The following is a 46853-nucleotide window of genomic DNA, read 5'->3' as shown; positions in this document are numbered from 1 at the left end:
CAGTATCCCGGAGCGGTCGACGTGTGGCGTCACGCCTGGCCGGAGTTCATTCCGTTCCTCGACTACCCACCCGAGCTCCGGAAGATCGTGTACACGACCAATGCGATCGAGTCGATGAACTTCCAGCTCCGGAAAATCACGAAGAACCGCGGGCATTTTCCCGACCGTGACGCGGCGATGAAGCTACTCTACCTCGGGCTTCGCAACATATCGAGTCAGCGGGGCGGCGAGTCCGGCACCGGAACCCACGGATGGAAAATCGCACTCAACACGCTCTCCAGCCTCTTCCCCGGACGCCTACCTTTCTGATAGTGTGAACGCGNAAGCTAAGCTATTCACCTCTGGCTTACACGGAAATCGTGACAGGCTCTCGGACCGCGCGCGGCGGGCGGCACGCGGGGGTCCTGGGCGGACCCACGACACCGACCACCTGCTCCTGCTCTGCTCCGCCCACCATCACACGATCCACGACGACAACATCGCCCTCACCCGAACCCCCGACGGCACCGCCCACGCCCACACCCCCGACGGCCGCACCCCCACCCCACCCCTCGACCCCGGCCCCCACCCCACCAGCACCCTCGCCGACACCACCCGACACATCCCGACACATCAACCCCACCGCCATCCACACCCCCGACGGCGGCCCACCGAACCTCCACGACTCCATCCACGCCATCCTCCACACCAACCGGCCCAACCCAGGCCCCCAGCACTCGACCTCCGAGACAACGCCTCCACACAGTCAAGCTGCCTAACTAGATCACTTGGTGCGGCCCCGCGGAACCGACTCCCGAGCACTTCCGCACCCAGACCAACCAACACCCCATCGGGCCGGCGAGAAGATCGTTACTGCTTCTTCCCCGACCCGCACCTCACGGTGCCGGGTAGCGGCGGGGGGTGAAGACGAGGTCTCGGCCGGTGCCGCGGCGGACGATCCGCGTCGTCGAGGAGCCGACGAGCAGCAGGCAGCGCATGTCGACCACGCCCGGGTCAAGATCGCCGAGGGTCGTCACGGTGACGGTCTCGGTGGGGCCGCCGACGTCGCGACCGATCACCACCGGGGTGTCCGGCGCGCGGTGCTCCAGCAGCGCCGCGCGGGCCAGTTCGAGCTGCTCGCGGCGTGTCCGCGACGCCGGGTTGTAGATGGCGAGGACGAGGTCGGCCGCCGCGGCGGCGCGCAACCGCCCCTCGATGACCTCCCACGGCTTGAGCCGGTCGGACAGCGACAGCACGCAGAAGTCGTGGCCGAGCGGCGCGCCGACCCGGCTCGCCACCGCCTGGGCGGCGGTCAGCCCGGGCACGACCCGCACGTCGACGTGGGCGAACCGCCGCTGCGCCGCGGCCTCGACGACCGCGGTCGCCATCGCGAAGACGCCGGGGTCACCGGAGGACACCACCGCGACGTTCGCCCCGGCGGCGGCCAGCTCCAGTGCGAGCTCGGCGCGTTCCGCCTCGACCGTGTTGCCCGACGGGTGTCGGCGCTGGCGCGGATCGGCGGGCACCCGGTCGAGGTAGGGGCCGTAGCCGATGAGGTCGTCGGCGGCGGCGAGTGCGGCGGCGGCCTGCGGGGTCAACCAGCCCTGCGCGCCCGGGCCGAGCCCGATCACGACGACCTCACCGACCTCGACGGCGCGGGGCGCATCGGTGGCCTCCCCGACCGCCGGCGTCGGCGCCGGCTGGCTCGCGGCGCCGACGAGCACCCAGTCGGCCTGGCCGGCGCGCAGCGGCGCCGGATCGTCCGGGCCGCGCACCGGGCTCGGCAGCACGGCCAGGGAGAAGTAGGGCACGGTGGCCGGGTCGACCTCGCCGAGCGGGGCGATCCGCTGACCGGCGGTCGTCGCCCGCTCGACGTACCAGGTGTCGGCGAGCCGGCCGGCGTCGGTGAAGGCGTCGCGAACGCCGGGGAAGGTCCGGCCCATCTTGAGCACGACCGCGGTGTCTGTGCCGGCGATGCGCTCGGCGAGGATCTGCGGCGTCAGCGTGCCCGGCAGGACGGTGAGGACCTCGTTGCCCTCGACGAGCGGGCGGCCGAGCACCGCGCAGCCCGCCGACAACGACGTCACCCCGGGCACGACCTCGGTCGGGTAGCGATCGGCGAGACGGCGGTGCAGGTGGATGAACGACCCGTAGAAGAACGGGTCGCCCTCGCTGAGGACGACGACGGTCCGGCCGGCGTCGAGGTGGGCCGCCAGCCGCTTGGCGCAGTCCTCGTAGAACTCGTCGATCGCCCCCCGGTAGCCGCCGGGATGACTGGTCGTCTCCGTGGTGACCGGGTAGACCAACGCCTCCTCGATCTGGTCGCCGCGCAGGTGCGAGGCGGCGATCGACCTGGCGATGCTGCGACCGTGCCGGGCGCTGTGATAGGCGATCACGTCGGCGTCGTGGATGAGCCGCGCCGCCCGCAGCGTCATCAGCTCGGGGTCACCGGGACCGACCCCGACCCCCCACAGCCGGCCCGTCGAGCTGGCCTCCGCCGATTCACGCGGGTCGCTCATTCGTCCTCACTGGCGATCGCGTTGACGGCGGCGACGGCCATCGCGCTGCCACCGCGCCGGCCGTGCACGACGAGGAACTCCAGGCCCGCCGGATCATCGGCGAGCGCCTGCTTCGATTCGGCCGCGCCGATGAAGCCCACCGGGACGCCGAGGACGGCCGCCGGCCGTGGCGCGCCGGCCGCGACGAGTTCCAGCAGCCGGAACAGCGCGGTCGGGGCGTTGCCGATCGCGACGACAGCGCCGGCGAGGCGCTCGCCCCACAGGTCGACCGCCGCGGCGCTGCGGGTCGTGCCCAGCTCTGCGGCGAGGCCCGGCACCCGCGGGTCGCCGAGCAGGCACAGCACGTCGTTGCCGGCGGGCAGCCGGCGGCGGGTCACCCCCGCGGCGACCATCTGGGCGTCGCACAGCACCGGCGCGCCGGCCAGCAGGGCCGCCCGGGCCGCGGCGACCACGCCGGGGCTGAAGGCCACATCGTCGACGAGGTCGACCATGCCGCAGGAATGAATCATGCGGACGGCGACGCGGGCGACGTCGACGGGTAGCCCGTCGAGACGGGCCTCGGCGCGGATCGTCGCGAACGAACGACGGTAGATCTCCGCGCCGTCCCGGACGTAGTCGGGACGCGGCGTTCCGGCCGCCATCGCCACCTCCATCAACGATTCTCCCGTCCATCCCGACGCGGAACGATTCTCCCGTCCATCCCGACGCGGGCGGGCAACCGACCGCTGCGCCGCCACCACGTCGACGAGCGCGTCCCAGTCGACGGCCGACACCTCACCCGGGAGGGCGCCGTCCGACCAGGGCACCAGCGTCCCGCTGCCGGCACAGCGGCGGACCCGGTAGCCGATGGCATCGGCGACGACCTCGACCACCTCGCCGGCCAGCTGGCCGCACCGGCGAGCGCAGCCCGACCAGTGCACGGGCAGCCGATCCCGACGGTGCCGCGGTCCGTCGCCCGGCGAGGGAGGCCGCCCCGGGGCGCTACCTGCCCCCGCCGATCGGCCGGCATCGCGGCGAACGTCGGCGAGCGCCTTGGCGCATCCCGGCCGCCCGGCGCAGCTCGTGACCCCGACCCAGCCCGAGTCCGCGTCGACGACGAGGCCCGTGGCGGCCAGCCGGTCCGATTCCCGCGCCACTGCCGCAGCGTCGAGGTCGCGCAGCACGACCGACCGCCACGGTGTCACCATCACCTGGCCGTCACCGTCAGCCTCGGCGACCGCGGCGAGCAGGTCGAGCTGGTCGGCCCGCAGCCGCCCGAGCGGGACGAGCGCGGTCAACGCCCATCGACCGTCCCGCTGGCGGTGCCGACCCGGCCGGGCGCCCGGCGGTCCACCGCCGACATCAACACCGGCGCCGACATCAACACCGGCGCCGACATCAACACCGGCGGCGACATCGACACCAGCGGCGGCTGCGGCTGCGGCGAGCAGGCGATCCCGCCCGGTGGGCAGCTCGGCGACGCGCCAGGCTGTCGCGGCGGCGCCCCCGGCGGTGCGGACGTCGAGGAAGGCCCGGGCGGCGGCGAGCAGCGCGGGCACGGCGGCGCGGTCCGGCATCCGCAGCGCGGTCGGCCCGCCAGCGACAGTCGGCCCGCCAGCGACGATCAGCATCGTCTCCCCCGCCGGCAGGGCGCGCAGGGCGAGGTCGGCGGGCAGTTCGGCCAGGTCGCCGCTGCCGTCGTCGACGGCGAAGAGCATCCGCCCGGGCAGGGCGGCGAGCTGCGGGTCCGCGCACAGCCCCGCGTCGAGGGCGTCGACGAGCGAGGCGATGTCCCGCACCCCGGCGGCGGCGCGCCCGGACAACGGGGAGCCGACGATGTTGCGGACCCGCTCGTGGGTGGTCGACGGCAACAACCCGACCGCCCCGGCCCGCGCGGCGAGGACCGCGGCGGCGCCGTCGGCGAGGCCGCGAAGCTGCACGTTCCCCCGGGAGGTCAGTTCCAGGAAACCGTCAGCGACATCCCGGGCGCAGGCCGCGAGCGCGCGCGCCGTGCCGCTGTCGAGGGCTCCGCCGGGAATCCGCAGCCGGGCGAGCGCGCCGTCCGCGGCCGGATGCGTCCGCAGCACGCCGGGGCAGGCGTCATGGGCGCGCTCCCGCGGGCTGGTGGGCACCGGCGGAGCATACGTGCCTCGCCCGGCACCTGTCGGTTGATCGTTGTTCGTGGCGGTATCCGCACAGCGCTTGACACACCCAGCGGCCGTTCTGCGATGGTGAGGCGCCCAACCCCGGGAGAGGCAGCACCATGACCCCTGCGCCCAGCACGCCGTCCGAGTTCACCGCCGAAAGCGAGCTCGACGCCGTCGTCCTGCTGCTGTCGACGTCGGACACCGACCTGCTCTCCGCGCGGGCCAGCGGCGCCCGCTACCGGCTCGGCAACCCGGCCCGCCTCGACGTCACCGACGCCAGCGACGCCAGCGACCTCGACGAGCTGACCGACGGCGTGGACGTGATCGTCGTGCGCATCCTCGGCGGACGGCGGATGTGGGAGGAGGGCCTGGCCGCCCTGCTCGCCGGGCCGCGGCCGGTGGTCGTCCTCGGCGGGGAGCGGGCCCCGGACGCGGAGCTCATGGCCATCTCCACGGTGCCGGCGGGCATCTGCGCCGAGGCGCACGCCTACCTCGCCGAGGGCGGGCCGGCCAACCTCGGCGAGCTGCACCGCTTCCTCGCCGACACGCTGCTGCTCACCGGCGGCGGGTTCGCCCCGCCGGTGACGACCCCGGCCTGGGGCGTGCTCGACCGGCCCGCCGCAGCTCAACCGGCACCGACAGCTCAACCGGCACCGACGGCCGCCGACCAGGGCAGCCCGGTGATCGGGGTGTTGTACTACCGAGCGCATCACGTCGCCGGCAACACGGCGTTCGTCGAGGAGCTGTGCGCCGCGGTCGAGCGGGCCGGCGGCGTGCCGCTGCCGGTGTACTGCGCGTCGCTGCGCACCGCCGAGCCGGACCTGCTCGCCACGCTCGGCCGGGCCGACGCCCTCGTCGTCACGGTGCTCGCCGCGGGCGGCAGCCAGCCGGCGCGGGCCGCCGCCGGCGGCGACGACGAGGCGTGGGACGTCGGGGCGCTGGCGGCGCTGGACATCCCGATCCTGCAGGGGTTGTGCCTGACCGGCGGCCGGGCGGCGTGGGCGGACTCCGACGACGGGCTGTCGCCGCTGGACGCCGCCACCCAGGTCGCGATCCCCGAGTTCGACGGCCGTCTGATCACCGTGCCGTTCTCCTTCAAGGAGGTCGACCCCGACGGGCTGACCAGCTACGTCGCCGATCCCGAGCGGGCCGACCGGGTCGCCGGCATCGCGGTCGCGCACGGCCGGCTGCGGCACGTCGCGCCCGCCGGACGGCGGGTCGCGCTGATGCTGTCGGCGTACCCGACGAAGCACTCCCGGATCGGCAACGCCGTGGGCCTCGACACCCCGGCGAGCACCGTGCGGCTGCTGCGCGAGATGCGCGCCGCCGGGTACGACGTCGGTCCCGCCGACGGCCCGGACGCCCTGCCGGGGGTCGCCGCGCAGGACGGCGACGCCCTCATCCACGCGATCATCGCGGCGGGCGGGCAGGACCCGGCGTGGCTGACCGCGGCGCAGCTCGCCGGCAACCCGGTGCGGATCTCCGCGGCCGCCTACCGGGCCTGGTACGCAACGCTGCCCGCCGACCTGCGGGCCAGCGTCGAGCGGCACTGGGGGCCGCCGCCGGGCGAGCTGTACGTCGACCGCACCCGCGACCCGGACGGCGAGATCGTCCTCGCCGCGCTGCGGGCCGGCAACGTCGTGCTGCTGGTCCAGCCGCCGCGCGGCTTCGGGGAGAACCCGGTGGCGATCTACCACGACCCGGACCTGGCTCCCAGCCATCACTACCTGGCCGCCTACCGCTGGCTCGCCGCCCCGGCGGCGGCCGGGGGCTTCGGCGCGCACGCCGTCGTCCATCTCGGCAAGCACGGGACGCTGGAGTGGCTGCCCGGCAAGACGGTGGGGATGAGCGCGTCCTGCCCGACGGACGCGGCCCTCGGCGACCTGCCGCTGATCTACCCGTTCCTCGTCAACGACCCCGGCGAGGGCACGCAGGCCAAGCGGCGGGCGCACGCGACCCTGGTCGACCATCTCGTCCCGCCGATGGCACGGGCGGAGAGCTACGGCGACCTGGCCCGCCTGGAGCAGCTCCTCGACGAGCACGCCTCGATCGCGGCGATGGATCCGGCGAAGCTCCCGGCGATCCGCGCCCAGATCTGGACCCTCATCCAGGCCGCCCGGCTGGACCACGACCTGGGCCTGGCCGACCGGCCGCACGACGCCGAGTTCGACGACTTCCTGCTGCATGTCGACGGCTGGCTGTGCGAGGTCAAGGACGCGCAGATCCGCGACGGCCTGCACGTGCTCGGCGTCGCCCCGGCCGGCGAGGCGCGGATCAACCTCGTCCTCGCGATGCTGCGGGCCCGCCAGATGTGGGGCGGCCAGCGGACGCTGCCGGGGCTGCGCGAGGCCCTCGGCCTGGCCGAGGACGACAGCGCCGCCCGCGCCGACGTCGACGCCACCGAGCGCACCGCGCTCGCGCTGGTCACCGCGATGGAGGACCGCGGCTGGGAGCCCGCCGCCGTCCCCGCCGCCCTCGACGCCGTCCTGCCCGCGGCACCAGCCGGCCCCGAGGAGGAACCGGAACCACCCGCGGATGCGCGGCGAGAGGCGGTCGGGGCGGTGCTGCGTTTCGCCGCCACCGAGATCGTGCCGCGGCTCGCGCGGACGACCGACGAGATCGCGAGCGTCCTGCACGCCCTCGACGGCGGCTACGTCCCGGCCGGCCCCAGCGGCTCCCCGCTGCGTGGCCTGGTCAACGTGCTGCCCACCGGCCGCAACTTCTACTCCGTCGACCCGAAGGCGGTCCCCAGCCGGTTGGCGTGGGAGACCGGCCAGGCGATGGCGACGTCGCTGCTGGACCGTTACCGGGCCGACACCGGCGACTGGCCGCAGTCCGTCGGGCTGTCCGTCTGGGGCACCAGCGCGATGCGCACGTCCGGCGACGACGTCGCCGAGGTGCTCGCCCTGCTCGGCATCCGGCCCGTCTGGGACGACGCGTCGCGCCGGGTCAGCGGGCTGGAACCGATCGGCCTGGCGGAGCTCGCCCGCCCCCGCATCGACGTGACCGTGCGCATCAGCGGCTTCTTCCGCGACGCCTTCCCGCATGTGGTCGCGATGCTCGACGACGCGGTGCGGATGGCCGCCGGTCTCGACGAACCCGACGAGGACAACCACGTCCGCGCCCACGCCCGCGCGGACCTGGCGACCCACGGCGACGAGCGGCGGGCGACGCTGCGCATCTTCGGGTCGAAACCCGGGGCGTACGGCGCCGGGCTGCTGCCACTGATCGACAGCCGCAACTGGCGCGACGACGCCGACCTCGCCGAGGTCTACGCCACCTGGGGCGGCTACGCCTACGGGCGCGGCGTCGACGGCGCCCCCGCCCGTGCCGACATGGAGGCCGCCTACCGGCGCATCGCGGTGGCGGCGAAGAACGTCGACACCCGCGAGCACGACATCGCCGACTCCGACGACTACTTCCAGTACCACGGCGGGATGGTCGCGACGGTGCGGGCCCTGACCGGCCGGGCGCCCGCCGCCTACATCGGCGACAGCACCCGGCCCGAGGCCGTGCGCACCCGGACCCTGACCGAGGAGACCTCCCGGGTCTTCCGCGCCCGGGTGGTGAACCCCCGCTGGCTGGCGGCGATGCGCCGCCACGGCTACAAGGGCGCGTTCGAGATGGCCGCCACCGTCGACTACCTGTTCGGCTACGACGCCACCGCCGGCGTGGTCGCCGACTGGATGTACGAGCGGCTCGCCGCGACCTACGCCCTCGACGCCGACAGCCAGAAGTTCTTCACCGAGTCCAACCCCTGGGCGCTGCACGGCATCACCGAACGGCTGCTGGAGGCCGCCGCCCGGGGTATGTGGCAGCATCCCGAGCCCGCCACCCTCGACGCCCTGCAGGAGCTCTACCTTCGTACCGAAGGCGACCTGGAGGACGGCGCCGCGGGCGCCGGGCCGGCCTGACCCGATCGGGCCGGGCCGGGCTGCCCGCGCCGGGCGGACCAGCGGTACCCCCGTCCGGGGCCGTTCGGCCACCGGTCGGATGTGCCGAATGGCATGTCGGGAGCCGTCGAGGGCCTTGTCAGCCCTGGTTTCCCGGCGCGGACGGGGTCGGTGGGCCCTGGTCCGGACGGGCCTCGGAGGGGACAACCAGGCCGGATCCGGGAAAATAACCAAGGTGCGGACGACACTTCTGCTGGTGGGGGACGAGGCCGCCCTGCGGCGCGACCTGGTGCCCGCCCTGCTCGGCGAGGGCTATGGCGTCGACACGGCCGGGACCGGCGAGCAGGCCCTCGCCCTGCTGGCCGCGCGCGGCGCGCATCTCGTGCTGACCTGCCTGCCGCTGGCCACCGATGTGCTGTGGCTGGACGAGCTGGTGTTCGGGCCGGCCGGCGATGATCGGTCGGCTCCGGACGACCCGGGTCGGGCCGCGCCGATGGACGGGCTGGAGTTCTGTCGCCGGCTGCGCGCCGCCGGCGACGTCCCCCTCGTCGTCGTCGCCGACCGGCTGGACCCGACCGGCGTCGTCGCGGCCCTGGAGGCCGGTGCCGACGACTACGTCACCGCTCCCCCGGTCACCCCGGAGGTGCTGGCGCGGCTGCGGGCCCTGCTGCGCCGCGTCCATCCGGAGCAGGCGACGGCGAGCGCGCTGAGCGTCGGCGACCTGCAGATCCGCCCGGCCGAGGGGACCGTCAGCCGGCGCGGCGAGGACCAGCACCTGACCCGCACCGAGTTCCGGCTGCTGTGCGAACTCGCCGTGGCGGGCGGCCGGGCCGTCACCCGCCAGCAGCTCCTGGAACGGATCTGGGGCTACGACTACTTCGGCGGGGCGCGGATGCTCGACGTCCACGTCCGCCGGCTGCGCCGCAAGGTGGAGGTGGATCCCTCCGCCCCGACCCACATCCTCACCGTGCGCGGCATCGGCTACCGCGTCTGCTCGGCCTCGCCTCCGCCGCTGGCTTCGGCCCCGCCCCCGGCCTCGGCGGCCTCGGTTACCCGTTGACCCCCGACATGTCGGGGTAGCGGGTGCCCGCCACCACGGACCCGGCGGCGCCGAGCCGCTGCGCCTCGGCGGGGGTGAGGGCGATCTCCGCCGCGGCGATGTTGTCCTCCAGGTAGCGGCGCCGCTTCGTGCCGGGGATCGGCACGACGTCGTCACCCTGGTGGTGCACCCAGGCCAGCGCGAGCTGCGCGGGCGTCACGCCCTTCTCGGCGGCGAGCTTGTCGATCTCGGCGACCACGGCGAGGTTCGCCGCCAGGTTCTCGCCGTTCATCCGCGGCATGTTCCGACGGAAGTCGTCGGCGGCGAAGTCCGCCGCCGAGCGGAAGGCGCCGGTGAGGAAGCCCCGTCCCAGCGGGCTGTAGGAGATGAACCCGATCCCGAGCTCGCGCAGGGTCGGCAGGATCTCCGCCTCCGGCTCGCGGGACCAGATCGAGTACTCGGTCTGCAGTGCGGTGATCGGCGTGACGGCGTGGGCTCGGCGGATGGTGGCCGGCGCCGCCTCGGACAGGCCGAGGTAGCGCACCTTCCCGGCGGCGACGAGCTCGGCCATCGCGCCGACGGTCTCCTCGATCGGCACCGTCGGATCGACCCGGTGCTGGTAGTACAGGTCGATGTGGTCGACGCCCAGCCGACGCAGCGACGCGTCGCAGGCCGAGCGGACGTACTCCGGCCGGCCGTCGATCCCCCGGGCGCTGGGGTCGGCCGGGTCGCGGACGATACCGAACTTGGTCGCGAGCACGACCTGGTCGCGGCGGTCGGCGATCGCCCGCCCGACGAGCTCCTCGTTGCGGTGCGGACCGTACATGTCGGCGGTGTCCAGCAGCGTGACGCCGAGGTCGAGCGCGCGGTGGATCGTGGCGACGGACTCGGCGTCGTCCCCGGCGCCGTAGAACTCGGACATGCCCATGCAGCCCAGGCCCTGGACGGAGACCTCCAGTCCCTGGCTGCCCAACGTGACCCTGCGCATCAGCGGTCGATCCTTTCCTGGTAGACAGCGATCTTCTTGTCGATGGCGGCGAGGTTGCGCTGGACCTCGTCGAGGCGCTCCAGCACTCGGCGGCGGTGCTCGGTGAGCAGCGCCAGGCGCTCGGCCTCGTTGCCCTCGCCCGCGCCGGCCAGCCGGGCGTAGCGGGCCATCTCCCGGATCGGCATGCCGGTCGTCCGCAACCGGGTCAGGAACGTGACCCAGCGGATGTCGTCGGCGGAGTAGCGCCGGTGCTGGGAGGTGGCCCGGGCGACCGGGTCCCGCATCAACCCGGCGCGTTCGTAGTAGCGCAGCGTGTGGGTGCTGACGCCGGTGGCCGCGGCGGCCTCGGCGATCGTCAGGGTGCCGGTGCCGCTGTCCCCCGCCAGCGGGTCGAACACCGGCTCCTCGCAGGCTGCGTGGGGCGGATCCCCCGGCTCGACCACGCCCGCCGGTTCGGATCGCGGCGGGACCTGGCGAAGCGGGGCCTGTCGGGACGAGGCCTGGCGCGACGTTGTCTGCCGGGGCGACGTTGTCTGGCGGGGAGGTGCCTGGCGGGGCGGGATGGTCGGGCTGGACGTCGTCGCGGGTGCTTCGAGCGTGGCCATGGGACCACGCTAGGACCTGGAGCGCACTCCAAGTCAAAACTCCCGCGATTCACCGCAGGACGACGCACACGATGCTCACAGGCCGCCAGGGACCGCCCCCACCCGCACTTGACAACCATCCGCGGCACGTGCAAAATTTTTTTTGCAGGTAGGTGGAGGTGATTGTGCGACAGCCTGAAGTCACTGGCGACGAGCTGTGTCGCCTCCTTGCGGTGCTCGCCAACCCCCATCGCCTCCGGACGATCGCGGCGCTGGTCGGTGGACGTGCCTATGTCAGCCAGCTCGCCCGGGACCTGGGGATGAGCCGTCCCCTTCTCCAGGTCCACCTTCGCCGGCTGGAGGCCGCCGGACTCGTCTCGCCGCACATCGAGGTATCCGAAGACGGTAAGGCCATGAAGTTCTACGAGATCGTGCCGTTCGCGCTCACCCTCACACCCGAGATGCTGGCGGCCGCCGCCCTAACCCTGACCATCGATGCGGACGGCGCGGCCGATCGACCCGTCCCCCCGTCGCGCAAGAACGGAGACTGACATGATCCAGAGTCTGGCGGACGCCGCCTCGGACGAGCACTCGTGGTCGATCGACGGAATGGTGTGGACGTTCGGTTCGCTGATCGTCTCCCTGTTGTTCGTGGCCGTCATCGCCTGGTATGCGGTGGCCCGCTCCCGCATGAAGGTCGCTTTGAGCAAGGAATCCAACTACCGCGAACTGGCTGACGGCGCGACCGACGCCCAATACCAGACGTCGGCGAAACTGACGGACATCGGCAAGCAGCTCGCGGAGATGAGCGGCCGCCTGACCAGCCTGGAACGGATTCTTCGCGAGGTCGAATAACGGGACGCCGGCCGAGCCGCCCACGGAGTGTCAGAGCCGCGCGTGGCCGGCGGGGTGGGCAGGTCGGTACCTCGCAGCGGCGCCGCGACGAGGCCGGCGAGGTAGCGGTCGGGTCGGACGAGCGCGATCGGGAGCGGGCGGCGGGTGCGCAGCGCGTGCAGCAGCGTGCCGTCGAGGTCCTCGACCGCCGGGCAGGAGACGTCGCTGACGGCCCGCAGACCGCCGGGGGCGACGACGGTGAGCGCGGTGGCGGCCCGCCGGTCGACCCAGTCCCGCGCGGCGGGGTCCAGGCCGGCGGTCGGGTCGATCCCGTGGCCGATCAGCGTCCAGGCGTCGGTGAGCAGATCGTCGAGGCGGATGACGCGGCCGTCCATGGTGCGCAGCCGCGGGTTCGGCAGGATCCGCCCGGCGGCGGGACGGGTGCCGGCGACACCGCGGGGCAGCCGCGGCCGCGGTCGGGCCGCGCCGCCCCGCAGCGCACGGCGCAGGCCGGGGGCGTGGTCGAGGGTGACCAGCACGGACCGGGTGAGTCGGGACAGCCGCGGGTTCGTCGTCTGCACGACCCGGCCGACCCGCAGCGCCGCGGACGTCATCGCCTCGACGTGCGGGCGGCGTTCGCGTTCGTACTCGTCGAGCAGCTCCTCGCCGGCGAGCCCGCCGATGACCTCGGCGAGCCGCCAGGACAGCGCGGCGGCGTCGCGCAGCCCGGCGCCGAGGCCCTGGCCGGCGAACGGCGGCATGCTGTGCGCCGCGTCCCCGGCGAGCAGGATCCGGCCGACCCGCCAGCGCGCCGCCGTGCGGGCGTGGAACGTGTAGACGGCGGTGCGTACCACCCGCACCGTGTCCGGGTCCACCCAGTCGCTCAGCAGCGCGCGGACGCCGTCGGCCTGCGCCATCCGGGCCGGGTCCTCCCCGGGCAGCAGCATCCACTCCCAGCGGTGGCCGCCGGGCATCGGCATGGTGACCGCCGGGCGCCGCGGGTCGCAGACGAACGAGAAGTACGGCAGGTGTGCCAGCGGCGTCGGCGTCTCGACATCCACGACCAGCCAGGGCTGGGTGAAGGTCGACCCGGCGTAGTCGACGCCGAGCATGCCGCGCACCGGGCTCGAGGCGCCGTCGCAGCCGACCACCCAGCGGGCCCGCAGCCGGCTGCCGTCGTCCAGCTCGGCGGTGACCGTCCCGCCCGGATCACCCGGATCGCCCGGATCACCCGGATCGCCCGCGTCCGCCGGCTCGCCGGCCTGGTGCAGCGCCGTCACCGACCGGCCGAGATGCACGGTGACGCCGGGCAGGGTGGCGATGCCGGCGCGCAGGTCCCGCTCGAACGATGGCTGGTGGAAGAACGCCGCGACCGGGGTACCGAGCTCACTCTCCCCGAGGCCGAGCTCGATGAGCACGCGCCGGTTCGGCCCGAGGATGGCGCTGCGGCCGCTGGCGTGCACCCGGTCGAGGAAGCCGGCCAGGCCAGGCAGCCCGACCAGCAGCCGCAGCGTCTCCTCGTCGAGGCCCACGGCCCGGGGCAGCGGGAAGGGTTCCTTCTGCGGTTCGACGACGCCGACCGACAGGCCGCGCCGGCCGAGCAGCGCCGCCAGCACCGCGCCGACCGGCCCGTAGCCGACCACCAGCACATCCAGCACCGCGCCATCCGTCATCGCGCGCTCCTCCGCCTCGACTTCTACCAACCGTAGAAGATATGAACGCGGAACGCCATAGGCCTGACGCTTTCCGTGACACTCCCGCTCTTACGCGGGAGCGGCACAACCACGGGTCAGCAGGTGGACGCGGCGGGGGTTCGCTGCGCGCGGGTGACCATGCGCCGAACCGGCCGGGTGGGGCCCGTGGGGCGGGCGGCGGCGATCCAGGCGGTGAGGTCGGGCAGGTCGGGGGTGCGACCGGTGGCGGCGCGGATCCGCTCACCGAGCGCCAGCAGCGCTTCGGGATGATCGAGGCAGAGCCGTCGTTCCAGCCCACCGCCGACCCGGGCGGCGTGGATCAGCGCCAGCCCGGCGAAGGACTCCACCCGTCCCGGCCGCTCGCGCAGCTCCCGGCGGAACTCGACCGCCGCGCGGGCGGTGTCACCGGCGACGGCCGCCCGATCCCCGGCCGTGGCCGCGCCGGGCAGGTGCAGGCCGCCGCAGCGGGGCGAGGCGAAGGCGAGGGCGGTGAGCCGCTGGCGGGCGTGGCGGTGCACCGGGTGCGGCGTGGTCCAGGGCTCCACCCGGGAGCGCGGCGGCGCCGGGCGTCCGCAGGGCCGGCCAGCCAGCCAGTCCCACGCCCAACCGGCGATGTGCTCGGCGTCGGGGCGGATGTTGCGCAGCCGCCAGACCACGCCCACGTCGCGCAACACGCGCCGGGCGGCCCGGGTCAGCGCGGCCGGCAGCTCGACGCGGTCCCAGCCGTCACAGTCGGCTTCCATCGCCGCGACCACGTGGTCACCGGCCTCGGTGAGGCCGCCGGCGGCCCGCAGCGCCGGCAGCGCCAGGCGCAGGGCCCCGCGGCACCAGGCGAGCTCGTAGGCCGCCTGCAGATCATCGGCGCCCGGCGGACGCGCCCAGCGGGCCGCCCAGAAGGCGGCCATCCGGGAGTAGGCGAAGGCGCCGTGCAGGACGGCGACCAGCGGACGGGGATCGGGGCGCCAGGGGGCGAAGTGCACCCGAGGGCCCTCGACCGCCCGTACCAGCGGCGTGATGTCGCCCAGCATCTCCAGCCGGCTGTGCGCCGCCTCGTGGACGAGCGCGATGGCAAGCCGCATCGCGTCGAGCGGTGGCGTGATCATGATGGTGCCGAGGGCGTCGGTCACCGTGGCGCTGCTGCTGGGCTGATCCGGCGCGTCGCGCAGCGGCACCAGGGCGCGCAGGGTACCGGCGACCTCGGCCGCCTGGCTGGCATCTGTCGAGGCCAGAATGGCTCCGGCCGCGCCGGTCAGCCGCCGCCAGCGCGCCGCCGTGGCCGGGCCGCCGCGCGCCGCGACGGGCAACGGGAGGGCGTCGCTGCCGCGGAACGGGTCGGTGTCCTCCAGCGACAGCTCGAGGCCGCCGGCAGCGGCAGTGGCAGCGGCAGCGGTCCCGGCGGCGGCCGACGCAGACCGCGCCGGGAGCCAGGCGCCCCCGGTCGGCGGGTGCGGATCATCGGGCCGCACCACGATGCACCGGTCGGGAAGCATCACCCGCAGCGCCGACGGCCGGTCGCCCCCGGCGCCGGCCGGCGTGACGACGGCAAGCGCCCAGCCGCCCGCCGCGCCCACGACGGCGCAGCCGACGGTCGGGACGGCGATCAGCCCGTCGACGATCCGGACCGGCACCCGGCACGGCTGCCGGGCGCGCAGGGCCGCGGCGATCGCGATCCCGCCGAGGTAACCCAGACCGTCGACGTCGGCCGCGCCGACACCGTCAACCCGAGCACCGTCAACCCGAGCACCGTCGACCCGAGCGGCCGCCCGCCAGCACCGGCGCAGGCTGTCCACCAGCCAGATCCCGACCGTCGGGTGCAGCAGCAGGGCGTGCACCTCACCGGGCGCCCGCCGCTGGGCCCGGGCGAGCGCCCGCACCGCCGTGGCCAGGCAGGCTTGCGTCTCGGCATCGACATCGGCGGCGCGCACGCTGCGCAGGACGGCCCAGAGCAGCAGCATCCGCCGGCTGATCTGGGCTCGACGCAGCTCGGTGAGCACGGCGGGGCCGGCCCGCCCGCGTGCCACCGCGTCGACGTCACCGTGAGTGACTCGGTGGCGAGCCGAGGGCGCGGGCGGCCCGGCCCGCGAGCCGGCGAACCCCGCCCACGCCCCGGCGGCGGTCAGCGGGGCAGGGTCGTGGGGAAGGCGGGGGCGCGCGGCCGCCGGGGAGGGGTCGGCCGGGAGCGCGGCCGCTTCGCCGGGACGCGCCAGCTCGGCGACCTCGCGGCCACGCCGGACCTCACCGTCCGACACCTCGCCGTACAGGCGGCTGCGGGGCTGGTATCCGGCGGTGGTGAGCGAACCGCTGAACGCGGCGGCGAGGGCGGGCGGCAGCGGCGCGGCCGGATATCCGATCCAGGCCGCGACCTGGCGCAGCCATTCCCCGGACACCGGGCCGGACAATGCGGCGAGCCGGTCGATGTCGAACCCGCAGAGGTCCACCAGACCGCCGGGCAGGGGGGTCGGATCGTGTGCCATCGGTGGAGCCTCCCACCACGCCGGTGCGCGTCCTGCGGCGCAGGAACCTGCACGACGAAGAATAGCGCGGCGGGATCGGCGGCGATCCCGTCCAACGACGGGTTCCCGTCGGCACCGAGGCCCGCCTATCACTCCCCGCGGGCGGCGGTGAATCGGTGCACGAGCAGTTGGAACCGCCGATCCGCGTCGGCCACCCGCCGCTGGTCGACAGTGACGCCGAGCAGAACCTCGTCCCGGCTGATCCGGTGGAAATACAGCGCGCCCTTCTCCACGTCGAGAACGGTGCGGGTCAGGCGACGGTTGAGCACCGAGCGCAGCAGCCCGTCGAGCAGGTCGCTCAGCACCAGGAACTCGGCGCCGACCCGCTCGAAGGCGTCCCGCCGAGCGGTCCGCCCGGGACCGACGAAGAATTCGTTCAGGTCGCTGTGGTCCAGCACGTCCGCGGCGCTCACCCGACCCTCGCGCACCAGCGCGATGTACTGGAGGTCGGCCGGCTGAAGAATGTTCACCGCCTGCGCCTGGAACAGCTCCTCGCGGCCATCGCGCAGCGGCGACCAGCGCCGGTGGATCAGAGTGGCCCAGGGATTGGCGAACACCGGCACCGAGGGCCGTGGCAGCGAGGCGAAGATGTGGGCCGCTCCCCCGGCCTCGACTTCGCCGGCCTCGACTTCGCCGGCATGGTCTCCCCCGGCATGGTCTTCACCGGCGTCCTCCCTCGGCCGGGCGTCGACCGCTCCGGTTGCCGACGGCGCCCCCGGCGGCTGGTAGTAGCCACCCTGGTGGTACCCGCCATAGTTGGGGTCGGCGAGGCCCCGGGCCGTCCGGATCCGCGCCGCCGCCGCCGACAGCGTCAGGTCGGCGGCGTCCAGGGCGTCCGCGGTGAGGCTCACGCCGACGATGTACTGCCCCTCGTCGATGTCGAAGTACAGCACCGCCCGATCGGGCGCCGCGAAGACCGTCCTGATCAGGCGACCGCCGGCCACACCGAACAGTGCGGCATTCAGTTCGGTCATCCGATGGTTGAGCTGGCGGCCGATCGTCTCGTAGTCCCGGCGGGCCCGCTCAACCGTGCGGGCACCACGGAAGTTCTCGGCCAGAACCGGGTGGGCGAGCAGATCCGCCGCCACCGTCGGCAGTCCGCGATCGTAGTATTCGATGTGCTGCGCCCCAGCAATCGCAACCGCCCGGCGAAATTCCCGCATGATGCCGTTGTATTCGTCGCCGATATGCCGGGCGGTGAAGATGTTGGGTTCAAGGGAGTCATCGGGAACAGTCACCATCAGCTCCTCCTTCTGCCGGGTCCCGACGGGTGGTGGCCGGCGCATGCGTCCGATGCGGAGCGGAGATCGGTTCAGACACTGGAGATGTCGATGTCGATGTCCCGGTGACCGTGCCCGCCATCCGCGTTCCCGGCGGCCAGCACCGCCACGTTATGACGCAGTGTCGCCAGATGGGGATGATGCCGATCCAGGGACATCTCGGCCTCCTGCAGCAGTTCCTCCGCCAGCCGGCGGGCCTCGTCGACGTCGTCCAACGCGACCCGCGCGGCACCGAGGTTCACCCCCGCGGCCAAGGCGAACGGATGGTGCAGATAGAGCTCGTCGGCGAGCGTGAGATATGCCTGCTCGGCGAGTGCGAGCGCCTCGGCCGGCCGCCCGTCGGCGCGCAGATAGATCGACAGATCGGACCGGCAGATGTTCGTGAACGGATGTTCGGGGCCATGCAGCCGCAGGTATTCCCGCAGGCACGACTCGGCCTCGACCGCGGCCCGGTGATGCTCCCCAAGGGCGTGCAGGTGACCCGCGCGGCTGAGTCGGCAGGCGATCGTGCCCAGGTCCGCCTCGCCGTAGATCTCGACGTAGCGTCGCAGCGTCTCCGCCGCCAGGTGATCGGCGGCATCCGCGCTGCCCCGCAGGCGCAGGACGACCGCGAGGTGCTTGTTGCAGCGCAGCGTCAGGTGGGTGGTGCTCCCCTCGATGTCGGCGAGGCTCGTCGCGGCCTGCCGCAGCAGCCCCTCGGCCTGCTCCAGTTCACCGAGCTCGCGATGGCAGATTCCCGCCCGCGCCTGCAACCACCAGAACTGCGAGGTGTTCTCGCCGCCGACCAGCCGCAGCCGCTGCATCGTGTCCAGGCTGAGGTTCAGCGCCTCTCGGGCGCGGCCCGCCAGGAAGGTCGACAACGCAAGGTTGCTCGCGGCCATGAGGGTGTCGAGGTGGTTGTCGCCGAGGGTCTCCCGGAACCCCAGCAGGGTGCTGCTGTCCTCGGCCGCCGCCATCGCGTACCGCCCGAGCTCGCGGCTGTCGATGCCGTAACTCATCGCGGTGATCAGCGTGTGCCGGTGATAGATGCCCAGGTGGTGGCGCTGGCGGGCGAGGGTGTCGGTGTTGAGGTCGTAGGCGGCCTGGAACCGGCCGAGGTCCCGCAGCAGCATCGCCAGGTGGGTGGCCATCCGCAGGGTCAGCGGGTCGTCCGGCCCGAACAGCTCCCGCCAGCGGTCCAGCGTGCGCTCGGCCATGTCCCGGCCGAGTTCCAGCCGGCCCGACCGCCACATCGCGTACACCTGGGACACCAGCCACTGGCGCACGGCGGGCGACGGGCTGTCGATCGCGCCGGAGGGCACGACCTGTTCCTCCAGCATCCGGTAGATCGGCCAGCTTCCCGGGTCGGCGGCCCGTGGGGCGGCCAGCGCGATCTCGGCGAAGACCCCGAGCACCGCCTGGCGCGCCGCCGTCCGCGCGGCCGGGGCCATCCGCTCGACGAGCAGCAGTTGCCAGCGCGCCGCCAGCCGCAACTGCCCCTCCGGCACGGCGTCGACCTCGGCCAGCCGAGGCTTGCGGATCTCCCCCCACAACTCGGGCAGCACGGTCGGGTCGGCGATCGTGTCGTCGCCGACCTCTCCGGCCAGGTAGCGCAGCATCACCGGTGACTCCAGCAGGCCGCGCGGGACGCCCTGCGGGGACAGGAAGGCGCACAGCTCCAACAGGCGGGCCGCCGCCCGTCGGACCGGACTCGCCGCGGACCGCAGCGTCTCGAAGGACACCGTCCAGGTCGTCGTCTCGGCCGTGGCACCGACGGCCTGGGCCAGGTAGGCGTCGACCGCCTGGTCGTCGATCTCCGCGCCGCGCCAGTCCTGGCGCAGCCGACCCACGGCCGTGCGAAGACCGGACGGGCGGTGATCGAGGCGTTTGGCGACCAGTTCCAGCCTCTCCCGGTCGACCGCGGGCAGCCACTGGCGCAGGAACGCCAGGCTCTCCTCGGGCGCGAACGGCTCCACCCACAGGGCGCCGGGCTGGTCCCGCCACCCCGGCTCGGCCGAGGTGATCAGCACGTGCCCGTTGGACGTGGCCGTCGGCACCAGCCCGGCCAGCGACGCCGGGTCCCCCGCGCCGTCGTAGATCAGCAACCAGCGCGACGACGGGTCGCCGCGGCGCAGCGCGTCCAGTGCCACCCGTTCGAGCTGCTCCGACGGGGAACGCTGGGCCTGCGGCACGTCGCTGTCCGGGCGCAGCAGGACGGCGAGGTCGGCCAGGGAGCGCCGCACGGACGTCTCGTCACCGGCCGGGATCCAGTGGACGACGTCGTAGTCCGCCCCGAACCGGAGGGCGAACTGGGCCGCGACCGCGCTCTTGCCGATCCCGTCGCCGCCGACCAGCAGGGCCGGGCCGGTGGCCCGACCGCCGGGCAGCAACCGATCGCGCAGGGTGTCGAGCAGGACGTGACGGCCGATGAACGGCTGGCTGAACATCGTCGGCATCGTCCAGACCCGCGGGCGGCGCGTCGGATAGCGGGCAGTGACCGCGGTGAGGTCGCCGAGACCGATCCCGGGGACGGGCAGGGCCAGGCGTTCGAGGACCTCGACCGCCGCCTCCCGCTCCGCGAGCGTCGTCAGCCCGATCAGCTCGGCGCTGGTGTAGTCGTCGTCCAGCCGCGTCACGCCGACCTGGATGATGCTCGCCGCGGCTCGCGCGACCCCGTCGCGCCCGCGGGCGCGCACCACCGCACGCAGTGCCGCTTCGCCCGGAGTGTCCGGCCCGAGGTTCGGCGAGCCGACGACGATCAGCGCGTCGGCCGCGGGGAAGTCCTCCTGGGTGACGGAGGTCGGGGACACCGGTCGAACCCGCACGCCGGTCGGGGTGAGCACGGAGACCAGCCAGTCGACCCACGGCCGGTCCTCCGGCGCGCCGAAGACCGCCACGGAGCGCGGGGCGGGCGGCCCGTAGTGCTCGAAGGCGCGCAGCACCCGCTCCCGCTCCTCGGCGGGCACCGGCCGGGTGGAAAGCGACTCATCCCCGGTGATCACGCTGGCCAGCACCCGGTAGGCGGCCTGCAGGCCCGACCGGCTCGCGGGGTCCTCGAGGAAGGTCGCGAGCACCTCCTCGTAGGCGTAGGCAGCCTTGTAGGGGACCTCCAGCTCGATCAGGCGCGCCCGCTGCGCCTGGAGATCCGGTCCGCACAGGTCGCTCAGCGCCGGGCGGAACGCGTGGAAGGCCGCACGGCGGCGTAGTTCCTGCTTGCGCTGTTCGGTGTCCTCCACCCGCATCGGGACCGGCAGGATACGGATGGCCCGCTCGCCGCCGCGGATCTGGCGCACCACCGCGGCGCCGCCGTCGATCGACTGGTTGTTCAGCGCGAAGCCGACCACGACGGTGTCCGGTAGCAACTGGGTGCAGATGCCCGCGGCGTCCGAGGTTCCGGTCCGACTGTCGATCAGGACATAGTCGTAGCCGGCGAAGCGCATGCGGTCACGCAGCGCGGCGAAGTAGGCCCGCCCGTCGGTGTCCTCGAAGAACGCCGGCCACGGCAGCGCCACCGCGACGACGGCGTTCTTGGCGGTCTGCCGGCCCGGGCCGAGGAAGTCGATGCGCCCGGCGGCGGGGAAACCCGGCCACTCGATCGTCTCGACGTTGTGCCGGAAGTCGCTGTAATGAGCAGTGATCTCCCGGATGGCGGCCGCGTCCGGCGGGCTCACAACCTGCTCCAGCCCCGGGTGCCCGGCGTTCTGCAGGCGGTCGATCTCCCGGATGAAACCCTCCAGCATCTCCGTGACGCCGTCGCTGCTGTCGAGCTCCTTGTTCTGCAGGAAGGGCCGGAAGTAGCGGTGCAGGCCGGGGGATTCCAGGTCCCAGTCGACGGTGAGCACCCGCTTGCCGGACGCGGCGAGCAGCCAGGCGACGTTCGCCACCGCCATCGTGCGACCGGCGCCGCCCTTGTACGAGTAGAAGGTGACGATGTGCGCCGGGCTCTCGGCGGGGTCCGATCTCCCGTTGGCCTCAGTTCCCCCGGCGGCCTCGATTCTCCCGGCGGCCTCGATTCTCCCGGCGGCCTCGATTCTCCCGGCGGCCTCGGTTCTCCCGGCGGCCTCGGTTCTCCCGGTGACCTCAGTCATCGTCTTCGCCCCTTTCCGCGACGCCGGCTCGACGCAGGATGGGCCGGCGGGTGTGCTCGGGATCGGCCATCCGCCACCGGCGCTCCCCGCCGAGGCGCAACGCCGCGCGTGGTGCGGGCCGCCGCGGATCCTGGGCGGCGGCCCCGCCCGCCCAGGCGGTCCGGCCGGAGAGCCGCACGAGCTCGGCGTCGCGTTCGGACAGCGACGGCGGCCCGTCCACCCGAGCCCGCGCGATCAGCTCGACGACGGCCCCGACCAGGTGCCGGTAGCCGGGCGAGGCGGGGGCGGCACGGATCAGCCGCAGCGCTCCACCCGCGGCGAACTCGGCGCCGAAGTCGTCGTCGATCATGTCCGTCTGCCGGATCGGCACCGGGGGCGCTACCGCCCGGATGGACCAGGGGACGCCGATCAGCGCCGGCGAGCGGCGCCCGGTGAAGTGCTGGTGCCAGCGCAGCCGCTCCCGGAACAGCGACCACTCGACCCGGCACTGCGGGTCGGAGAAGTACGCGTCGGAGTACAGCGCCACCAGCACCGGCGACAACAGCACCTGCGCGTTCGACTGTCCCGGCGAGCCCGGCGCGGACGCCTCCGCCCCGGCAACCCCGCCCGTGAACGCCTCGCGGCGACCGAACCGCTCGTAGACGCCGTCCTGCACGTCGCCGGCGAAGCGTTGCACATAGCTGCCGTCGCCCCCGGCAAGGGCATGATGCACGAGGAAGAAAGGGGTCATCGGCGCCCCTCGGGTCGCATTCCACGACAGCGCGCCCGCCCCACCATCACACCCGTGCCTCTCACGTCCACGGCGACCGGCTCCGGCCAGACCGCATTCTTTCCTCGACGGTCCCCGGATTCCGTTCCCGACCCGCGACGCGCCGACGGTCGGGCAACCGATCCTGTGCGGTACATCACGACTCGGGGTGGAACGGGGAACGCACGAGCTCGGTCGCGTCGGCCGCCAGCGGCGGTAGTTCGTCGCGAGCGACGTCCATGACCCGGTAGGCCAACAGGCTCACATACTCCGCGAACGCTGCGGGGNGTCGCATCAGGTCCAGGACAGGCAGGTTGTCGTATTTCCGACCAAGATCGATCCGCGCGATGTGCAGCTCCCGCGCGGCCTCGGGCACGTCCGCCTCCCGTACCAGCCAGGGCACCGGAATGATGCCCGCCGGAGGTTTCCCCCCCGGCCTGGTCGCCCGGCGAATCCGTTCCTGAAAGACCCCGAACTCCCGGCCGCACCAGTCACTCTCGAAGTAGTCGTCGCACCACAGGGCGACCAGCACCGGCGCGGTCCGCGCGGCGTCGCGCAGCGCGGTGGGCCAGTGTTCCCCGCCGCCCATCCGTTCGGCGTCGAGGAAGCCCGCCGGCTCGACCCGCCGGCGGACCTTGCGCCGCAGTTCCGCCTCGAGTTCCCGGTGGAAGGCGACGACGCGGTCCCGGTCATGACGATGGGCATGGCTGGTGAAGAAGTAGTAGGCGGCCGCGCCGGCCGGCCCGCGGGGCGGCGGCGGCGCGGACGGCGCGACACCGTCGCCCAGCGGCCAGGAGACGAACTGAGGGCCGGCTGCCCGCGCCCCCGGATCGGCGGACGGCTCGGGCCCACCGGCACGCCGAGCGGCCAGCTCGGCGACGAGCCGGCGGACGACGGAGACCGCCCGATCGTCCCGGGGAGCGACCAGTTCCAGCGACTGGACCAGCGCGTCGAGCATCCTGCGACCTGGCTCGCGGACTGCCTCGGTGACCAGGGTGGTCAGCCGGACGGCGAGCCACGGCGAGGTCAGTGCGACGGTGCGACCAAGCAGGCGGGTCAGCTCGTCCAGCCAGTGCTCGAACCCGGCGGGCTCGGCGATGTACTCCACCTCCATCAGCGCCGCCACCAGCGCGTCGACCTCCCGGGCGGCCGCCGCCTGCGCGTGGGCAGCGTCGCCGCCGTGACCAGGACCGCCGCCGTGGGCAGCGTCGCCGCCGTGACCAGGACCGCCGCCGTGGGCTGCCCGGATGCTGCCCGCGGCACCGGAGCCGTGAGCAGCACCGGGGCCGCCCGCGGCACGGCGGCTGTCGGGGGCCCCGCGGGAGCCCGAGACGTCGGGGCCGTCCGGCACGCCGCGACCGCGGCGGGGTTCCGCGGAACCGTTGCCCTCGGAGAGGCGGACAGCGCCGTCAGGGTCCGCCGGCTCTCCCGCGACGGCCGGCTCGGCGCCGCTGGATGTGGGCGACGGCTCGGCGGCGGGCGGGGTCGGCCGGGGCACCGCCATCTCGAGCAGACGCTGGCAGAGCTCCGGGGTCACCGCCGTCTCCCGGATCAGGTAGCCGGCGAGTTCGGCCAGCAGCCCGGGCCGGTGGCCGAGCAGCTCGCCGAGCCGGGCGGCGGTGGCCGGATCGACCATGGGCGCGGCGCTGGTGAGCAGCATGACCGACTCGCGCCGACGCAGCGGCCCGATGGCCACCGTCCGATCCCGCCAGGAGTCCACCGTCCGGTCGGCGACGATGAGGCAGTGCGCGCCGCGGCCGGGCAGGTACGGCTCGGCCTCCTCGGGACTGCCCACCCCCGCGAAGACCAGCAGCCACCCCTCGCCAGGCACCGGCGCGGCATCCGCGGCGCAGTCGGCCAGCCGCGCGCGGGCCTGGTCGGCGAGCTCGTCGAGCTGGGCGGCGATGTCGGCGCCCCGGGTGCAGTCCACCCACCAGGCGACGTCGTAGCGCAGCTTGTAACGGTGCTGGTACTCCCCGGCGAGCTCCGCCCTCCCGATGTCGGACAGGTCCTCCTCGGGGACGAGGACGAGATGGCCGTGCCGNCACAGGCCGTCCCAGACGCGCTCCAGCTCGTCGTCCCGGCCGGCGAACAGCTCGTTCTCCCGGCGGCTGCGCCACACGGGCGGGGACTGCCCGGGCAGGCGGCCCGGGCGGCCGAAGGCGGGCACGGGGCTCACCAGTCGCCCCCGGCCCGCACCTCCATCAGGAGTTCGTTGACCACCGCCGGTTCCAGACCGCTGAGGTCCAGCGTCCGGAGGGTGCGCAGCGGCTCGGGCAACGGCTGGGGGTCGATCGTGACGCGCACGACGCGGCAGGCCAGCGGACCCTCCAGGCCGAGGCGCTCCCAGGCCTCGGTCTCGGTGGTGCCGGGATGCTCGGGCCGAGGCGCACGGTAGTGCCGCGACAACAGCACGACCGTGATCTCCGGATCCCACGAGGCGATGCGGTCCACGGTCTCGGCGAGCCGCTCGCCGCGGTTCTGCGCCCACCGCACCTGCCGGACCTCGTGGCAGCCGCGGCGCAGGAGCTGTTCGAGCCAGTCGGCCCACTGCTGGTCGGCCCCGACATAACTGACGGCGACCCGCCGCGGGGCCGCCGGAGAATCCACCGGCGCCGTCGCGAACGCCCCGGCCCCGCGGCCCCCACGGTCGCCCGCCGGGACCGACCCGGCCCGCGGCCGGACGGCCCCCCCGCCATCGTCCCCACCGCCCCGGCCCCCACCGCGCCGAGCGCCGGCGCCCCGATCCCCGCCACCACGCTCGGCGCCCTCTCCCGCGGCGCCGCCTCGAGCGCCACGGCTGCGATCCGAAGCGAGCGGATCCGAAGCGAGCGGCCCCGAAGCGAGCGGATCCGAAGCGAGCGGATCCGAAGCGGGTGACCCCAGCCCCTGCCGCCGGACCACCCCGCTGGTTGGCGGCCGGCCGTCGAGTTCCGCGGAAGCGCCGATCGGTGCCTGCCCGGTGCCGTCGATGCCGTGGGAGCCGAAGGCGGGGCCGGCGGCGCGGATCGCGAGCTCGGGCAGAGGGTCGAGATCGATCTGCTGGGCGGCGATGACCCGGGCCGCGAACAGCCGGACGAAGGCGTAGTAGCCGCTGGGCCCGCGCCGCATGTTGCGCATGAGCCACAGCAATCCGTGCTGGCCGTAGACCTCGGGCAGCCCGACCCGCGCGTCGGCGAGGGCGGGGCGCGCCGCCGGCGGCACCGGGTCGTGGGTCGGCCGCCACAACACCCGCAGGAAACCATCCTCCAGCCTGGTCGCGCCGGCCTTGCTGAAGTTCTCGACGCGGGCGCCGAAGACCTCCCATTCGCGCCCGCACCAACCGTCCTTGAAAAACGGGTCGGAGCAGAGCGCGACCATCGAGCGGATACGGCCGGCCCCCGCCGCGAGGGCGAGGTCCGCGTCCATGCCGGGCCGCGGCCTGGTATCGAGGATTCCGCCGACCGCGGTCCCGACGAGCAGGCCCAGCTCATACTCCAGATCGGCGTGAAAGCGCTGGACCCAGCGACGGTCCTCTTTGGCGGCATAGGAGACGAAGAAGTAGCTCTTCATCGCGCACACTCGATTACCATCACCGCGCCCCCGGGCTCACCGCCATCCGACGGACGGTGTCGCCAAACGCTATCAGCCGACCGCCCGGATGGCGATGCCCGCGACACGGAAGTATCAATGAAGTCTCAACACGTCATCACCCGGGTGGCGCCACTCCGCGTACCCTCCACCGCCCGAGGGCCGCCATCACGCCTTCTCTGCTCCCCGTCAACCGGCGACGAGGGTTCTTTCCCTCAGTGCACTTCCCAGTGTTCGGGTTCGAGGCGCAGCCATCGGTCGATCTCCTCCCGCCACCAGATCCGAGTACCACCCCAGGTCGCGGTGCGGTTGACGACCGCGGCGGGACTCGGTGCGGCCGGATCGACCCGCAGTCGGTGATCGATGGCCTGACGGGTGAGGCCCAGGGCGCGGGCGATGTCGCCGGAGCCGACGAGCAGTGGTAGGTGATCCACGCCTGCCGACGTTAGCCAATCCGGGCCTCGCCGCGCCCGCGACGCCGGGCCCGCGGGCGCCGGACGGCAGCCGTCCGACGCACAGTGAAACCGGCAGTCGCCGGAGGGTGAGCAACGACGTCCGGAGCGCCGCGCGAGGGTGCCGCCGTCCACCATGCGGTGACCGACCGTCCACGCTGTCGTCGCCCCACCGGCCCGGTCGACCGTGGTCGGCGCGCGGGCACGGGCGGCCGTCCCCCCCGACGACGGCGAAGTCTCGCCGGATGCGCTCCCCGGCGGCGTCCGTCTGTGCTTGGCTGATCACGTGAATCGGGCCGGCCGGCCGGCCGGTCCGGCCGGATCGATCGGCGAAAGCCGCGGAAACGGAGAACAGTGGGCATTGATCTCGCCAAGGGCGGCAGCGTCGCTCTTACCGAAGCCACCGAAACCCTCACGCACATCACCGTCGGCCTCGGCTGGGATCCCAACCGTCCAGGAGCGGAGGAGTTCGACCTCGACGCGAGTGCGATCGCCCTGCAGGAGAACGACCGGGCGCCCAGCCTGAGCTATTTCGTCTACTACAACAATCTGAGCAGCCCGCGCGGGGAGATCGTGCACCGCGGGGACAACCTCACCGGCGAGGGTGCGGGCGACGACGAGCAGATCGACGTGCGCCTCGACCTGTTGTCCAGCGCGATCACCCGCATCGTGTTCCCGGTGAGCATCCACAACGCCGACTACCGGCATCAGAGTTTCGGTGACGTGCACGGCGCGTACATCCGGGTCGTCAGCACCGACACCGGCGACGAGCTGGTGCGCTACGACCTGTCGAGCACCGCCGCGCGGGACACCTCGATGCTGTTCGGTGAACTGCACCGCGACGGCGGCGGCTGGCATTTTCGCGCGCTCGGTGAGGGTGGCGTCGCCGGCCTGGCGGAGATCGCCCGCGGGTACGGTCTCGACGTCTGAACCCGTGGCCGGCCGGCCGAGACGCCCCGTGGGCGACCCGACCGTCCCGGCCGGCACCGGCTCGGAGATGGGCTCAACCCGGGGATGCGCTCAGCCCGGGGATGCGCTCAACTCGGGGATGCGCTCAACTCGGGGATGCGCTCAACGGGGGATGGAGGTGTGCTTGAACTCGTTGAGCTCCGGCCAGCCGGTGAGCTGGTCGACGACGCGCTCCACCGCCCGGATGGACGGCGCCGCCTCGGCACCGAGCGGAGCCCGGTTCATCAACCGCACGAAGACCGCCTGGTCGTCGGCGATGAAGGTGGGCACGCCCCAGACGGAGTGGGAGGCGACGTAGCGCTCGTGCTCGGTCTGGACCCGAGCCAGCCCGCCGTCGTCGACCCGGGCGAGCACCTCGTCCGCGGGCAGCCCGACCGCGGTGAGCGTCTCCCGGATGACCACGCGGTCCTCGAGATGACGACCCTCGTCGTGGCGCGCCGCGAACAACGCGCGATGAGCCGCCGGGAACAGGTCGGGGTATTCATCCCGGATCACGACACCGGCCTGCAGGGCGAGAATGCCGGAATCCTGCTCGGGCTTCTCCCAGACGCTGGGCTGGCCCTCCTCGACATGCGCCTGCCCCAGCGAGAAGGGGATGAAGCTGACATTCCAGTCGGCACCGGCCGCAAGACCGGTGAGCACGTGTTCGTGCGCGTTGCGCGCGAACGGGCAGCGGTAATCCCAGGTGATCGCGAACGTGGCGGAGGTCATAACCCGGGGAACAGCGACGCGCCCCACGATGTTCCGCGCCGACCCGGCCGGCCGACGGCAAGTGCCACAACGCCGGTGCGCTCTCCGGGGGGGGCGACCGGCCGGCGAGCACACATCCAGGTCTCATCATCGATCTCCGGCGCCGTACGGGACGAATCAGTTACGTTTCGCTCATGCCAGGGGTCGAAGTGGCACTGTGGGGGCTGTTCGGCGGCTTCGCGGTCGAGGGTCTCGATCTTTACACCGCGGTCCGCCGATCGGGCCGCTGGCCGTGGCGGACGGGCCGGCCCCGGGAGGTCGGGGCCTGGGCCTACCTGGTGGCCGAGGTCGTCCGGCTCGCGATCGGCGCGGGGCTCGCCGCTGCGGCGGCCGCATCGGGACAGGTGACGACGGCGTTCGCCGCGGTGTCGGTGGGAATCGCCGCACCGCTGGTCGTCGAACGCCTCGCCCGGGCGATCCCGCTCGACCCTCCGCCCGCCGCTGCGCCGGCGGATCCATCCACCCCCGGACCCAGGGGCGCGGGGGTGCGTACACCGGCCGGGCCGGTGGCGCCGGCCGGGGCGGCCCCGTCGGATGCCCCGGCCGGGGAGTGACCATGCGAGCGGACTCCTTCGCCGGCCAGGTCATCGCCGTCCTGTCGCGGCGGACGCCGCAGTTCTCGGCGCCGCCCGGCGAGCCGCAGACCTTCCCGGGGCGCGTCCACGCCCTGCTCATCCAGGCAAGGGCCGGCACGGGAGCCGAGCCCGACCGGACGGCGACGCCCCCACCTGCCGACCGCGGCGCCCGGCCGGAGCCGGCAGCGCCGACCCCGCCCACGCGCCCGGCGACCCTCGTGCTCGGCGGTGAACGGCGGCGGCCGGGACGACCCGCAGGTCCCGCCGCAAGGGGGCGCGGGCGCGTGATCGTCACCGTCGCGGCTGTGCTCGCAGTCTGCGCCGCCATCGTGCTGTCCTCCGTGCAGTGGCGTCACGGCAGCGATGGCGGGGGCGGGGGCGGAGCGGCCGCCACGCCCCCCCACGAGATCGGCCTGGAACTGACGGCCGCCGGATCGGTGACCTCGGTCGACTTCAGCCCGGACGGGCGCACCCTCGCCACCGCCGCCGTCGACGGCACCGTCCGCCTGTGGAACGTCACCAAGCCGACCGACCCCCGCCCGCTCGGCCAGCCTCTGGCTGGGGGTGTCCAGCCCGTGACGTCCGTGGCGTTCAGTGCGAACGGACACATCCTGGCGTCGGCCGCTACCGACGGCACCGTCCGCCTGTGGAACGTCACCAAGCCGACCGACCCCCGCCCATTCGCCACGATCACCCCGCACGCCGGCGCAGTGAGTTCGGTGGCGTTCAGCCCGGACGGCCGCACCCTCGCCACCACCGGCGCCGACCACGCCACCCGCCTGTGGAATGTCACCGACCCACGGGCTCCCAGGGCGATCGGGGTGCCCCTCACCGAGGTGGCCCCCGTATCGGCGGCGGTCTTCAGCCCGGACGGGCGCGCCCTCGCCACCACCGCCACCGACGGCACGGTGCGGCTGTGGGACGTCACCCACCCGGCCGCTGCGACCCGGCTCGGTCTCCTACCCCCCGCGACCGATCAACCCGGCACCGCCCGCCCGGTGGCGTTCGCTCCTGGCAGCCGGCTCCTCGCCGCCGGGGACGGCCGCAGCGTGCGGCTGTGGGACATCACCGAGCCGGCGCGTCCGCGCCCGCTCGGCCAGCCCCTGACCGAGCACACCGGCGCCGTCACCGCGGTGGCCCTCGCCGGGGACATTCTCGCCGTCGGCGGCGACGACACCATCGCCCTGTGGAAGATCGCCGACCCGGCGGCACCGAGCGAGCTCGGTCGGCCTCTGACGGGCCACACCGGTACCGTCACCACGCTGGCCCTCACCGCAACCATCCTCGCCACCGGCAGCGAGGACCGCACCGTACGGCTGTGGAACGTCGGTTAGCGGCGGTTCGGCCCGGGCGGGCTCGGCGAGACGGGCGCGGGGGCGTCAGCGGCGGTTGCCCTGGCGTCCGCGGGGCAGTCTCGGCGGCGGCTGGCGGGGCAGGTCGCGGGGCGCCCGGCCGGGATGGTCGAGCCCGGCGGGGTCGAGGCCGCGGCGGGCGGCGATCAGGCCGCGGACGTACACGACCGCAGCGATGATCACCATGAGGTCGTCGACCAGCCCGATCGGCCCGAGCGGGATCTCGGGGACGGCATCGACCGGCGAGACGACGTAGGCGAGGCTGGCCAGCGTCGCCACAGTGCCGCGCAGCGGCAGGTCGTATCGGCGGATGACGACGAGGGCGGCCACCGCCAGCGCGAGGCCGAGGGCCACGAGCGCGCCGAGGACGACGAGCAGCGCCGTGCCGAAGCTGTCACCCATCATCCACTCCACTCCAGGTCGGTCCCCGCGGCGACCGGTCGGCGGCCCGGGGGCGATGATCCCTGACGGCATGCCCGATGTCCCGCCGTTACGAACATCCACGCCGCCCGCCGGTGCCGGTCCGGCCCGCCGCACGCCACCGCGGCCGCGACGCCGCCGACACCCCGTCGTCGCGCTGTTGTCCGGTGCGGGCGGCGGGGGAGCCGTGGAATCGACGCCGCGTTGTCGGACGGGTGACGACCCGAGGTTCGACCGTCGGCCGGACACATGCCGGCCTGCGCCGGTAGGCTTTTCGACGTGTCCCCCGTGGATTCACCTGCGCCGCCCGGTCGGCTGATGGCCGTCAGTGATATTCATGTCGGTTATTCGGAGAATCGGCTGATTGTCGAGGGTATCGAGCCCGGTTCGCCGGAGGATTGGCTGATTCTGGCCGGTGACGTGGCCGAGGTCGCCGGCGAGATCGAGGCGGTCTGGCAACTGTTCACCCAGCGTTTCGCCAAAGTGATCTGGGTGCCCGGCAACCATGAGCTGTGGACGCCGAAGCACGATCCGCTCCGGCTGCGCGGCGAGGAGCGGTACCGCCACCTGGTCGAGATCGCCCGCGGCCTCGGCGTGGTCACCCCGGAGGATCCGTTCCCGGTGTGGACGGGCGAGGGTGGCCCGGTGGTCGTCGCGCCCCTGTTCGCCCTGTACGACTACAGCTTCCGCCCGGNGGGCACGGCGACGAAGGAGCAGGCCCTCGCCCTGGCCCGGGAGACCGGGGTGGTGTGCACCGACGAGTGGCTGCTGCACCCCGATCCGCATCCCACCATCGACGCCTGGTCCCGGGCCCGGGTCGCCTACACCACCGAGCGGCTGGCCGCCCTCGATCCGGCCGTGCCGACGGTGCTCGTCAACCACTGGCCGCTCGTCCGGGAACCCACCGACATCCTGCGCTACCCGACGTTCGTGCTGTGGTGCGGGACGACCGCCACCGCCGACTGGCACCGGCGTCACCGCACGGCCGCGGTCGTCTACGGCCACCTGCACATCCCCCGCACGACCTGGTACGACGGCGTCCGCTTCGAGGAGGTCTCGATGGGGTACCCCCGGGAACGCGTCGCATGGGAGGCCTACGGCCGGCCCTTCGCCGGCCCCCGCCAGATCCTGCCCTACCCGTCGGAGCCCGGCGGGGCCCCGGCCGCTGGAGCGCAGGGGCGAGCGGCGTCGCCGAGTCCCACCCGGTCCCCGTCGACGGCGCGGAGCTGACCGCGATGCTGTCCAGCCTGCTGCCGGACGCGGCCGTCGCCGTCGAGGCGTTCGAGGACAACCCGAACGCCGTGCTGTTCCCCGAGGAGGCCGCGCTGCTCGCCCGCGCCGTCGACAAGCGCCGCCGGGAGTTCACCACCGCCCGCATCTGCGCGCACCAGGCGCTGACCGGCCTCGGCCTGCCGCCGGCGCCGATCCTGCCGGGCGATCGTGGCGCCCCCCGCTGGCCGGACGGGGTGGTCGGTAGCATCACCCACTGCGCCGGCTACCGGGCGGCGGCGGTGGCGTTCGCCGGGCGGCTGCGCACGATCGGCATTGACGCCGAACCGAACGAACCCAACCCTCAGGGCGTCACGGCGCAGATCACCGTCCCGGCCGAGGAGGGCTGGCTCGCCACTCTCACCCGGACCCGGCCGACCGTGCACTGGGACCGGCTGCTGTTCAGCGCCAAGGAGTCGGTGTACAAGGCGTGGTTCCCACTGGCCCAGCGCTGGCTCGGCTTCGAGGACGCCGCCCTCACCATCGACCCGGGCACAGCCGTCCCGACAGGCACAGCCGTCCCGACGGGCTCGGCAGCCGACAGCGGCACGGCGCTGTCCAGGCCGGTGACCGTCGCCCCGGCCCGCGGCACGTTCACCGCGAAGCTGCTGGTGACCGGGCCGACGCTCGACGGCGGCGAACTCACCGGCTTCGACGGCCACTGGCTCGTCGACCGCGGCCTGCTGCTCACCGCCATCACCGTCCCACACCTCGACGGCGAACCGGTGCCGCCCGTGCCGGACGCGCGGTGAGGCACCATCGCGGGCGCCGCCCGCTCTCGGCCGGCCGACGACGCCCCGCGGTACGAACCGGCCCCGGCGCCTTCCCCGCCGGCCGGCGGCCGCGCACGAGGGGCGTGCAGGGTCGCAAGCCGCGGTAGGGCGCCCGGCCCCCGTGCCGCCGCCCCGGCTCCGGCCAGGTACGCAAGGGCAGGACCGGTGCGCCGCGCCGGGTGTGGCCGGTCGTGCCGAGGTAGGAAGGGATGTGCCCATCCCTGAAGACCGCGGCGCGACGCCGCACTCCGCCGATCCCGGCCGCTCCCCCGGGCCACCGACCGGCCCCGCCGCCCGGACGGCGGCCGGCGAGTTCGTCCTGACGCTGTCCTGCCCCGACCGGCTCGGGATCGTCGCGGCGGTCTCCGCGTTCCTCGCCGACGCCGGTGGCAACATCGCCGACGCCGCCCAGTTCGGCGACACCGACTCGGGCCGGTTCTTCATGCGGGTGCACGTCGTCGCCGAGGAACCGGGCCTCGCCCTGGACGCGCTGCGGGCCGGCTTCGCCCCCGTGGCCCGCCCGTTCGCGATGGACTGGCGAGTCCATGACCTGGCGGTCCGCCCCCGCGTGCTGATCCTGGTGAGCCGGTTCGGACACTGCCTCAACGATCTGCTCTACCGGCACCGGTCGGGGCTGCTCGACGTCGACATCCCCGCCATCGTGTCGAATCATCCCGACTTCGCCGACCTCGCCGGCTCCTATGCCATCCCGTTCCATCACCTGCCGGTCGACCCGACCACCCGCGACCGGCAGGAACAGGGGATTCTGGAGATCATCGAGCGGGAACGGATCGACCTGGTGGTCCTCGCCCGCTACATGCAGATCCTCTCCCCTGAGCTGTGCGCGCTGCTCGCCGGCCGGGCGATCAACATCCACCACTCGTTCCTGCCGAGCTTCTCCGGCGCCCGGCCCTACCACCAGGCACACGCCCGCGGGGTGAAGCTGATCGGCGCGACCGCGCACTACGTGACCGCCGAGCTCGACGACGGCCCGATCATCGAGCAGGACGTCATCCGGGTCGATCACGCCGACGGTCCCGACCGCCTCGCGGCGCTGGGCCGCGATGTCGAGTGCCGCGCGCTCGCTCGCGCTGTGACCTGGCACGTCGAGCACCGCGTCCTCATCAGCGGCCGCCGCACGGTCGTGTTCTCCTGATCGGTGTGCAGCCAGGGGGCGGTCGGCGGGGTCCGCGGGCGGGGATCAGTGGGCTGGGGTCAGTGGTCGGGGATCAGTGGTCGGCGGGGGCGAGGACGGCCCAGCCGAAGGGTGGTAGGCGGGCGAGGGCCTGCGCCGTGCCGGGCTGGACCAGGTCCGCGTGGCCGGCGACAAGCTGCCCGGCGTCGGGTGCGGGGCAGTCGGCGGGGGCCCCGGCGAGGTTGAGCACGACGAGCAGGCGCTGCCCCTCGGCGCTCGTCTCGTAGACGAGCTGCTCGTTGGTCAGGTGCAGCGGGCGGGTGCGGGCGGTGTGCAGCCAGGGGTGACGCCGCCGCAGACCGATGAGGTCCTGGTGCAGCCGGTAGATCGGCCAGCCGTAGGGGGCGAGCGCGGCCGGGCCGACCGGGAACGCGGGGCGGACGGCGTCGTCGCCACCGACGCGGTCCTCCTTGACGCCGACGAACGCCTGCTCGTCGCCGTAGTAGACGCTNGGGGTGCCGCCGACGGTGCACAACACGACGAGTGCGTGGGCCAGGTGGCGCGGTTCGCGCAGCCGGCTGGCGAGCCGGGTGACGTCGTGGTTGCCGACGAAGGTGAGCGGGACGAAGCTGTCGAGGAAGCCGTCGTGCCGGCCCAGCGCCCAGGCCAGTTCGAACAGGTTGGCGTCGTTCAGCGAGCTCCAGATCGCCTTCCACAGCTCGTACTGGGTGACCGCGTCCAGGCCGGTGCGGCGGACGATGTCCGGGTAGTCGCCGTGGATGACCTCGCCGACCAGGTAGGCGTCCGGGTGGGCACGACGCACCCGCGGCAGCACCTGCGCCCAGAAGTCGGCGGGGACCGCGTAGGCGGCGTCGAGCCGCCAGCCGTCGGCGCCCCGGTCGAGCCAGTGGGTCATGATCTCGGTGACGTGGTCGGCGACGGCCGGGTTCGCGTGCCGCAGCGTGACGAGGCTGCCGTGGCCTTCGAAGGTAGCGTACTCGGGCCGTCCACCCGGCCCGGTCCCGCCCGTGGGGACGAACCAGTCCGGGCGCGGCGGCGCGTCCCCGCCGTCGGGCGATGCGGCGAAGGCGGGATGCTCCCGGCCGACGTGGTTGAACACCCCGTCGAGCAGAATCCGCAGCCCCCGCCGGTGGGCGCGGGCGACGAGATCGTCGAAGTCGGCGTCGTCGCCGAGCCGCGGGTCGATCCGGAAGTGGTCGACCGTGTCGTACCCGTGGGTCGACGATGCGAAGATCGGTCCCAGGGCGAGGCCGGACGCCCCGAGCCGCACCGCGTAGTCGAGCCAGTCGGCAATCCGGGCGAGCCCGCGCGTGGGCCGCCGGTCGGCTCCGGTGGTGTCGGCGCCGGCGAATCCGAGCGGATAGACGTGCCACCAGATCGCGTGGCGCACCCAGTCCGGCTCGCCGGTCGGCGACGCGGACGACGCGGACGACGGTGATGAGGCAGGCGGAGGCGGTGGCCGGTGGGTGGTCACGCCGGCTGCTCCAGGACGGCGCCCAGGTCGGTGCCGCCCGCGAGGCCGCGCAGGCCCACCGGGCGATCCGCCAGCGATTCGAGCAGGCCGGCGGCGATCCGCAGCAGGTCCACCTCGGCCTGCGTGAAGATGTCCAGGGCCTGCGCGAGCCAGGCGTCGCGGTCCGCCATATCGCGGACGAGCGCCTCCCGTCCGGCCGGCGTGATCGTCAACACCGCGGCCCGCCGGTCGCGTTCCCCGGGGCGCCGACTGATCAGCCCGGCGGCCTGCAGCTCGGCGAAGGTGCGCGACAGCGACTGCGGCTGGTGCCGCTCGGCCGCGGCGATCGCACCCGGGGTGCTCGGGCCAAGCCGGTAGAGGTGGCCGAGCACGCTCAGCTTGGTCCCGCTGAGCGCGCCGGCCGGTCGCTCCGCCCGCAGCCGGCGGCCCAGCCGCGTCACCGCCCGCCGGACCGCCGCCGCGCTCTCCGCCTGTCCTGCCGCCTGTCCTGCTCGCACAGTTAGCACGCTATCACTTACTATCAGCCGTCGTGATCAGGCCCGTAGAATGCGGCTACCATGCAACTTGTGCCACCAGGGGGCGGAGATTAGTTCGCTGTGACGACTATCTTCGAACGTGGCCGGGCGGCTCGCGCCCCGGGCTCGCCGTCCGTCGATCGACGCACCGAGCTGCGGGCGGCGGCGGTGACGATGGGCGCCGTGCTGGCCACGTTCGGCACGTCACTGGCGCTGCGTGGCCTGACCGGCGCGTCCGCCGGCATCTCCGTACTCGGCGTGGTCCTCGCGCTGACGCTCAGCCGGGTCGGGCGGGGCGGGCAGGACGGCCCGCGGGCCACGCGGCTGCTGCCGCTGCTCGTGACGCCGTCGGTGGCGCTACTCGCGAGCGAGGTCGCCGACCTCTCCCGACGGCATCGGACCGTGGGCGAGGTCCTGTTCACCGCGGCGGTCAGCGGCGCCGTCTGGGCACGGCGGTTCGGGCCGGTGGGCACCCGGGCCGGCACCCTGGCCACGCTGCCGTTCATCGCGCTGCTCGTCACCCCGGTTCCGCCCGGCGAAGGGCCGACGTCGCGGCTCAACCTCGTCGCGATCGCGCTGATCGCGATCGGTTGGGTGACGATCGCTCGGCACGCCGAGGCTCGGCTGTTCGCACCAGGTCCGCCTCGCCGGCCGGCCCGGCGGGAACAGCCGACAGCAAGGCCGGTCGCGGCCGATCGGACGGCGCCGCCTTCGGCGCCCGGAGTCGCGCCGCCTTCGGCGCCCGGGATCGCACGGCGCAGGCGGCGACTTCCCGCGAGCACCCGGATGGCGGTCCAGCTTGCGGTGGCCCTCGGGGCGGCCTTCGCCGTGGGGCGCCACGTGTTCGGCGAGCACCGGTCCTGGCTCGTTCTCACCGCCTACCTGGTCCACAGCGGCAACCGCGGCCGGGGCGACGTCGCCTACCGCTGCGCGCAGCGGCTGGCCGGCGCGGCGGTGGGGACGGCGGCGGCCACCGTCGTCGCGGGCCGCTTCCCCGCCGGCGACGACGTGTCGATCGTGCTCATCTTCGTCCTGCTCGCGCTCGGGGTGTGGCTGCGGTCGGCGTCCTACGCCTACTGGACGGCGTGCGTCACCGGCGTGCTCGCTCTGCTCTACGGGTACTACGGGCAGACCGGAACGGGGCTGCTGCGGGAAAGGCTGGCCGCGGTGGTGCTGGGCGCGGCGATCGGTCTGGCCGCGGCCTGGTTCGTCCTGCCGGTGCGCACGGGCGACGTCCTGCGCCGACGGATCGCCGACCTCCTTGCCGCCCTGACGGACTACCTGGTCGTCTGCCAGACGGGCCGCGCCCGCATGCCACGCCCGAGCAGGACGACACCCGAGGTCATGCGGGCCGCCCTCGCCGATGCACACGACCGGCTGGAGACCGCCTTCGATCAGCTCGCCCTGGTCGCCCCGCCGCTACGGGCGCACCGGGCGTTGACCCGCCGACCACGCCGACACCGCCGACCCGGCCAGGCCATCCGGCCGCACCGGTACGACGCCGTCGCGGCCCTGCTCGCCTGCCGACCGGCCCTGTGCGCGCTGACCCGTGAACTCGACGCCCGCGGCGCCCCACCTGGCCCCGTCGCGCGCCGCGACATCGCTCGAGCACGCAACATCGTCGTCGAGACCCGTCGCGCCATGGGCCGCGCCGCTGCCGCCGCGGCCCGCCACTGAATCAGGCGCCGGTGGTGTGCCCCGGAACCGCACGAGACCGCCCGGCCTCAGGCCCAGGTCCCAGCGATCGTGCGGTTCCGCGGAACCGCGGAGCCGCGGAGCCGCAGAGCCGCGCCGCGCTGCCCGATCGCAGCCGCCGCGATCAATGCGTCTCTGCTTCCATGCCTCGACGATCCGGATCAGGGAGCACAGCCGAACCTTTCCTGATCGCAACCAGACTCGCGAGCCCAGTCAGGTGCCGGCAGTGAGGTCCACGGCGATCTCGCCGCCGAGGCTGAAGCCGGCGCGCAGCTCCAGCGCGTCCCCGCTCCAGAACCGCCCCGGGTCGTACCAGTTCGGCGCCCGGTTGGGCGGGAGCAGGCCCATCGCCTCGTAGGTGACGGCGACGACTTCGGCGCAGTAGGCGGTCTGCAGCGCCTGCGGGGACACCGCCCGGCGCGGGCGCGGGAACCGTCCGCGTAGCCAGCGCGTCGCGAGCTGGGCGGTGGACGGGAACGGGGTGCCGTCGAGGCGGGCGACCGTGCGCAGCGCGGCGTCCTCCCGTCCGGTGCCGACCGCCGGCGAGAGCTGCCGCAGCCAGGCCCGCTGGCCATAGCGGCGGGCCCAGACCTCCACGGCCGCCCGCAGGTCGTGGAGCTGCACCCCGCGGTGGTGCGTGCCCGCCCAGACGTCGGGAAGCGACTTACCCAGCTCCGCGTGCCACAGCAGCGGGGGGAGATCGTCGAGCACGATCGCCATGCCGACGTGGTTGACCGGACTGTTCGTCGTCGTCTGGATGGCTCGGTCCGCCGCCGTGCGACCGCGGAACAGCCACAGGTCACCGGTGCGGGCCAGCTCCAGGGCGTCGGTCAGGCCGATCCGCGTATCGGGCATGCCGGTAAGGATGCCCCATCCGGGCCGGTACGCCGTAGCCTGACGGAGTGCATCAGCCTGGAGGCACGCGTCAGCCTGGACGAACGCGTCAGCCTGGACGAACGCGTCAGGCCGGCGGGGGGCGTCCGGCCGGCGGGCTGCAGCTCGCCCGGTGGGGGAAGGTGCTCGGCGTCGCCGGGCTGGCGGGGGTGGCCGCGACCGGCGTCCTGGTCGCCCGCGACCAGCGCCAGCGCGGCTCCTACTCCCCCGACGAGATTCGCGCCCGGCTCCAGGCCCGGGCGGCCGCCGACGCGAGCGCGCCACCCCCGACATCCGCCGATCATGAACCGGGCGTCGCCGCCGAGCCGACCGAAACGCGGCGCGGTCGGCTGCTCGGCCGGCTGCCGCGCCGGTTCACCCGACAGCGTCCTGACGCCATCCACTGATCGCCCGGCCGGGCTCGTCCCCGAGCACACCGGGGACGGTGTTGAGCGCGCGGTGCAGGCTGCCGAGCTGCTTGTGATGCTCGTCGAACGGGACGGCGACGGTGTGCACGCCAAACCGGGACAGCACCGGCTCGGTCCACGGCGCGCTGGCCGTCGACACCAGCGCCGCCGGCTCGTCGCCGCCCGCCGTCCAGGCCCCGGGCCGCGGGCCGGGCAGGAAGAACACCCCCGCGGCGAACGCGGCGACCGTCTCCGGAGCCAGCGGGCAGACGGCCAGTTCGATGCTGCGCAGCGCGTCGACGAGGGTCGTCTCCCGGCTGGCCGCGCCGTAACTTTCGACGACGGCGGGCGCGTGCAGCCGGTCCGCGGCAACCAGCGCGATGCCGGGGCCGAGCCCCAGCCAGTGGTCCAGGTGTGGCTCACCCGGGCGGAGCAGCTCGTCGCGAACCCGCACGACCCGGCCGAACGCGGCGAGCAGGTGCGGGCGCAACAGCCCCCACGCCGCCGGGCTGGTCCGCGCGCCGGTGCCGAGGACGGCGACACCGTCGCAGGTGACGAGGTCGCCGCCGGCCAGGAACAGTGGCTCGGGCACCCGCACCTCCGCCGAGCGTCCCCGCAGGCCGCGCAGGACCGCTGCCATCACGACCGTCTCCCGCGCCCGGTCGCGACGGCGCAGCCGGCCGATGGCGATCGCCCCGCCGAGGTCGACGTAGTGGTCGCGGGGAAACATCAGGCCGGCGAGCGGGCGCAGGGCGTAGCTCTCGTCCGGCTGGTCGGGGCCGATCACGCCGCCGCCGGCGGCTGGGTCGAGCAGCAGCCGAGGCTGGCGCAGCACAACCGGGACGAGCGCCGGGACGGACCAGTCGCGCATCACGTCGCGGGCCGCGGACAGCCGGGCGTCGTCGTCGGCGCTGACGGCGCGGGCGGCCAGTTCGAGCAGGACCTCACGGGGTAGGGCGGCGAGAATCTCCGACGGCGCGCGGGGATNGGCCCCGAGGTCGGTCAGCGCCGCCCGCACGGCGGCCGACTCCGCCGCAGCCCGGACCGGGTCGTAGGCGGGCCGGCCCGGCCGGAACACCGACGTCTCCACCGGCTGCACGACCGTCGGATTCTGGATCAGCACCATCGGCCCGCTCACCGCGCGCCGCCACATTTCATCTGGGCAGTATGCAACGGCGCACGGAACCACGATGGCCGCCGGCTCGCCACATCACCACGACGAAATCCGGTCTGACGAAATCCGGTCTATCGATAGACCGACTCATCGCCGCGGCGAAGGACTTTTCTTCTACGGAATGCGCGAAGATGGCGACCCGGGCGTGTCGGCGGGGTCAGAGTACGAGCTCACCGACGGCCCAGACGGCCGCCATCGCGACGCCCGCGACGAGTTCGACGAGCACGCCGACGCCGAACGCGACGATCGCCGCCCAGGTGGTGCCGCCCGCGGTGCGATAGTCACCGAGGCGGATCAGCTCCGCCACGTAGATGCCGAAGACGCCGCCGATCAGCAGCCCGAGAACCGGCACGATGAAGAAGCCGACGATCGCGCAGACCGCGCCGAGGACCAGGCTCTGCCAGGGCACCCCCCGCCCGGCGGTGGCCCGCGCGGGCAGGACGTACTTCGTCAGCGCGCCGATCACGAACAGCGCCGTCATCAGGGCCAGCACGATCCAGCGACCCACCCCGCCGCCGTCCGCGATCACCCACCACAGCCCCGCGCCCCAGACGAGGACCAGACCGGGCAGCACCGGAAGGACGATCCCGACCAGGCCCACGGCCATCACCAGGGCGACGGCGAGCAGCTCACCGGTACTTATGGCGCGACCTCCCTCGAACCGCCTTTCCGAGAAGGTACCGGTACCGGGACCTCCCCGGACCCGCCTGACAAACGCGCGACCACGCAGTTCTCGTCAGGCGTTGCGTGCGGCGATGCGCCGCCCGGTCTCGGCGAGGGCGGCCCGCAGCTCCTCCGGCGCCAGCACCTCGACCCCGTCACCGAGCGCCAACACCTGGGACAGCGCGACATCCGGGCCCTCGGTGGCCAGCTCCACCACCCGCCAGCCGGCACCGTCCGGCGCCGACGCGCCGGCGATGGCGTCGCGGGCGGCGAACGGGTCGACGGCGTGCCGCAAGCCGCGCAGCGCCGCCGGGGACAGCCGAAGCCGACAACTCCAGCGCAGCAGGGAGCGGGCGAACTCGTCGCTGCCCGCCCGCCACCAGGCGGCGAGGTCGAAGTCGTCCGGCCGGTCGAACGTTTCCGCCCGCACGCTGGCCTGGGGGATCCGCCCGACGCGGTAGCTGCGAACATCGCCCCGGTGCCGGGCCACCAGGTACCAGGTACCCGCCTTGCAGACCAGGCCGAGCGGATCGACGCGGCGCGCCACACTTTGATCGACACGGCCCTGATCGACACGGCCCTGATCGACGCCGTCCGGCGACGGGCCGGGGGGAGCCGCGGCGGCACTCTCCCGCCGGTAGCGCAGATCCCCGTAGCGCAGATCCCCGTAGCGCAGATCGACGCGGCGACCCGCCCACACCGCCTCGGCGAGCGTGGCCAGGTGCGGCACGGCCTCCTCGCGGTGAAACCATCCCGGCGCGTCGAGCAGGAACCGCTGGCGGACCTGCCCCGCCTGGGCTCGAGGCCGCGGCGGCAGCGTGGCGAGAATCTTCGTGCGCGCGGCCGCGGCGACCGAGGCGAGCCCCAGCCCGCCGAGTACCTCGGGCCCCGCGCCGAGCAGCAGCAGCGCCGCCGCCTCGTCGCCGGTGAGCCCGTCGAGGCTGGTGCGCCAACCGTCCATCAACCGCACCCCGCCGGCCCGGCCCGGCTCGGTCCACAGCGGCACCCCGGCGTCCTGCAACGCGGCGATGTCGCGGTGCACCGTGCGGACGGACACCTCCAGCTCGGCGGCCAGCTCCGCCGCCGTCGCCCGCCGCACGGCCTGCAGGTGCAGCAGCAACGCGGTCAGCCGGCTCGATCGCACCCCGCGATGCTAGGCCGGAAACCATGACGGAGGATGGCAGGGTTTGCGCCGCAGGATGGCCGGGTGACGACATCCTGGCGCGACTTCGAGACCGCCCAACCCGCCCTCGCCAACACCATGCGCACCCGGTTCGAGGCTTTCCGCCATCACATCCTGGCCACGATCCGCGCCGACGGCTCCCCGCGCACCAGCGGCATCGAGGTCACGTTCCGCTCCGGCGAGCTGTGGCTCGGCAGCATGCCCGCCGCCCGAAAGTCCCGCGACCTGCGCCGCGACCCCCGCTTCGCGCTGTCCGCCAACCCCGGGCCGGGCACCGACATGGCCGGCGGCGACGTCCGGATCGCGGGTTTCGCCCGCTGGGTCGACGACCCGGCGACCCAGGCCCGCTTCGCCGAACAGGTGCAGCCCCCCGAGCCGTTCGACCTGTTCCGCGTCGAGCTCACCGAGATCGTCCGCACCACCGTCGACGAGCCCGCCGAGGAGATCGTCCTGGCAAGCTGGCGCCCCGGCTATTCCGCGGTGCGCCTCCAGCGCCGCGGCAACAATTCTGCCACCATCCACGAAACCTGGGCCAGAGCAAACCCGTGACCTGCGCCGACACCAGACTTGTCACGAGCGGACGAAAAACCTCCTCCATTGCCGGCCGGCGGCGATCCGGCTATGGCATGCTCGATAAATGCCGAACGGGGTGACACGGGCATGGGAGCACGACTTCTTTATCAGCTACACCGGCGACGACAGGGCCTGGGCGGAGTGGATCGCCTGGCAGCTCGAAAATCTGGAGCGCACGCCGGGTGAACCGTTTCGGGTCTTCGTCCAGGCCTGGGACTTCGTCGCGGGCACCGACTTCGTCACGTGCATGCAGGACGGCCTGACCCGGGCCGAACGGATCGTGCCCGTCCTGTCGGAGGCGTACCTCGAACGGTCCTCGTACGGACAGGCGGAGTGGCAGGCCGGATTCCGCCGCGACCCGCTCGGTGCCGGGCGAGTGATCGTCCCGGTGCGCGCGCGGCTGTGCACGCCGACTGGCCTGCTCGCCGGCCGCGGCTACATCGACCTGGTCGGCCTGGACGAGGCCGCGGCCACGGCGACGCTGGCCGCGCAGATGCACGCCACGGTGGCGGGTCGGGCGAGGCCGGCGACCGCTCCCCCTTTCCCGGGTCCGCCCACCTTGCCTCCCCCGCCGGGGGCGGATAGCCGCGCGGGCGAACGGCGACGGCGGNCCATCTCGGTGCTGCACCTGTCCGACCTGCGCTTCGGTGGCTCCGACGAGACTGACGGCGATGCGCAGTCGACACTGACACCGATGCTTGACGACCTACGCGGCCTCGGCGCGAAGCGGTCCGGTGTCGACGGACACGCCGCGATCGCCGACCTGATGATCGTGACCGGGGACCTGACCCGGACGGCGTCCGAGGACGAGTTCGATCGGGCCCACGACTTCCTGGCCGGTCTCGCCGACGGCCTGGGCCTCGCCCGGGAGCGGATCGTCGTCGTGCCCGGCGACCTCGACGTCAACGCCGCGCTCTGCAAGGCGTATGTCGCGCTGGAAGACGCCTACCATCGCACAGCCGTACCGCCGCACTGGCCGAAGTGGGCGTTCTTCGCCGGCTTCCTGCGGCGGCTGCACGGGGCGGAGGCCGAGGCACGCTTCCAGCAGGGACACGAATGGTCGGTCGTCGCCTTCCCGGAGCTGAAGGTTGTCGTCGCCGGGCTGAACTCGACGATGGCGCAGACCCACGAGGTGCGCACCGGCGAGGTCGGCGAGCGCCAGCTGAGCGCGGTGGTGAAGGAACTGGACCAGGGCGGATGGGAGGGCTGGCTGCGGATCGGCGCGGTGCACCACGGCCCGGCGAGCGTCGCCGGCACGGATGCCGGGGCCCTCCTCCACGATGGCGGGGAGCTGGACCGGCTCCTCGCACCCCGGTTGCACCTGCTGCTGCACGGCGGCCACGGCGACGGCCGCATCGGCCGGCTTCCGGCCGGCCTGCTGGCGATCCCGGCAGGGCCCGGGCCGGCGGACCCGCGCAGCGCCGACGCCGCCGCCGCGGTGCAGGCCCCGGGACCAGGCCGCTACCAGCTCATCGACATCGACGCGGCGGGATTCGAGCGCAGGTCACGCGTGTTCGCGCCGGGCACCCCGGCCGGTTTCGAGGCCGACGACGCGCTGTCGGCCCGCGTCTCGCTCTCGCTCGACCCGGCGAGCGAGACGTTCGGTCACGACGCCTGGCCCGCTCAGGACACGGTCCGAGCCTCGGCCGAACAGGCCGAGCCTGACGACGCCTTCGACGCCGACGACTCGCAGCGGCGGCGGCCGGCGGCGGTCGCCCGGCCGCGGGACACCCTCGACGAGCTCGCCGAGGTGGCACGGCTGCACCACCGGGACGCCGTCGTCGAGCGGGTCGAGGCCGCCGGGGACACGCCGACGCATCTGCGGGGGTGGCGACGGGAGGGCCGCATCGTCGAGCTGCGCCTGATCGGCCTGGTCGAGGGCGGAGCCGACGAACTCGCCATCGAGTCCTTCGCGGCCGAGATGACCCGGGCCTACCTGGCGTTCCCGTTACGGCTGACGGATCTGGTGTACACCGGCGACGACCCGGCCTCGCCGAAGCTGGTGGCCTTCGCCCGCGGCCGGGACGTCCGGCTGCTGAGCATGCCGGAGTACCAGGGCGTGTTCGACCTGCGCGACTACCGGGTCCGCCAGACCGAGGAACTGCTCAGCGACCCGGACTACCCGCCCGCCGCCTACGTCCCGCAGCACATCCGCCGCATCGACCGCAGCCGGACGCCGGTCGGCGGCGATGCCCTCGAGATGGTGCTGGACTGGCTGGCCACCGACGACGCACGGTTCATCCTGGTGCTCGGCACGTTCGGCCATGGCAAGACGTTCCTCGCCCGCCAACTCGCCCTGGCCGTGCCCGAACGCCTCCCGCACGTCGACCCGATGCTGATCGAACTCGGCAAGCTGGAGAAGTCGTTCGACCTCGACCTGCTCGCCGTCCAGCACCTGGTCGATGCCGGGGTGCGCCAGCCCGACCTGGACGCCTTCCGATACATGGTCCGCGAGGGCCGGGTGGTGCTGATCTTCGACGGCTTCGACGAGCTGGCCGCCCGGGTCACCTACGCGCGGGCGAGCGCCTATCTCGACGGCCTGCTCGCGATCCTCGACGGCACCGGGTCGGCGGCGGGCGGCGGCGCGGCCGGGCCGAACCGGGCGAAGGTCGTCGTGACCAGCCGGGCCGAGTTCTTCATCAACGACGACGATGTGCTGAAAAAGACCGGCGAGAAGGTCGAGCGGACGCTGGGCCGCTTCATCGTCCGGCTGGAGGACTTCACCCCGGCGCAGATCGAGCGTTACCTGGTCGGGCACTTCACCCGGGCGCTGACCGCGGGCCGGCCGGCCGACGAGACCGCCCTTGCCGAGGCGGCCCGGCAGGCGGCCACCCGCCTCGCGCTCATCGACGACGTCGACGACCTGCTCGAGCTCGCCCGGAACCCGCGGCTGCTGTCGTTCATCGTCGAGATCGACGACGAGCGACTGCGCGCCGTCCGGGACCGGGCCGCGAGCACCGGCGACGGCCGCGTGACCCGCGCCGCGCTCTACGCCGAGCTTGTCGATCAGTGGTTGACGTACGAGACGAAGCGGTCTGTGGAGCTCACCCTGGCCGGGCGCCGCACGGCGGTCCGCGAGCTGGCGGTCGCGATGTGGCGTGGCGGCGAGGTGGCCGTCGATCTGGCCCGGCTCACCGAGATCGCGGCACAGGTGCTGCGCGTGATGGGCCGGCCCAGCGTCCTCAGCGTCGACGAGACCGCGCATCTGCTCGGTTCTGGTACGGCGCTGCGCCGCGATCCCGACGGCCGCTTCTCGTTTATCCACCGCTCGGTGCTCGAATACCTCGTCGCGGTCGAGGTCGCCGCCGGGCTCGCCGGAGCCGCCCAGGAGGCCACGGTGTCCCGGCGCGGTGCACCCCCGGCCGAGGTCGTCAGCGCCGAGGCTCCGGCGACCGCCGGCGACCTGCTCGCCGCCGAGGAGATGTCCGGTCTCATGCTCGACTTCCTGGTCGATCTGGCCCCCCGAAGCCGACTGATCGCCTGGGCGGAGTCCACGGCGAGCGACCCGGACGCGCCCGCGATCGCCCGGGAGAACGCCGTCCTGGTGGCGCGGCGCCTCGACGTGCTTCTCGGTAACGGCGCCCGGCTCGCGGGCATCGATCTGTCCGGACGCGATCTGTCCGGACGCGCCCTGCGCGGCGCCGACCTGCAGGGGGCGAACCTCACCGACGCCCGGCTCGACGGCGCCGACCTGCGCGACGCCGACCTGAGGACGGCGATCCTCGGTGGGGCGTCCCTGCGCGGTACCCGGCTGTCCGGCGCCGACCTGAGGGGGGCGGACCTCACCGGCGCCACGCTCGTAGACGTGGTGTCCGAGCATGTCGAGGCGGCCGGGGCCGTGCTCGACGGCGCCCGGATCGAGGGCGGACGGCACAGCGGCCTCATACTCACCGACGCCTCCCTGCGCGGCGCCCGGCTGACGGGCACCGTCCTCGCCGGGGCGGACCTGTCGGGCGCGAACCTGTCGGGCGCAACCCTCACCGCCGTGACGGTGACGGACGCCAGGGTGGCGGGCAGCCACTGGTCGCGGGCCGCCGTCCTCGGCGGATCACTCGGGTCCGCGGCGGGCGCGACGGAACTCGGCGCGGCCGCGATTCCCGGCTCGGACGAGGCGGACACGGTGACGGCGCCCGCCGATGCGCCCCAGAACTCGGTGGCGTTCTCCCCCGACGGGAGCATGCTGGCGACCGCGGCCGCCGACGGCACCGCGCGGCTGTGGGATGTCGCCACCGGCCAACCCCTGCGCACCCTCACCGGCCACAACGGCTCGGTGTGGTCGGTGGCGTTCTCCCCCGACGGCACCCTGCTGGCCACCGCCGCCGACGACCGCACCGCCCGGCTGTGGGATGTCGCCACCGGCCGGCCCCTGCGCACCCTCACCGGCCACGACGGTTGGGTGTGGGCGGTGGCGTTCTCCCCCGACGGCATCCTGCTGGCCACCGGCGCCACCGACGGCACCGCCCGCCTGTGGGATGTCGCCACCGGCCACCCGCTGCGCACCCTGGCCGGCCACGACCGCCCGGTCCGCTCGGTGGCGTTCTCCCCCGACGGAACCCTGCTGGCCACCGGCGCCGCCGATGGCAACGCCACGCTCTGGGATATCGCCTTCGGTCAGGCGCTCCGCACCTTTGCCGGCCACGAGGCGTCGGTCCGCTCGGTCGCCTTCTCCCCCGACGGCACCCTGCTGGCCACCGCCGCCGACGACCGCACCGCCCGGCTGTGGGACGCCGCCACCGGCCACCCGCT

At 74.0% G+C, this 46853-nt stretch carries 33 protein-coding genes and 5 pseudogenes; 16 read left to right on the top strand and 22 right to left on the bottom strand.

Annotation, left to right across the window (positions count from 1 at the left end; translation table 11 throughout):
* A partial coding sequence (locus tag UK82_RS28270) for an IS256 family transposase (protein WP_055410351.1) occupies positions 1-309 on the top strand: 309 nt, incomplete at its 5' end.
* A 566-nt stretch (positions 310-875) separates the two neighbouring features.
* On the opposite strand, the gene UK82_RS28260 is transcribed toward UK82_RS28270, so the two are convergent.
* The 3 genes and pseudogenes from UK82_RS28260 to UK82_RS32095 all read right to left on the bottom strand — a co-directional run.
* Entirely contained in the window at positions 876-2498 is a 1623-nt protein-coding gene (locus UK82_RS28260; protein ID WP_055410341.1) for a precorrin-2 C(20)-methyltransferase, read from the bottom strand.
* A complete protein-coding gene (locus tag UK82_RS28255) occupies positions 2495-3151 on the bottom strand; it encodes a precorrin-8X methylmutase (RefSeq protein WP_044887547.1) in 657 nt (218 codons plus the stop codon). The genes UK82_RS28260 and UK82_RS28255 overlap by 4 nt, the downstream gene beginning before the upstream one ends.
* A gap of 468 nt (positions 3152-3619) precedes the next feature.
* A pseudogene (locus tag UK82_RS32095) lies at positions 3620-4564 on the bottom strand (nitrite reductase); the annotation flags it as partial.
* Between the two features lie 176 nt (positions 4565-4740).
* On the opposite strand from UK82_RS32095, the gene cobN reads away from it, so the two are divergent.
* On the top strand, positions 4741-8538 hold the full coding sequence (gene cobN, locus UK82_RS28245) for a cobaltochelatase subunit CobN (RefSeq protein ID WP_055410340.1): 3798 nt from the start codon (positions 4741-4743) through the stop codon (positions 8536-8538).
* 214 nt (positions 8539-8752) lie between these two features.
* Entirely contained in the window at positions 8753-9577 is an 825-nt protein-coding gene (locus UK82_RS28240; RefSeq protein WP_082122197.1) for a response regulator transcription factor, read from the top strand.
* Here UK82_RS28240 and UK82_RS28235 read toward each other — a convergent pair.
* Positions 9567-10544, bottom strand: a complete 978-nt coding sequence (locus tag UK82_RS28235) for an aldo/keto reductase (protein ID WP_055410338.1) — start codon at positions 10542-10544, stop codon at positions 9567-9569. The two genes, UK82_RS28240 and UK82_RS28235, sit on opposite strands and share 11 nt — an antisense overlap.
* On the bottom strand, positions 10544-11149 hold the full coding sequence (locus UK82_RS28230) for a MerR family transcriptional regulator (protein ID WP_236706548.1): 606 nt from the start codon (positions 11147-11149) through the stop codon (positions 10544-10546). Before UK82_RS28230 ends, UK82_RS28235 begins: the two co-directional genes overlap by 1 nt.
* 152 nt (positions 11150-11301) lie before the next feature.
* On the opposite strand from UK82_RS28230, the gene UK82_RS28225 reads away from it, so the two are divergent.
* The gene (locus UK82_RS28225; protein ID WP_236706547.1) at positions 11302-11679 is read left to right on the top strand and encodes an ArsR family transcriptional regulator; all 378 of its coding nucleotides are present in this window, start codon (positions 11302-11304) and stop codon (positions 11677-11679) included.
* Between the two features lie 168 nt (positions 11680-11847).
* Here UK82_RS28225 and UK82_RS28220 read toward each other — a convergent pair whose 3' ends face one another.
* From UK82_RS28220 to UK82_RS28185, 8 genes are all read right to left on the bottom strand, one after another.
* A complete protein-coding gene (locus UK82_RS28220) occupies positions 11848-13635 on the bottom strand; it encodes a bifunctional 3-(3-hydroxy-phenyl)propionate/3-hydroxycinnamic acid hydroxylase (protein WP_236706546.1) in 1788 nt (595 codons plus the stop codon).
* A 116-nt stretch (positions 13636-13751) separates the two neighbouring features.
* Positions 13752-16130, bottom strand: a complete 2379-nt coding sequence (locus UK82_RS28215) for an aKG-HExxH-type peptide beta-hydroxylase (RefSeq protein WP_055410336.1) — start codon at positions 16128-16130, stop codon at positions 13752-13754.
* Between the two features lie 128 nt (positions 16131-16258).
* Positions 16259-17410, bottom strand: a complete 1152-nt coding sequence (locus UK82_RS28210) for a hypothetical protein (RefSeq protein ID WP_055410349.1) — start codon at positions 17408-17410, stop codon at positions 16259-16261.
* Positions 17411-17481: 71 nt separating this feature from the next.
* Complete coding sequence (fxsT, locus tag UK82_RS28205) at positions 17482-21516, bottom strand: FxSxx-COOH system tetratricopeptide repeat protein (protein WP_236706545.1); 4035 nt, start codon at positions 21514-21516, stop codon at positions 17482-17484.
* Entirely contained in the window at positions 21509-22246 is a 738-nt protein-coding gene (locus tag UK82_RS28200) for a hypothetical protein (protein ID WP_044887553.1), read from the bottom strand. Before UK82_RS28200 ends, fxsT begins: the two co-directional genes overlap by 8 nt.
* A 306-nt stretch (positions 22247-22552) precedes the next feature.
* Positions 22553-23378: TIR domain-containing protein (locus tag UK82_RS40690; RefSeq protein ID WP_396230663.1), on the bottom strand; the 826-nt coding region annotated here is incomplete at its 3' end.
* Positions 23379-24439: 1061 nt separating this feature from the next.
* Complete coding sequence (locus UK82_RS28190; RefSeq protein WP_055410334.1) at positions 24440-25816, bottom strand: toll/interleukin-1 receptor domain-containing protein; 1377 nt, start codon at positions 25814-25816, stop codon at positions 24440-24442.
* Between the two features lie 233 nt (positions 25817-26049).
* Complete coding sequence (locus tag UK82_RS28185) at positions 26050-26268, bottom strand: hypothetical protein (protein ID WP_011603482.1); 219 nt, start codon at positions 26266-26268, stop codon at positions 26050-26052.
* A gap of 372 nt (positions 26269-26640) precedes the next feature.
* On the opposite strand from UK82_RS28185, the gene UK82_RS28180 reads away from it, so the two are divergent.
* The gene (locus tag UK82_RS28180; protein WP_044887555.1) at positions 26641-27216 is read left to right on the top strand and encodes a TerD family protein; all 576 of its coding nucleotides are present in this window, start codon (positions 26641-26643) and stop codon (positions 27214-27216) included.
* A 141-nt stretch (positions 27217-27357) separates the two neighbouring features.
* Here UK82_RS28180 and UK82_RS28175 read toward each other — a convergent pair whose 3' ends face one another.
* On the bottom strand, positions 27358-27966 hold the full coding sequence (locus UK82_RS28175; protein WP_044887556.1) for a DsbA family protein: 609 nt from the start codon (positions 27964-27966) through the stop codon (positions 27358-27360).
* Positions 27967-28139: 173 nt separating this feature from the next.
* Between UK82_RS28175 and UK82_RS28170 the strand changes: the two genes are divergently transcribed.
* Both UK82_RS28170 and UK82_RS28165 read left to right on the top strand, forming a co-directional pair.
* Entirely contained in the window at positions 28140-28559 is a 420-nt protein-coding gene (locus tag UK82_RS28170; protein WP_128423623.1) for a hypothetical protein, read from the top strand.
* A gap of 2 nt (positions 28560-28561) precedes the next feature.
* Positions 28562-29914, top strand: a complete 1353-nt coding sequence (locus tag UK82_RS28165) for a WD40 repeat domain-containing protein (protein ID WP_055410329.1) — start codon at positions 28562-28564, stop codon at positions 29912-29914.
* Positions 29915-29959: 45 nt separating this feature from the next.
* On the opposite strand, the gene UK82_RS28160 is transcribed toward UK82_RS28165, so the two are convergent.
* Positions 29960-30334 (bottom strand): YkvA family protein, encoded by a 375-nt coding sequence (locus tag UK82_RS28160; protein ID WP_055410343.1) that lies wholly within the window; start codon positions 30332-30334, stop codon positions 29960-29962.
* A gap of 267 nt (positions 30335-30601) precedes the next feature.
* Between UK82_RS28160 and UK82_RS40685 the strand changes: the two are divergent.
* From UK82_RS40685 to purU, 4 genes and pseudogenes are all read left to right on the top strand, one after another.
* Positions 30602-31046: pseudogene (locus tag UK82_RS40685) on the top strand (metallophosphoesterase family protein); the annotation flags it as partial.
* A gap of 1 nt (position 31047) precedes the next feature.
* Positions 31048-31582: pseudogene (locus UK82_RS40680) on the top strand (metallophosphoesterase); the annotation flags it as partial.
* A gap of 5 nt (positions 31583-31587) precedes the next feature.
* Positions 31588-32373: a 4'-phosphopantetheinyl transferase gene (locus UK82_RS28150; protein ID WP_044887558.1), complete on the top strand. Its 786-nt coding sequence runs from the start codon at positions 31588-31590 to the stop codon at positions 32371-32373.
* A 232-nt stretch (positions 32374-32605) separates the two neighbouring features.
* Entirely contained in the window at positions 32606-33550 is a 945-nt protein-coding gene (gene purU / locus UK82_RS28145; protein WP_044887559.1) for a formyltetrahydrofolate deformylase, read from the top strand.
* Positions 33551-33623: 73 nt separating this feature from the next.
* Here the strand turns inward: purU and UK82_RS41735 are convergent.
* From UK82_RS41735 to UK82_RS28135, 3 genes and pseudogenes are all read right to left on the bottom strand, one after another.
* A pseudogene (locus UK82_RS41735) lies at positions 33624-34040 on the bottom strand (DUF3459 domain-containing protein); the annotation flags it as partial.
* A gap of 1 nt (position 34041) precedes the next feature.
* Positions 34042-34940, bottom strand: an 899-nt coding sequence (locus tag UK82_RS40670; protein ID WP_255354372.1) for an alpha-amylase family glycosyl hydrolase, incomplete at its 3' end; no start/stop codon positions are given.
* A gap of 80 nt (positions 34941-35020) precedes the next feature.
* A complete protein-coding gene (locus tag UK82_RS28135) occupies positions 35021-35521 on the bottom strand; it encodes a MarR family winged helix-turn-helix transcriptional regulator (protein WP_044887561.1) in 501 nt (166 codons plus the stop codon).
* A 99-nt stretch (positions 35522-35620) separates the two neighbouring features.
* On the opposite strand from UK82_RS28135, the gene UK82_RS28130 reads away from it, so the two are divergent.
* Positions 35621-37216 carry an FUSC family protein gene (locus UK82_RS28130; RefSeq protein WP_055410325.1) on the top strand — a complete coding sequence of 532 codons (1596 nt, stop codon included), beginning with the start codon at positions 35621-35623 and terminating at the stop codon, positions 37214-37216.
* Positions 37217-37447: 231 nt separating this feature from the next.
* On the opposite strand, the gene UK82_RS28125 is transcribed toward UK82_RS28130, so the two are convergent.
* A complete protein-coding gene (locus UK82_RS28125) occupies positions 37448-38089 on the bottom strand; it encodes a hypothetical protein (protein WP_044887563.1) in 642 nt (213 codons plus the stop codon).
* A gap of 161 nt (positions 38090-38250) precedes the next feature.
* Here UK82_RS28125 and UK82_RS28120 point away from each other — a divergent pair, with 161 nt between their 5' ends.
* A complete protein-coding gene (locus tag UK82_RS28120; RefSeq protein ID WP_236706543.1) occupies positions 38251-38514 on the top strand; it encodes a hypothetical protein in 264 nt (87 codons plus the stop codon).
* Here UK82_RS28120 and UK82_RS40665 read toward each other — a convergent pair.
* From UK82_RS40665 to UK82_RS28105, 3 genes are all read right to left on the bottom strand, one after another.
* Positions 38483-39385 (bottom strand): arginine deiminase family protein, encoded by a 903-nt coding sequence (locus tag UK82_RS40665; protein WP_304438075.1) that lies wholly within the window; start codon positions 39383-39385, stop codon positions 38483-38485. The genes UK82_RS28120 and UK82_RS40665 overlap by 32 nt on opposite strands.
* Positions 39386-39845: 460 nt before the next feature.
* Entirely contained in the window at positions 39846-40295 is a 450-nt protein-coding gene (locus UK82_RS28110; RefSeq protein ID WP_082122198.1) for a DUF456 domain-containing protein, read from the bottom strand.
* Positions 40296-40424: 129 nt separating this feature from the next.
* Positions 40425-41495, bottom strand: a complete 1071-nt coding sequence (locus UK82_RS28105) for a YafY family protein (protein ID WP_055410321.1) — start codon at positions 41493-41495, stop codon at positions 40425-40427.
* A 33-nt stretch (positions 41496-41528) separates the two neighbouring features.
* Between UK82_RS28105 and UK82_RS28100 the strand changes: the two genes are divergently transcribed.
* The 3 genes and pseudogenes from UK82_RS28100 to UK82_RS43480 all read left to right on the top strand — a co-directional run.
* The gene (locus tag UK82_RS28100) at positions 41529-42083 is read left to right on the top strand and encodes a pyridoxamine 5'-phosphate oxidase family protein (protein ID WP_044887567.1); all 555 of its coding nucleotides are present in this window, start codon (positions 41529-41531) and stop codon (positions 42081-42083) included.
* Positions 42084-42171: 88 nt separating this feature from the next.
* Positions 42172-42717 (top strand): annotated as a pseudogene (locus UK82_RS34515) (toll/interleukin-1 receptor domain-containing protein); the annotation flags it as partial.
* Between the two features lie 84 nt (positions 42718-42801).
* Positions 42802-46853: pentapeptide repeat-containing protein (locus UK82_RS43480; RefSeq protein ID WP_396230662.1), on the top strand; the 4052-nt coding region annotated here is incomplete at its 3' end.

This window comes from Frankia sp. ACN1ag (assembly GCF_001414035.1).
GTDB classification, from domain to species: Bacteria; Actinomycetota; Actinomycetes; order Frankiales; family Frankiaceae; genus Frankia; species Frankia torreyi.
Note: the sequence above shows the minus strand (reverse complement) of the source record. Positions and strands in the feature narration are given on the sequence as shown.

Excerpts from the sequence above, each read along its gene's own strand:
- UK82_RS28260 (WP_055410341.1), bottom strand. The coding sequence starts at position 2,498 with ATGAGCGACCCGCGTGAATCGGCGGAGGCCAGCTCGACGGGCCGGCTG.
- UK82_RS28255 (WP_044887547.1), bottom strand. The coding sequence starts at position 3,151 with ATGGAGGTGGCGATGGCGGCCGGAACGCCGCGTCCCGACTACGTCCGG.
- cobN (WP_055410340.1), top strand. The coding sequence starts at position 4,741 with ATGACCCCTGCGCCCAGCACGCCGTCCGAGTTCACCGCCGAAAGCGAG.
- UK82_RS28235 (WP_055410338.1), bottom strand. The coding sequence starts at position 10,544 with ATGCGCAGGGTCACGTTGGGCAGCCAGGGACTGGAGGTCTCCGTCCAG.
- UK82_RS28230 (WP_236706548.1), bottom strand. The coding sequence starts at position 11,149 with ATGGCCACGCTCGAAGCACCCGCGACGACGTCCAGCCCGACCATCCCG.
- UK82_RS28220 (WP_236706546.1), bottom strand. The coding sequence starts at position 13,635 with ATGACGGATGGCGCGGTGCTGGATGTGCTGGTGGTCGGCTACGGGCCG.
- UK82_RS28215 (WP_055410336.1), bottom strand. The coding sequence starts at position 16,130 with ATGGCACACGATCCGACCCCCCTGCCCGGCGGTCTGGTGGACCTCTGC.
- UK82_RS28210 (WP_055410349.1), bottom strand. The coding sequence starts at position 17,410 with ATGGTGACTGTTCCCGATGACTCCCTTGAACCCAACATCTTCACCGCC.
- fxsT (WP_236706545.1), bottom strand. The coding sequence starts at position 21,516 with ATGACTGAGGTCACCGGGAGAACCGAGGCCGCCGGGAGAACCGAGGCC.
- UK82_RS28200 (WP_044887553.1), bottom strand. The coding sequence starts at position 22,246 with ATGACCCCTTTCTTCCTCGTGCATCATGCCCTTGCCGGGGGCGACGGC.
- UK82_RS28190 (WP_055410334.1), bottom strand. The coding sequence starts at position 25,816 with ATGAAGAGCTACTTCTTCGTCTCCTATGCCGCCAAAGAGGACCGTCGC.
- UK82_RS28175 (WP_044887556.1), bottom strand. The coding sequence starts at position 27,966 with ATGACCTCCGCCACGTTCGCGATCACCTGGGATTACCGCTGCCCGTTC.
- UK82_RS28170 (WP_128423623.1), top strand. The coding sequence starts at position 28,140 with ATGCCAGGGGTCGAAGTGGCACTGTGGGGGCTGTTCGGCGGCTTCGCG.
- UK82_RS28165 (WP_055410329.1), top strand. The coding sequence starts at position 28,562 with ATGCGAGCGGACTCCTTCGCCGGCCAGGTCATCGCCGTCCTGTCGCGG.
- UK82_RS28160 (WP_055410343.1), bottom strand. The coding sequence starts at position 30,334 with ATGGGTGACAGCTTCGGCACGGCGCTGCTCGTCGTCCTCGGCGCGCTC.
- UK82_RS28150 (WP_044887558.1), top strand. The coding sequence starts at position 31,588 with ATGCTGTCCAGCCTGCTGCCGGACGCGGCCGTCGCCGTCGAGGCGTTC.
- UK82_RS28125 (WP_044887563.1), bottom strand. The coding sequence starts at position 38,089 with ATGCCCGATACGCGGATCGGCCTGACCGACGCCCTGGAGCTGGCCCGC.
- UK82_RS40665 (WP_304438075.1), bottom strand. The coding sequence starts at position 39,385 with ATGCGCGACTGGTCCGTCCCGGCGCTCGTCCCGGTTGTGCTGCGCCAG.
- UK82_RS28110 (WP_082122198.1), bottom strand. The coding sequence starts at position 40,295 with ATGGCCGTGGGCCTGGTCGGGATCGTCCTTCCGGTGCTGCCCGGTCTG.
- UK82_RS28100 (WP_044887567.1), top strand. The coding sequence starts at position 41,529 with ATGGCAGGGTTTGCGCCGCAGGATGGCCGGGTGACGACATCCTGGCGC.